Origin of the sequence: Mesorhizobium sp. WSM3859, assembly GCF_002295065.1 — a bacterium.
Classification (GTDB): domain Bacteria; phylum Pseudomonadota; class Alphaproteobacteria; order Rhizobiales; family Rhizobiaceae; genus Mesorhizobium.
This window is the reverse complement of the sequence record NZ_NSGG01000003.1, coordinates 57,672-114,074: the sequence shown is the minus strand read 5'-3', so window position 1 is coordinate 114,074 and position 56,403 is coordinate 57,672. Positions and strand designations below refer to the sequence as shown.

General features: G+C 64.6%; 53 protein-coding genes, 1 tRNA gene and 1 pseudogene (2 of these 55 running past the window's edge). 34 read left to right on the top strand and 21 right to left on the bottom strand.

Annotated features, from left to right (window positions below; all coding sequences use genetic code 11):
- On the bottom strand, positions 1-977 hold the 5' portion of the coding sequence (locus CK230_RS07400; protein WP_095816558.1) for an MFS transporter. Its footprint begins 307 nt before the window's first position; 977 of the gene's 1,284 nt are visible here — the first part of the coding sequence; the start codon lies at positions 975-977; its stop codon lies off the left edge, out of view.
- Positions 978-1,055: 78 nt separating this feature from the next.
- Here CK230_RS07400 and CK230_RS07395 point away from each other — a divergent pair, with 78 nt between their 5' ends.
- From CK230_RS07395 to CK230_RS07360, 7 genes are all read left to right on the top strand, one after another.
- On the top strand, positions 1,056-1,664 hold the full coding sequence (locus CK230_RS07395; RefSeq protein WP_095816557.1) for a TetR/AcrR family transcriptional regulator: 609 nt from the start codon (positions 1,056-1,058) through the stop codon (positions 1,662-1,664).
- Between the two features lie 45 nt (positions 1,665-1,709).
- Positions 1,710-2,300, top strand: a complete 591-nt coding sequence (locus CK230_RS07390) for a hypothetical protein (protein ID WP_095816556.1) — start codon at positions 1,710-1,712, stop codon at positions 2,298-2,300.
- Positions 2,301-2,396: 96 nt separating this feature from the next.
- Positions 2,397-4,460: a 3-hydroxyacyl-CoA dehydrogenase NAD-binding domain-containing protein gene (locus CK230_RS07385; protein ID WP_095816555.1), complete on the top strand. Its 2,064-nt coding sequence runs from the start codon at positions 2,397-2,399 to the stop codon at positions 4,458-4,460.
- 330 nt (positions 4,461-4,790) lie between these two features.
- Entirely contained in the window at positions 4,791-5,816 is a 1,026-nt protein-coding gene (locus tag CK230_RS07380) for a BMP family protein (RefSeq protein WP_095816554.1), read from the top strand.
- Positions 5,817-6,154: 338 nt separating this feature from the next.
- Positions 6,155-7,666: an ABC transporter ATP-binding protein gene (locus tag CK230_RS07375; protein ID WP_095816553.1), complete on the top strand. Its 1,512-nt coding sequence runs from the start codon at positions 6,155-6,157 to the stop codon at positions 7,664-7,666.
- Positions 7,667-7,909: 243 nt separating this feature from the next.
- Positions 7,910-8,965 (top strand): ABC transporter permease, encoded by a 1,056-nt coding sequence (locus tag CK230_RS07365; RefSeq protein WP_095816551.1) that lies wholly within the window; start codon positions 7,910-7,912, stop codon positions 8,963-8,965.
- Entirely contained in the window at positions 8,962-9,906 is a 945-nt protein-coding gene (locus tag CK230_RS07360; protein WP_095816550.1) for an ABC transporter permease, read from the top strand. The genes CK230_RS07365 and CK230_RS07360 overlap by 4 nt, the downstream gene beginning before the upstream one ends.
- 209 nt (positions 9,907-10,115) lie before the next feature.
- On the opposite strand, the gene CK230_RS07355 is transcribed toward CK230_RS07360, so the two are convergent.
- Positions 10,116-10,883, bottom strand: coding sequence for an SDR family oxidoreductase (locus tag CK230_RS07355; RefSeq protein WP_095816549.1), 768 nt, complete (start codon positions 10,881-10,883; stop codon positions 10,116-10,118).
- Positions 10,884-11,163: 280 nt separating this feature from the next.
- On the opposite strand from CK230_RS07355, the gene CK230_RS07350 reads away from it, so the two are divergent.
- Both CK230_RS07350 and CK230_RS07345 read left to right on the top strand, forming a co-directional pair.
- Positions 11,164-11,319 (top strand): hypothetical protein, encoded by a 156-nt coding sequence (locus CK230_RS07350; protein ID WP_095816548.1) that lies wholly within the window; start codon positions 11,164-11,166, stop codon positions 11,317-11,319.
- Positions 11,320-11,476: 157 nt separating this feature from the next.
- Positions 11,477-12,415, top strand: a complete 939-nt coding sequence (locus CK230_RS07345; protein WP_095816957.1) for an LLM class flavin-dependent oxidoreductase — start codon at positions 11,477-11,479, stop codon at positions 12,413-12,415.
- Between the two features lie 2 nt (positions 12,416-12,417).
- Here the strand turns inward: CK230_RS07345 and CK230_RS07340 are convergent, their stop codons facing one another.
- From CK230_RS07340 to CK230_RS07330, 3 genes are all read right to left on the bottom strand, one after another.
- The gene (locus CK230_RS07340; RefSeq protein ID WP_245429850.1) at positions 12,418-13,314 is read right to left on the bottom strand and encodes a sigma-70 family RNA polymerase sigma factor; all 897 of its coding nucleotides are present in this window, start codon (positions 13,312-13,314) and stop codon (positions 12,418-12,420) included.
- Positions 13,315-13,427: 113 nt separating this feature from the next.
- Complete coding sequence (locus CK230_RS07335; RefSeq protein WP_095816547.1) at positions 13,428-13,742, bottom strand: antibiotic biosynthesis monooxygenase; 315 nt, start codon at positions 13,740-13,742, stop codon at positions 13,428-13,430.
- Between the two features lie 130 nt (positions 13,743-13,872).
- Entirely contained in the window at positions 13,873-14,547 is a 675-nt protein-coding gene (locus tag CK230_RS07330) for an isochorismatase family cysteine hydrolase (RefSeq protein WP_095816546.1), read from the bottom strand.
- Positions 14,548-14,805: 258 nt separating this feature from the next.
- On the opposite strand from CK230_RS07330, the gene exbB reads away from it, so the two are divergent.
- The 5 genes from exbB to CK230_RS07305 all read left to right on the top strand — a co-directional run bounded on the left by exbB (position 14,806) and on the right by CK230_RS07305 (position 19,429).
- Positions 14,806-15,759 carry a tonB-system energizer ExbB gene (exbB, locus tag CK230_RS07325; protein WP_095816545.1) on the top strand — a complete coding sequence of 318 codons (954 nt, stop codon included), beginning with the start codon at positions 14,806-14,808 and terminating at the stop codon, positions 15,757-15,759.
- A 5-nt stretch (positions 15,760-15,764) separates the two neighbouring features.
- Positions 15,765-16,268: a TonB system transport protein ExbD gene (gene exbD / locus CK230_RS07320; RefSeq protein WP_095816544.1), complete on the top strand. Its 504-nt coding sequence runs from the start codon at positions 15,765-15,767 to the stop codon at positions 16,266-16,268.
- Positions 16,265-17,251 (top strand): energy transducer TonB, encoded by a 987-nt coding sequence (locus CK230_RS07315; RefSeq protein ID WP_095816543.1) that lies wholly within the window; start codon positions 16,265-16,267, stop codon positions 17,249-17,251. Before exbD ends, CK230_RS07315 begins: the two co-directional genes overlap by 4 nt.
- Before the next feature lie 73 nt (positions 17,252-17,324).
- Complete coding sequence (locus CK230_RS07310) at positions 17,325-18,719, top strand: multicopper oxidase family protein (protein ID WP_095816955.1); 1,395 nt, start codon at positions 17,325-17,327, stop codon at positions 18,717-18,719.
- Between the two features lie 215 nt (positions 18,720-18,934).
- Positions 18,935-19,429: a hypothetical protein gene (locus CK230_RS07305; protein WP_095816542.1), complete on the top strand. Its 495-nt coding sequence runs from the start codon at positions 18,935-18,937 to the stop codon at positions 19,427-19,429.
- Between the two features lie 39 nt (positions 19,430-19,468).
- On the opposite strand, the gene CK230_RS33055 is transcribed toward CK230_RS07305, so the two are convergent.
- Positions 19,469-19,636, bottom strand: a complete 168-nt coding sequence (locus CK230_RS33055) for a hypothetical protein (protein ID WP_176480042.1) — start codon at positions 19,634-19,636, stop codon at positions 19,469-19,471.
- A gap of 297 nt (positions 19,637-19,933) precedes the next feature.
- Between CK230_RS33055 and CK230_RS07300 the strand changes: the two genes are divergently transcribed.
- Together CK230_RS07300 and CK230_RS07295 are read left to right on the top strand one after the other, a co-directional pair.
- On the top strand, positions 19,934-22,972 hold the full coding sequence (locus CK230_RS07300) for an AsmA family protein (protein ID WP_095816541.1): 3,039 nt from the start codon (positions 19,934-19,936) through the stop codon (positions 22,970-22,972).
- Between the two features lie 196 nt (positions 22,973-23,168).
- On the top strand, positions 23,169-23,504 hold the full coding sequence (locus CK230_RS07295; RefSeq protein ID WP_141246003.1) for a hypothetical protein: 336 nt from the start codon (positions 23,169-23,171) through the stop codon (positions 23,502-23,504).
- A 464-nt stretch (positions 23,505-23,968) separates the two neighbouring features.
- On the opposite strand, the gene CK230_RS07290 is transcribed toward CK230_RS07295, so the two are convergent.
- Positions 23,969-24,412 (bottom strand): hypothetical protein, encoded by a 444-nt coding sequence (locus CK230_RS07290; protein WP_095816539.1) that lies wholly within the window; start codon positions 24,410-24,412, stop codon positions 23,969-23,971.
- Positions 24,413-24,586: 174 nt separating this feature from the next.
- Positions 24,587-24,662, bottom strand: a tRNA-Ala gene (locus tag CK230_RS07285).
- Positions 24,663-24,853: 191 nt separating this feature from the next.
- Between CK230_RS07285 and CK230_RS07280 the strand changes: the two genes are divergently transcribed.
- Both CK230_RS07280 and CK230_RS07275 read left to right on the top strand, forming a co-directional pair.
- Positions 24,854-25,153: a YggT family protein gene (locus tag CK230_RS07280; protein WP_095816954.1), complete on the top strand. Its 300-nt coding sequence runs from the start codon at positions 24,854-24,856 to the stop codon at positions 25,151-25,153.
- Positions 25,153-25,464, top strand: a complete 312-nt coding sequence (locus CK230_RS07275) for a DUF167 domain-containing protein (protein WP_095816538.1) — start codon at positions 25,153-25,155, stop codon at positions 25,462-25,464. The genes CK230_RS07280 and CK230_RS07275 overlap by 1 nt, the downstream gene beginning before the upstream one ends.
- A gap of 174 nt (positions 25,465-25,638) precedes the next feature.
- Here CK230_RS07275 and CK230_RS07270 read toward each other — a convergent pair whose 3' ends face one another.
- Genes CK230_RS07270 through CK230_RS07260 form a run of 3 tightly spaced genes read right to left on the bottom strand, consistent with a single transcriptional unit; the run spans position 25,639 to position 28,392 of the window.
- Positions 25,639-26,520 carry a MurR/RpiR family transcriptional regulator gene (locus CK230_RS07270; protein ID WP_095816537.1) on the bottom strand — a complete coding sequence of 294 codons (882 nt, stop codon included), beginning with the start codon at positions 26,518-26,520 and terminating at the stop codon, positions 25,639-25,641.
- Between the two features lie 7 nt (positions 26,521-26,527).
- Positions 26,528-27,595, bottom strand: coding sequence for a sn-glycerol-3-phosphate ABC transporter ATP-binding protein UgpC (ugpC, locus tag CK230_RS07265; protein ID WP_095816536.1), 1,068 nt, complete (start codon positions 27,593-27,595; stop codon positions 26,528-26,530).
- Between the two features lie 2 nt (positions 27,596-27,597).
- Complete coding sequence (locus CK230_RS07260) at positions 27,598-28,392, bottom strand: SDR family oxidoreductase (protein WP_095816535.1); 795 nt, start codon at positions 28,390-28,392, stop codon at positions 27,598-27,600.
- 148 nt (positions 28,393-28,540) lie between these two features.
- Between CK230_RS07260 and CK230_RS07255 the strand changes: the two genes are divergently transcribed.
- The 4 genes from CK230_RS07255 (at position 28,541) to CK230_RS07235 (ending at position 33,437) form a co-directional block, all read left to right on the top strand.
- Positions 28,541-29,767, top strand: a complete 1,227-nt coding sequence (locus CK230_RS07255) for a sugar ABC transporter substrate-binding protein (protein WP_095816534.1) — start codon at positions 28,541-28,543, stop codon at positions 29,765-29,767.
- Positions 29,768-30,194: 427 nt separating this feature from the next.
- Positions 30,195-31,064 (top strand): sugar ABC transporter permease, encoded by an 870-nt coding sequence (locus CK230_RS07245; RefSeq protein ID WP_095816533.1) that lies wholly within the window; start codon positions 30,195-30,197, stop codon positions 31,062-31,064.
- Complete coding sequence (locus tag CK230_RS07240; RefSeq protein ID WP_095816532.1) at positions 31,061-31,885, top strand: carbohydrate ABC transporter permease; 825 nt, start codon at positions 31,061-31,063, stop codon at positions 31,883-31,885. Before CK230_RS07245 ends, CK230_RS07240 begins: the two co-directional genes overlap by 4 nt.
- A gap of 79 nt (positions 31,886-31,964) precedes the next feature.
- A complete protein-coding gene (locus tag CK230_RS07235) occupies positions 31,965-33,437 on the top strand; it encodes a M81 family metallopeptidase (RefSeq protein ID WP_095816531.1) in 1,473 nt (490 codons plus the stop codon).
- Positions 33,438-33,606: 169 nt separating this feature from the next.
- On the opposite strand, the gene CK230_RS07230 is transcribed toward CK230_RS07235, so the two are convergent.
- From CK230_RS07230 to CK230_RS07205, 6 genes and pseudogenes are all read right to left on the bottom strand, one after another.
- Complete coding sequence (locus tag CK230_RS07230) at positions 33,607-35,655, bottom strand: M3 family metallopeptidase (RefSeq protein ID WP_176480041.1); 2,049 nt, start codon at positions 35,653-35,655, stop codon at positions 33,607-33,609.
- Between the two features lie 352 nt (positions 35,656-36,007).
- On the bottom strand, positions 36,008-36,424 hold the full coding sequence (locus CK230_RS07225; RefSeq protein WP_095816529.1) for a hypothetical protein: 417 nt from the start codon (positions 36,422-36,424) through the stop codon (positions 36,008-36,010).
- Between the two features lie 11 nt (positions 36,425-36,435).
- A complete protein-coding gene (locus tag CK230_RS07220) occupies positions 36,436-37,077 on the bottom strand; it encodes a carbonic anhydrase (RefSeq protein WP_095816528.1) in 642 nt (213 codons plus the stop codon).
- A 151-nt stretch (positions 37,078-37,228) separates the two neighbouring features.
- Positions 37,229-37,989 (bottom strand): annotated as a pseudogene (locus tag CK230_RS07215) (DUF429 domain-containing protein).
- Complete coding sequence (gene pdxY, locus CK230_RS07210) at positions 37,986-38,870, bottom strand: pyridoxal kinase PdxY (RefSeq protein WP_095816527.1); 885 nt, start codon at positions 38,868-38,870, stop codon at positions 37,986-37,988. Before pdxY ends, CK230_RS07215 begins: the two are co-directional and overlap by 4 nt.
- 12 nt (positions 38,871-38,882) lie before the next feature.
- On the bottom strand, positions 38,883-39,134 hold the full coding sequence (locus CK230_RS07205) for a hypothetical protein (protein ID WP_095816526.1): 252 nt from the start codon (positions 39,132-39,134) through the stop codon (positions 38,883-38,885).
- A 218-nt stretch (positions 39,135-39,352) separates the two neighbouring features.
- Between CK230_RS07205 and CK230_RS07200 the strand changes: the two genes are divergently transcribed.
- From CK230_RS07200 to ppa, 5 genes are all read left to right on the top strand, one after another.
- The gene (locus CK230_RS07200) at positions 39,353-40,000 is read left to right on the top strand and encodes a LemA family protein (protein ID WP_095816525.1); all 648 of its coding nucleotides are present in this window, start codon (positions 39,353-39,355) and stop codon (positions 39,998-40,000) included.
- A 130-nt stretch (positions 40,001-40,130) separates the two neighbouring features.
- The gene (locus tag CK230_RS07190) at positions 40,131-41,021 is read left to right on the top strand and encodes a YgcG family protein (RefSeq protein ID WP_095816524.1); all 891 of its coding nucleotides are present in this window, start codon (positions 40,131-40,133) and stop codon (positions 41,019-41,021) included.
- A gap of 6 nt (positions 41,022-41,027) precedes the next feature.
- Positions 41,028-41,666, top strand: coding sequence for a TPM domain-containing protein (locus CK230_RS07185; RefSeq protein ID WP_095816523.1), 639 nt, complete (start codon positions 41,028-41,030; stop codon positions 41,664-41,666).
- Positions 41,667-41,847: 181 nt separating this feature from the next.
- On the top strand, positions 41,848-42,357 hold the full coding sequence (locus tag CK230_RS07180) for a GNAT family N-acetyltransferase (RefSeq protein ID WP_095816522.1): 510 nt from the start codon (positions 41,848-41,850) through the stop codon (positions 42,355-42,357).
- A 219-nt stretch (positions 42,358-42,576) separates the two neighbouring features.
- Positions 42,577-43,110, top strand: a complete 534-nt coding sequence (ppa, locus tag CK230_RS07175; RefSeq protein ID WP_095816521.1) for an inorganic diphosphatase — start codon at positions 42,577-42,579, stop codon at positions 43,108-43,110.
- Positions 43,111-43,152: 42 nt separating this feature from the next.
- On the opposite strand, the gene CK230_RS07170 is transcribed toward ppa, so the two are convergent.
- From CK230_RS07170 to CK230_RS07155, 4 genes are read right to left on the bottom strand one after another with little or no spacing between them, the layout of a single operon-like run.
- Entirely contained in the window at positions 43,153-44,100 is a 948-nt protein-coding gene (locus CK230_RS07170) for an ABC transporter permease (protein WP_095816520.1), read from the bottom strand.
- Between the two features lie 3 nt (positions 44,101-44,103).
- Complete coding sequence (locus CK230_RS07165; protein WP_095816519.1) at positions 44,104-45,081, bottom strand: ABC transporter permease; 978 nt, start codon at positions 45,079-45,081, stop codon at positions 44,104-44,106.
- A gap of 1 nt (position 45,082) precedes the next feature.
- Complete coding sequence (locus CK230_RS07160) at positions 45,083-46,546, bottom strand: sugar ABC transporter ATP-binding protein (RefSeq protein ID WP_095816518.1); 1,464 nt, start codon at positions 46,544-46,546, stop codon at positions 45,083-45,085.
- Positions 46,547-46,594: 48 nt separating this feature from the next.
- On the bottom strand, positions 46,595-47,608 hold the full coding sequence (locus CK230_RS07155) for an ABC transporter substrate-binding protein (RefSeq protein WP_095816517.1): 1,014 nt from the start codon (positions 47,606-47,608) through the stop codon (positions 46,595-46,597).
- A gap of 197 nt (positions 47,609-47,805) precedes the next feature.
- On the opposite strand from CK230_RS07155, the gene CK230_RS07150 reads away from it, so the two are divergent.
- The 7 genes from CK230_RS07150 to CK230_RS07120 all read left to right on the top strand — a co-directional run.
- On the top strand, positions 47,806-50,223 hold the full coding sequence (locus CK230_RS07150) for a glucan 1,4-alpha-glucosidase (RefSeq protein WP_095816516.1): 2,418 nt from the start codon (positions 47,806-47,808) through the stop codon (positions 50,221-50,223).
- A 33-nt stretch (positions 50,224-50,256) separates the two neighbouring features.
- A complete protein-coding gene (gene gnd, locus CK230_RS07145) occupies positions 50,257-51,267 on the top strand; it encodes a phosphogluconate dehydrogenase (NAD(+)-dependent, decarboxylating) (protein WP_095816515.1) in 1,011 nt (336 codons plus the stop codon).
- 13 nt (positions 51,268-51,280) lie between these two features.
- A complete protein-coding gene (gene zwf, locus CK230_RS07140) occupies positions 51,281-52,657 on the top strand; it encodes a glucose-6-phosphate dehydrogenase (protein ID WP_095816514.1) in 1,377 nt (458 codons plus the stop codon).
- Positions 52,658-52,675: 18 nt separating this feature from the next.
- Positions 52,676-53,380 (top strand): ROK family protein, encoded by a 705-nt coding sequence (locus CK230_RS07135; protein WP_095816513.1) that lies wholly within the window; start codon positions 52,676-52,678, stop codon positions 53,378-53,380.
- A 207-nt stretch (positions 53,381-53,587) separates the two neighbouring features.
- Positions 53,588-54,049, top strand: coding sequence for a MucR family transcriptional regulator (locus CK230_RS07130; RefSeq protein WP_095816512.1), 462 nt, complete (start codon positions 53,588-53,590; stop codon positions 54,047-54,049).
- 221 nt (positions 54,050-54,270) lie between these two features.
- On the top strand, positions 54,271-55,371 hold the full coding sequence (locus CK230_RS07125; protein ID WP_095816511.1) for an aminotransferase class I/II-fold pyridoxal phosphate-dependent enzyme: 1,101 nt from the start codon (positions 54,271-54,273) through the stop codon (positions 55,369-55,371).
- 149 nt (positions 55,372-55,520) lie between these two features.
- Positions 55,521-56,403, top strand: partial view of an MFS transporter gene (locus CK230_RS07120; RefSeq protein ID WP_095816510.1) — the 5' portion only. Its footprint extends 356 nt past the window's final position; only the first 883 of its 1,239 coding nucleotides appear in the window; it begins with the start codon at positions 55,521-55,523; its stop codon lies beyond the right edge, outside the window.

The following is a 56,403-nucleotide window of genomic DNA, read 5'->3' as shown; positions in this document are numbered from 1 at the left end:
GCCGAGAAGCCGGAGTAAGGCAGGTAGATCAGCGACAGGCCGCGCACGGCGTAATAGACGCCGAGCAGCTTGCGCGGGTCGAAACGGTCGGTGAGCCAGCCGGACAAAGTCGTGCCGATCAGGTCGAAAATGCCCATCATCGACAAGAGCCCGGCGGCCTGCACCTCGCCAATGCCCATATCACCGCAAAAGGCGATGAGATGCGTGCCGACAAGGCCGTTGGTAGTGAAGCCGCAGACGAAGAAGGTGGCGAACAGGTACCAGAACACTCGTGTGCCGGCCGCGCGACGCAGCGTGTTCAGCGTATGCGCCAGGAAATTGCCCTGCGATGCGGGCGACACCGGCGGAACATCGTCGGCATCGGCGCCGTAGCGCACCTGGCCGATGGAGGCGGGACGCTCGGGCACCAGCAGGAAGACCAGCGGCACGAGAGCAGCGGTGGCGATCGCGATGGCTATGGCGACCGGCTTCCAACCTCCCGACTGGGCCAGCGAGGCAAGCAGCGGCAGGAACACCAGCAGGCCGGTCGCGCTGGAGGCGGACATCAACCCCATCACCAGGCCGCGATTGGTTTTAAACCAGCGGTTGACGATTGTTGCGCCGAGCACGGTCGCGACCGCGCCTGAACCGATGCCGGAAAACACACCCCACGTGATCAACAGATGCCACGGCTTGGTCATCAGCAGGCTGAGCGCGGTGGAGCCCGACATGATCACTAGCGCGGCAAGCAGCGTGCGGCGCAGCCCGATCCGCTCCATCAACGCCGCGGCGAACGGTCCGGTCAGACCATAGAGGAAGATGCCGATCGCGGCAGCCAGCGAGACGATGTCGCGCCGCCAGCCGAAGCTCTCTTCCAGCGGCAGCATCATGACCGACGGCGCTGAACGAAGCCCTGCTGCGATCAAAAGACAAAGAAAGATGACGGCGACGACAACGAAAGCGTAGCGCTGGCCAAACGGGCGGGATTGAGCTATCATGTTACTGACCGGTACGTTGCAATGGGATGGCACCATACATACGTACCGGTCAGTAACATTGTCAAGCGAGTCGTCTGCATGCCATCGCACAAAAAAATTGAAACGACGATCAGCGAGGCGCCGGCCCCAAGGGCGGCGGACAAGATCCTGGACGTGGCGCGCGACCTTTTTTATCGCGAAGGCATCAGGGCGATCGGCGTCGACGAGATTGTCAGGCGCGCCGGCGTCACCAAACCGAGCCTCTATCGCAGCTTCCCTTCCAAGGATGAGCTCGCCGCCTCCTATCTGCGCAAATATGACCTGGAGTTCTGGGAACGCTTCGACGAGGCCGTCGACGCGCATCCGGGCAATCCGCGCGCGCAGATCGTCGCCTTCCTGACCCGCGTCGGCAAACGCACGCAGAAGCCCGATTACCGCGGCTGCGGCATGACCAACGCCGCTGTGGAATATCCCGAGCGCGGCCACCCTGCGCGCATCGTCAGCGAGAACAACAAGCAGGAATTGCGCCGACGCCTCCGCGCCATGGCGGCCGCGATGGGCGCCAGCGATCCCGACACGCTGGGCGACGGCCTGCTGCTCCTTATCGAAGGCGCCTATATCAGCGGCCAGCTGTTCGGCCATGGCGGACCGGCGGCGTCGGTGGCCCGCAACGCCGACCTCCTGATCGAAGCCAGCTTGAAGAAATAGCAGACGGCGTTACGCTTCCGGCAACTCGAAACGGAGTTGCCGTTGATGCGTGCCCTTCTGGTCCCGCTTGCCCTCGCCGGTTTCTGCCAGGCGGCCCAGGCCGGCGAAATCTCCAGCGCCTACACCGATCTGGATTCGAAGAAGGACTGCGTGACCTACGCCCAGGCCGCGGAAGGCGACGGCGATTGGGCGAGCCTCGTCTGCGCCGGCTATCGCGGTTACCCGGTGCTTATCGGCTACGATGATGCTCGCGAATCCGTCTATTACGGCTTTCCGTCCGACGACATGACTTCGGTCTGGGAGAGCTTCACCGCCTTCAACGGCTCCGGCCCGAAAGTGGAATGGCGCATCGAGACCAATGGCGACGTCGCCATCCCCTTCGCCGCCATCCATCGCCGCACGGTCAGCAACCCGGAGGACGAAAAGAAATCGACCGATGTGCTAGTCGTCGCCAAGGTCGCGCAACCGGAAGAGCATCAGGGCTGCACCGTCGGCCTAGTTTTGGCCACCGGCAACCCGCAGGCCAACGACCAGGCGCGCAAGCTCGCCGACGAAAAAGCGAAGGCCTTCGTCTGCGGCAAGGACAAGCGCGAAGTGATCGGCGACGTGCCGCCTTTCGGCCGGGTGGATAACTGACCGCCGCCCAACCATTGGGCCAACACCAGATCGGGTTCCCATTGGCCGGCGGGCCTTGTAAACCCTTGCGCGGTCGCAGGTTTCGGGAGGTTCCGCTTGTCCAGTTCTGTCAGCGTCACGAACGACAACGGCGTGGCGGTGGTCACCATCGACAACCCGCCGGTCAATGCGCTGAGCTTTCATGTCCGTAAGCCGCTTTATGAGGCGCTTGCTGCGCTACGCGACGATCCCGCCGCAAGGGCCATCGTCATCGCCTGCGCCGGGCGCACCTTCGTCGCCGGCGCCGACATCACCGAATTCGGCAAGCCGGTCCAGCAGCCGGAACTGCGCACCATCATCGCCTTGCTGGAAACGGTTCCCAAGCCGACCGTGGCCGCCATTCATGGTACGGCGCTGGGCGGCGGGCTGGAATTAGCGCTCGGCTGCCATTTTCGCGTCGCCGACTCCGGCGTCAAGCTCGGCCTGCCCGAAGTAAAACTCGGCCTCTTGCCGGGCGGCGGCGGCACGGTGCGCTTGCCACGCTTGGTTGGCGCCGCGAAGGCGCTCGCCATGATCGTTTCCGGAACCCCGATTTCGGCCGGCGACGCGAAGGCGGCCGGTCTCCTGGACGCCGTTGTCGACAGTGATCTCTTGGCAGAGGCGATTCGTTTCGCTCGCGAAATGGCTGATCGAGGCGGGCCGTTCGTGCCGGTGCGTGAGCGCAATGAACGCCTTGCCGGAACTGATCTCGCCGCCTTCGACGCCCAGGCAACCGATCTGGCCAAAAAAGCCCGCGGGCTGGAAGCGCCCCTTGCTTGCGCCGAAGCCGTGCGCAACGCGATCAACTTGCCCTTCAACGCAGCACTTGCCGCCGAGCGGCAGCTTTTCCAGAAACTCGTTTCCGGCGATCAGTCGCGCGCGCAGCGGCATCTGTTCTTCGCCGAGCGCGAGGCGGCGAAGGTGCCCGGCAAAGATCTACAGAAGCGCCAAATCGCCCGCGTCGGCGTCATCGGCGCCGGCACGATGGGTGGCGGCATCGCCATGGCCTTCGCCAATGGCGGTTTCCCGGTGACTTTGCTCGAGACCAGCGAGGAAGCGCTGCGGCGCGGCCTGGCGATGATCGAGAAGAACTATGCCGTCTCCGTCAGCCGCGGCTCGTTGACGGCGGAGGCCACGCAGAAGCGTCTCGAACTGTTCAAGGGCAGCACCGACTATGCCGATCTTGCCGATTGCGATTTGATCATCGAGGCCGTGTTCGAAGACATGGCGGTCAAGAAGGACGTCTTCGGCAAGCTTGACGCCATCGCCAGGCCTGGCGCGATCCTCGCCACCAACACCTCCTATCTCGACGTGAGCGAAATCGCCGCCTCGACGTCGCGGCCACAGGACGTGCTCGGCATGCATTTCTTTTCGCCGGCTAACGTCATGAAGCTGCTGGAGATCGTGCGCGCCGAAAAGACCGCGCCCGAGGTGCTGGCGACGGTCGCCGATCTCGCCCGGCGCATCGGTAAGGTCGCGGTCGTCGTCGGCGTCTGCCACGGCTTCGTCGGCAACCGGATGCTGTCCGCGCGAGGTTCAGAAAACGAGTTTCTGCTGCTCGAAGGTGCGATCCCGAGCCAGGTCGACAAGGCATTCACCGATTTCGGCTGGCCGATGGGTCCGTTCCAGATGGGCGATCTCGCCGGTCTCGACATCGGCTGGCGCAACCGCAAGGCGCGCGGCCAGACGGCCGTAATCGCCGATACGCTGTGCGAGCAGGGCCATTTCGGCCAGAAGACCGGAAGTGGATGGTATCGCTATGAGAGCGGCGCGCGGGAGCCGATCGCCGACCCGGATGTGGAGGCGCTGATCCGCGCCAAGGCGGCGGAACTCGGGATCGCCCGGCGTAAGATCGGCACCGACGAGATCATCGAGCGCACGCTTTATCCCCTGGTCAACGAAGGCGCGAAGATCCTTGAGGAAGGCATCGCCGCGCGCGCCTCAGACATCGATGTCGTCTGGGTCAACGGCTACGGCTTCCCGACCGGCAAGGGCGGAGCGATGTTCTGGGCCGGGCTTGCGGGTGCGGGGAAGATCGTCGAGCGGCTGGAGCATTGGCATGGGCGAACGGGACGGGCGATTTTTGAACCGGCGCCGGTGTTGAGAAGGTTTGCCGAGACAGGGGCGTGGGAGGCCCTGTAAGGGCTCAACGTCGCGTTCCTTCGCGCCCCCCTCTGGCCTGCCGGCCATCTCCCCCACGAGGGGGGAGATTGGATGTCGCGCCGGCTTTCGCCAATCACCAACGTTGCAGGATGGGCGCCGTCGACCCCGCTGCTGATCTCCCCCCTCGTGGGGGAGATGTCCGGCAGGACAGAGGGGGGCGCTGTCCCGCCAGCGCTTTCAGCTTGCACACGGGAACCACGCACCAAATTTGACCATGTGGACAAAACTCAACCACCGTTCCATAGTCCTGCGTGTCTGACATTTTGGAACGGCCGGCTCGACACGGCTGTCAATCAGAGGGGCACTTCAATGGAAAACGACCGTAGCAAAACGCAACGCGCCGGCCTGTCGCGGCGCAATCTGCTGGAACTTGGCGCGCTCGGCCTCGCGGCCACCGTGCTGCCCGGCGCAGCCTTGGCCAAGGACAAGAAGCTGAAGGTGGCGGCGATCTTCGCCACGCCGATCGAGGAACCGTGGGACAACCAGATCCATGTCGCCCTGCAAAAGGCCGAGAAGGAACTGGGCATCGAATACAAATGGTCGGAAAAGGTGCAGACCGCCGACTTCAGCCGCGTGATGCGCGAATATGCGCAAGGGGGCTACCAGCTGGTGCTGGGCGACGCCTTCGCCGCCGAGCGCGAATCGCGCCGCACGGCCAAGCAGTTCCCGAAGACCGCCTGGCTGTTCGGCTCCGGCGCCGGCCCGGCCGAACCCAATTTCGGCGTCTTCGACAACTGGATCCACGAGCCGGCCTATCTCTCCGGCATGATCGCCGGCAAGATGTCGAAATCGGGCACGGTCGGCGCGGTCGCGGCGATGGGCATCCCGGAAGTGAACCGGCTGGTCAACGCGTTCTTCGCCGGCGCCAAGGAGGTCAATCCGAACGTCAAGAAGAAGGTCGCCTTCATCGGCTCCTTCTTCGATCCGCCCAAGGCCAAGGAAGCGGCCGTGGCGCAGATCGATGCCGGCGTCGACGTCATCTATGCCGAGCGTTTCGGCGTCATCGAGGCGGCGGTGGAGAAGAAGATTCTCGCCATCTCCAACATGTCCGACCAGGCGAGCCTCGGGCCCGACACGGTCATCACCGGCCCGGTCTGGGACATGTACCCCACGGTCGAGCAGGCGATCAAGCTGGTCAAGGCCGGCGTCTTCACCGCGCAGGACTATGGCGACTTCTCGCGCATGGCCAAGGGCGGCTCCTATCTGGCGCCCTACCACAAGTTCGACAAGACGCTGCCCGCAGAGGTGAAGGATCTGGTCGAGAAGAAGAAGGCCGAGATCCTCGAAGGCAATTTCCGCGTCGACGTCGACGAGAACACGCCGGTTTCGGATTGATGCATTTTTGAGGGGCGGCGCGAGGCCCCCCTCTCTGTCCTGCCGGACATCTCCCCCTCAAGGGGGGAGATTGGCAGTTCCGTTGACGGCGCTCGATCTTTTCAACGTTGAAAGTTAGCGAAAGCCGGCGTGACATCTGATCTCCCCTCTTGAGGGGGAGATGGCCGGCAGGCCAGAGAGGGGGGCCTCGCGCTGCCCTAAAGCATGTCTCCCGAAAGTGGGAACCGGTTTCGGGATAAAGACATGCGTAAAATCAAAACCTAAAGCGCATGGAGCGAATCTGAAAGATCGCGACGCGCTTTAGGCGGTTAGCCGGATCGCAAATCCAGGGAGCACCCTTGTCCGCCCCACTCATCGAAATGCGCGGCATCACCAAGATCTTCGGCGCCGTCAAGGCGAACGAGGCCGTCGATCTCAGCGTGGCGCCCGGCGAAATACTCGGCCTGCTGGGCGAGAACGGCGCCGGCAAGACGACGCTGATGAACGTTTTGTTCGGCGCCTATGCGCCGGACGCCGGCGAGATCCTGGTCGAAGGCAGGCCGGTCACCATCCACAATTCGGCGGACGCTTTGGCTGCCGGCATCGGCATGGTGCACCAGCATTTTCACCTCGCGCCGCGCCTCACGGTGCTGGAGAACCTGCTGATCGGCATTCCCGGCAAGTCCGGCCGCATCGACCGCACGCGCGGGCTTGCCCGCCTGGACGAAATCAGCCGGCAGTATGGACTGAGCCTCGATCCGAACCTGCCGGTGTCGGCGCTCTCGGTCGGCGAGCAGCAGCGGCTGGAGATCATCAAGGCGCTATTTCGCGGCGCGAAGCTCTTGATCCTCGACGAGCCGACGGCAGTGCTTGCGCCGAGCGAAGTAGACGGCCTGTTCGCCGCCCTGCGCTCGATGGCGGCGCAAGGGCTCGGCATCATCTTCATCTCGCACAAGCTCAATGAGGTCCGGGCCCTCACCCATCGCTGCGTGGTGCTGCGCCATGGCAAGGTCGCCGGCCGCGTCGACCACCCGGCAAGCACCACATCGGCGGAAATGGCGAAGCTGATGTGCGGCCACGAAATTGTCCCGCCGACCAGGGAGGCTTCGACGCCCGGCGCCGCGGTGCTGACGCTGGATGGTATATCCACTTCCGGTCACGCCGGCATGCCGCTGCGCGACGTCTCGCTTTTCGTCCGGGCGGGCGAGATCCTCGGCATCGCCGGTGTCTCCGGCAACGGCCAGCAGGCGCTCGCCGACGTCATTTCCGGCATGCTGCAACCCAGGGCCGGCACCATGACGATAGCCGGCAAAACAGTTACGCGGTTTTCGCCGCGCGAGCTGCAGGCGTTTGGCCTCGGCCGCATCCCGGAAGACCGCATGACGACCGGCCTGGTCACCAACCTGCCTCTAGCCGATTCAATGGTGCTGCCGCGCATCGGCACCGAGGCCTTCAGCCGCAATGGCCTGCTCAACCCCACGGCGATCCGCGCCTTCGCCGAAGCGCAGATCAAGGCATATGACATACGCTGCCCGGGACCCATGGTGCGCGCCGGCGCGCTCTCCGGCGGCAATCTGCAGAAGGCGCTGCTGGCGCGCGAGCTCGCCTTCGATCCCAAGGTGCTGATCGTCTCGCAGCCGACGCGCGGCCTCGACATCGGCGCCGCCCGCTTCATCCACGAGAAATTCCTGGCGATGCGGGCCAAGGGTTGCGGCATCATCGTCATCGGCGAGGACCTCGAGGAATTGCTGATGCTCTCGGACCGCATCGCGGTGATGTATGAGGGCCGCATCGCCCGCACGCTTCCCAGCGCGGATGCCACCGTCGCCAGGCTCGGCCTGATGATGACCGGCGCAGAGGGAAAGGCGTAGAGCGATGAGGTTGCCTCTGATTGCGAACGTCGGCGCTGCCCCTCACCTGCCTGCCGGCATCCTCTCCCCGTATAGTGACGGGGAGAGGGGCGCCCTCATCGATGACTTCGCCAATCGCCAGCGTTGCAAGAAGGGTGTGATGGCTGCGGCCAGCTTCCTTCTCCCCGTCCCTATACGGGGAGAAGGTGCCGGCAGGCGGATGAGGGGCGGCGCCGACATCCGGCGAGCGGAGGGCCTCGCCTGATGTTTCGCCTCGAAGCCCGCACCTCGACGCCCGCCTGGTTCAATCTGGCCCTCCCGCTCATCGCCATCGCCGTCACGCTGGTGTTGTGCAGCGGCCTCATTGCCGTGGCCGGCGCTGGCGTGATCGAAGCCTATGGCGTGATGCTGTCGGCCTCGCTCGGCGACAGCTACGCCATCACCGAGACGCTGGTGCGCGCCGCGCCGATGATCTTCACCGGCCTCGCCGTGGCGATCGCCTTCCGCGCCAAATTCTGGAACATCGGCGCCGAAGGCCAGTTGCTCGCCGGGGCGGTGGCAAGCTGCTTCGTCGGCGCGATCCCAATGCCGGGCTATCTCGCCATGCTGTTGATGGCGATTGTAGGCGCCGCCGCCGGCGCGCTCGTGGCGCTGGTGCCGGCGACGTTGCGCATCAAATTCAAAGTCGACGACGTGGTGAGCTCGCTGCTGCTCAACTCGGTAATCTATTACGCGCTGATGGCGCTGATCGAAGGGCCGTGGAAGGACACCTTTTCCGGCTACCCGATCTCGCCGCCGATCGAGGATTCCGCCAACTTCCCGGTGCTGATCGAAGGCACGCGGCTGCATCTCGGCGTCATCGTGGCGCTGATCGCAGCACCCCTTTGCTGGTTCCTGATCGCGCGCACCACGCTCGGCTTCCGCATCCGCGTCACCGGCGAAAATCCGGAAGCCGCCCGCTATGGCGGCATCAGCGTGCAGCGCGTGCTGCTCTCCACAGCCCTGCTCTCCGGCGCGCTTGCGGGCTTGGCCGGCGTCGGCGAGGTCGGCGGCGTGCATTTCCAGGTGATGAGCGACATCTCGCCGGGCTATGGCTATTCCGGCATCGTCGTCGCCATGCTCGCCAGGCTCAACCCGCTCGGTGTGGTGCCGGCGGCGATCTTCCTGGCCGCTGTCATGACCGGCGCCGAGGCGATGTCGCGCGCGACCGGCGTGCCGGCTTTCCTCAGCGACGTCATCCAGGGCACGGCGTTGCTTGCCATGCTAGTGGCGCTGCTCTTCACCGCCTACCGCATCCGCCGCGTGGGAGCGCAGACATGAGCGCGGTGCTCGAGCAGATCTTCCAGGTCGGCTTCCTCGCCGCCATCATCCGCATCGCCACGCCGCTCGCTTTCGCCACGCTCGGCGAAATGTTTTCCGAGCGCGCCGGCGTGCTCAATCTCGGCATCGAAGGCATCATGCTGTTGTCGGCCATGGCCGGCTTCACTACCGCGAGCCTCAGCGGCAGCCTGTGGCTGGGCGTGCTGGTGGCCGTGCTTGTCGGTGCGCTGATGGGCGCGCTGCATGCGCTGTTCACCGTGGTGCTGGGGCTGAGCCAGCATGTCTGCGGCATCGGCGTGACCTTGTTCTGCTCGGGCCTCGCCTATTTCCTCTACCGGCTGATCTTCGGCCAGCAATCGGTGCCGCCGAGCATCGACGGCTTCAAGCCGGTGCCGATCCCGGTGCTCGCCGACATTCCAGTGCTCGGCCCGGCCGTGTTCAGCCAGTTCACGCTGGTCTATCTCGCCATCATTGCCGTCCCGCTTGCCGCCTTCGTGCTCTACCGCACGCCATGGGGACTGTCGGTGCGCATGGTCGGCGAAAACCCGCGCGCCGCGGATTCCGCCGGCGTCAGCGTCATCGCCACGCGCTTCCAGGCGGTGATCCTCGGCGGCGCGCTGATGGGGCTTGCCGGTGCTTTCCTCACCATGGCGCAGTTCAACGCCTTCACCTTCGGCGTCGTCTCTGGGCGCGGCTGGGTGGCGATCGCGCTGGTCGTGTTCGGCCGCTGGGATCCGTTGCGCTCGGCCGGGGCGGCGCTGCTCTTTGCCTTCGTCGATGCGCTGCAGCTCCGGATGCAGGCGAGCGGCCTCGGCCACATCCCCTACGAAGCCTTCCTGATGCTGCCCTTCATCTTCACCATCGTCGCCATGGCCTTCATGTCGCGCAACGCGGTCGCGCCCTCGGCGCTGCTGAAGCCGTTCAGGAAGGAGGAGCGGTAGGCGTGGATTTCCTCGCCCCCGCAAAGCGGGGAGAGGTGGCCGCGAAGCGGCCGGGGGAGAGGGGGCTGCGCCGACCGTCGGATGGTTGCTCTTTCGGCGCAGCGTTTGCGCCAAATTCTCAGCCGGTTCCGGCTTCACGCAGGGCGCCCCCTCTCCGTCTCGGCTTCGCCGAGCCACCTCTCCCCACTTTCGTGGGGCGAGGAAAAGCCTCAGATCGCCGTGAACGCGTTGTCGACGAACAAATGCGCGCCGTTGACGAAGCTGGACTCATCGCTGGCCAAAAACAGCGCCGCCTTCGCCACCTCCTCCGGCTCGCCGATGCGGCCCTGCTGCGCGGCCATGGCCGCGTCCGAGACGTCGACGCCGAGCTTGCCGAGATCGGCCACTTCGCGCAGCCCGTGCGGTGTGCGGATAAAGCCGGGGCAGACGGCGTTGCAGCGGATGTTGCGGTCGCGGAACTCGACCGCGATGGCGCGGGCGAACATGTGGCAGGCGCCCTTGGTCGTGTCATAGAGCACCTCGTTCGGCGTCGCCGCCACCGCCGAGATTGACGAGGTGCAGACGATCGAGCCACCGCCCGCGGCGATCATGCTGGGCAGCACCGCGCGGGTCATCAGGAACATCGAGCGGACATTGACGGCATGCAGCCAGTCCCACTCCCGCAGCGTCGTCTCCAGGAACGGCTTTATCACGATGGTGCCCGCATGGTTGAACAGCACCGTGACCGGACCGAGCTTGTCCGTCGCCGCCTTCACCGCGGCCTCGACCTGCGCCTGGTCGGAAACGTCGGCCACGAAATGCTCGGCGACATAGCCGCGTTCGCGGATCGCCGCGGCGGTCTTGCCGGCCGCCTCGCCATTGCGGTCGATGATCGCCACCTTGGCGCCTTCGGCGGCAAACAGCTCCGAAGCCGCCCCCCCCATGCCCGTCGCGCCGCCCGAAACGATGGCGACCTTGCCCGCCAGCCTTCCACCCATTTTCGTCTCCCTGGATTCTGTGAGTGTTTTTTGATGCTATCGCGTCGCGCGGGGAATGGCCAAGCGCTCAAACAAGGCCGTTTCGCCGCTGAAAATCCGTGGTTCCAGGCATTTGTCGGACAGCCCGTGCTCCGCCTGCTCGCTGGATATCCCACTCCGCAGGAGCATGAATTACCTGGATTGCGCCCCTCTCTGAGAACATTCTTCCAAAAATACCTGAAAAATAGCAATCGACAAAGTCTACTAACTTTATAGATTAAGCGGCGAGACGGAGGCCGATATGTCCTATATCCAGAACGCTCAGACCGCCCGCAAGGGCCAAAGGCTGACCGCCGACCAGAGCTGGAGGCCCGCCTATGGCGGCACCTTCGCCTATCTCGTCTTCGCGCTTGCATTCGTGTTCACCGGCGCGGTGGTGCTGGGGTTGATCCCCTGATTTCAAGGCGGGCCGAGACCCGCCGTCAAAACAATCTGAGTTGCGTAACCGGAGTCGAAAGCTGGCCGAGCGCCGGGGCGCTGTCGCGCACCTGCGTCCTCGGATTTGGTTTAAAGGCTTTGGAGCGGGGCAAGCCGACGTCATGGAGGAGATGGCAATGCCGATCGAGTTCACCCATGTTCCCGGTAAGGCTGCCAATGGCAGCTTCTTCTATGATTTCGCCGAGACGGCGACCAAACTGTCGCTGATCGAGGATGCCGGTTTCCGCAGGCTGGTGGTGGACGATCCGGCCGGCCTGCTCACCAATATGGACATCGCCGCGCAGACGCTCGACCGCACCGGTTCGCTGGAGGTGGTGCTGACGCATTGGGCCGGCGTGATCGAGCCGACGGTGGCGGCGAGGCAACTTGCCGCGCTGGACCGCAGCGGCGGCGGCCGCCTGTCGCTTCGCATGCTGAGCGAGCCGCTGGAAGACAGCGATGCCGAGGCGCGGCCGGTCGGCCACAGCGTGGTTTGGCAGCGCATCGACGAATATCTGGTGCTGCTGAAGCGCCTGTGGTCGAACGACAGGCCGTTCGACCATGAAGGTGCCTTCTACAGCGTCCGGGGCGGCTTCGTGCCGCGCAAGGGGCCGCATGGCGCCGATCTCGTCATCCGGCTCGGCGGCCAATCCGGCACCGCGCTGAAGGTCGCCGGCAAGCACGCCGATGTCTTCGAGCTGGCCGCCGGCTCGCCCGACGAGGTGCGGCAATTGATCGAGCGTGCGCGCGGCGCCGCCGCGGAGCACGGCCGCGCCGGCAGGTTGCGCTTCGCGCTGCCGGTGCGCATCCATGCGGATGGCTGGAGCGGAACCCCGGATCATAAGGCGGTCGAGATTGCCGGACCGCCGGCGCGGATTGCCCTGGCGCTTTTGCCCTATGCGGCGCTCGGCATTGAGGAATTCATGATCAGCGGCATCGACCGTCCGGGCGAGATCGCCCGCATTGGGCGCGAAACCATCACGTTGCTCGCGAATTCGCTGGCGCGTCGCGAGGCGGAGGTTCCGCAACCGGGGGCGTTTGCCTCACCGCCCTTTGCGGAACACCGTATAGGCTGAAATCACGGCGTGCCGGAGTACTCCAGGCCGTCCATCACGTAATCCGCGAACAGGAAATCGCGGATGCCGGCGACGCGGCCGTCCTCCCAATCGATGAGGATGAAGTAGCGCGGCGGTCCGTCCGGACGCTCCGGGCTGGTGACCAGGATGGCAGGCCGGCCTTCGACAAGTCCGGTCGCGAAATGCCAATGCGTTTCGTCGGCATAGCGGCCGAAATAATTGCCGACATATTCCTTGCCGTCCGCGCGCAGGCGATTGACCAGCTCCAGCTTGACGTCCTCGGCCAAAAGGCCGCGCAGCGTATCGAAATCCCTGGCGTTGAAGGCAGCCACATAGTCAGCCAAGCGGCGCATGTCCTGCCGGTCGAGCGCCGGACGGTGCGACGCCATGCGCGGCGCGGCCGCCAGCTTGCGCAAGCTTTCGCGCCCGCGCTGCAGCGCGCCCTTGATCGCCATGTCGGATGTTTCGAGGATTTCGCCGATCTCCTCCAGGCTGTGGCCGAGCACGTCCTTCAGCACGACCGCGCATCTTTGCGCCGGCGGCAGTTGCATCAGCTCGGCAAGGCTCGCCTCGGCGGCAATGCGCGCGTCCAGCGCCGAATTCTCGTCGGCGATCGTGTCGAGCTCGACCTCGCTTTCGCGGCCCTGCAAGCGGGCGCGCTTGCGCAGGAAATCGAGCGCTGCATTGTGCGCGATGCGAAACAGCCATGGTTCGGTCCTGTCGGGCATGTCGCCATTCCTGATCGCCACAAAACCCTTGGCCAGGGTCTCCTGGACGATGTCCTCGCCATCGATGACCGATCCGACCATGCGCGACGCGTAGCGGTGCAGCTTGGCTCTCAGCAAAGCGGCTTCGCGCTCGAAGGCGCGAAGCCTGGTTTCGGTCGCCGCAAGGGTCACGCAGCCTCCTTAAAGCGCGTCGCGATCCTTCGGATTCGCTCCATCCGCTTTAGGTCTTTTGTTTTACGCATGTCTTTATCCCGAAACCGGTTCCCACTTTCGGGAGACATGCTTTAGTTCTCCACCCCACCCGTATGGGAATAGGTCGTGTGGCCCATCATGCTCTCGCCGGCGGCCAGTTCGACGATGCTCTTCATGTAATCGGCCAAACGCGGATCGCTGCGAAAGGCCGCGATATCCTCCGCCGAACGCCATTGCGAGATGTTGGCGACCTTGCTGCCGTCGCCGCCGACGACCACGGATGACGACAGCGAGCCCGGCTGCTTGCTGAAGAAGTTTCGCGTACCCTCGGCGAGCGTCCTGGCGAGTTCCTGCTGCTTGCCCGGCTTGGCGGTAAAGACGTTGATCAAGGTCACTGCGGTCGACATGGCTCGGCTCCGTTTGTCCTATGGGCGGAGGCCGTCGCGGCTCTCGCACCTGTTACGACCCTCAAGACGAAGGCGGAACCGGAAACGGAACGGTGGGGCGGAAAAATTTCGATAAGACCCCAGATAACCTTCAACGCACCGCCTCTGCGAACTGCCGCAACGCGGCAATGACGGCCTCAGAGTCCGCCAACGCTCCGAATATCCCGTCCTCGACCGTCACCATGTGCAGCGCCGCTTCATGCGCATACTGGTCGCCGCTGGCGCAGGCGTCCGAGATCGTCAGGCACTGGAAGTTGCGGTCGCAGGCCTCGCGCAACGTGGTGTGCACGCACACATCTGTCGTGCAGCCGGTGAAAAGCAGGTGCGTTATGTCCCGCGCGCGCAGCACCATCTCCAGATCCGTATAGGTGAAGGCGCTGTTGCAGGTCTTGTCGATGATGACGTCCTGCGGCGCCACGTCGACATCGGCGGAGATCTGGAAGCCCGGACCCGAGCGCAGCAGGACATCGGTGCCGTCGAGGCCGGCCCGCTTGCGGCGCCACTTTTCGTAGGGCGTCATGTCCGCCATGTCGGCGCGGTAGCCTTGCCTTGTGTGGATGACGGCGAGGCCTGCGGCGCGCGCCGCAGCAATCAGCCGGTTGACCGCCGGCAGGATGGCTCTCAGCGGCGACGGATCATAACCTTTCCTGGCGAAATAGCCGGTCGGCGATAGGAAATCCTCCTGCAGATCGATGACCAGCAGCGCGGTGTGTTGCGGCACCAGCCTGCCGTCATAGGGAAAGTCGAACGGTATCGCCTTGATCATCCGCGGTCTCCTTCTTCGGTATCGAGCATAGCCTGCCGCGCATGCGGCGGAAGCCCCTGTGGTGACGGCCGGCGCGCACGCCGAGGCGATTGAACAGTGGGCTTCGCCGATTTGTTGGCCTGATTGCGATCTTAATCTTGACTATCAGAGTCATGTTTCATACTCAGTCGGCAGCGCATGGCTGAATGCCGTGACCGAAGTTCGCACCAGCCAGCAGACAACCTGCCGGTTCGTGCCATGACAAAGCGAGGGCGAGACTTGTCCCGGAGCGTTCTGTTCGCGGCGCTGGCCGCATCCGTGATCTTTTCGGCTGAGATAGCCGTGGCGCAGCAGCAGCCCGCAACACCCCCGGCGACCGGTCCGGCAGCGGCCGCCCCCGCGCCTGCCGCATCCGCCGCCAATCCACCGCCCCCAGCGCAAACGCCGGTTGAAGCCGTGCCGGCGGAGCCAGGCATCCAGCCGGCTCCGAGCGCCGCCGTCGGTAAAGAGCCCTCCGTCTCGCTGACACTGCCGCATGACCTCTCGCCCTGGGGCATGTTCATGAATGCCGACATCGTCGTGAAGGCAGTCATTATCGGGCTGGCCTTCGCGTCTCTCGTCACCTGGACGATCTGGCTTGCCAAGTCGCTGGAGGTCTTGGGCGGCAAGCTGAGGGCCCGTCGCGCCGCCGCTGCGATCGGCAACGCCGCGACACTGATGCAGGCCCGTCGTGAACTCGGCCATAGCGGCGGTCCGGGCGCGCTTCTGGTGCGGGCGGCGGAAGAAGAACGGGCGCTGTCGGCCGGTGCGCTCGATCATGTTTCCGGCGACGGCCTGAAGGAACGTGTCGCCTCCAGGCTTTGGCGCATCGAGGCAGCGGCGGCGCGGCGCATGTCGCGCGGCACCGGCCTGCTCGCCACGATCGGCTCGACGGCGCCCTTTGTCGGCCTGTTCGGCACCGTCTGGGGCATCATGAACGCCTTCATCGGCATCTCGCAGGCGCAGACCACCAACCTCGCCGTCGTCGCGCCCGGCATCGCCGAGGCGCTGCTTGCGACCGCCATGGGCCTGGTGGCGGCCATTCCGGCAGTGGTCATCTACAACGTCTTCGCGCGCTCGATAGCCGGCTACAGGCAGATCCTCGCCGATGCTTCCACCGGCGTCGAACGGCTGGTCAGCCGCGACCTGGACTTCCGCACGCTGCCGCCGGCGACGGCCATTGCGGCGGAGTGACGGGGATGGCGGCGCGGATTCGCGAGACTTTCGGCGACGATCTCGAGGAAAACCACGACATCAACGTCACGCCGTTCATCGATGTCATCCTGGTGCTCCTGATCATCTTCATGGTCGCAGCACCGCTCGCCACCGTGGACGTCAATGTCGACTTGCCCGGTTCGACGGCAACGCCCGCGCCGCGCCCCGAAACGCCGCTCTTCCTCACGCTGAAAAGCGATCTCACGCTGGCAATCGGCAATGACAGCGTACCGCGTTCGGCTTTTGCTGCCGTGCTCGACAGCCGCGCCAAGGGCGACAGGCAGACGCGCATCTTCCTCCGCGCCGACAAGACGGTCGGCTATGGCGACCTGATGGAGGTGATGAACCTCTTGCGCGCCGCCGGCTATCTCAAGGTCGCGCTGGTCGGGCTGGAGACGGCGGGCGATACAGGTGGGCGGGCCACGCCCGGAATCCCTGCGACCGGCGCGAACACTTCCTCGACACCGGGCGGAAGCGCGGCGCGATGACGGCCGCCACCCTTTCCCGGATGTCCCAGCCGCGCTTCGGCGCGCGCGATGCCGGCCTGTGGACGAGCGCCGCCGCGATCATTCTGGCCGCGCATGTGGCGGTCGCCTACGCGGTGCAGAATTTGAGTTTCGCCGACACGCAGGATGGCGGTCCGCCGCCGGCGCTGGCGCTCGAGATGGCGCCGCTGGTCGTCGCGCCCACCGTGCCCGAAGAGGCTGCAATGCTGGACACGGTGACACCGGAGCCGCCCGACGCGGCGGAGGAGACGGAAAAGCCTGCCGACGTGAAACCACTGACTGAGCCGGCGCCGGTGGTGGAGCAGGCAGAGCCGGTCACCGAACAGCCACTCGACGATACGCAGGAGGCTGAACAGGCCGCGCCGGCGGAACAGACCGTCGCGGCGCTGAGCGAGCAGCAGCCGCTGAACGAGGTCGTGCCGGACCCTGTCGAGGCGATTGCGCCCGATGTCGTCATTCCGCTGCCGAAGCCCAAGCCGGTGGACGGGGAGGTGAAGGCGCGGAAGCCGGTCGAGGGGAAAAGGAAGCCCGAGAAGAAACCGGTCGAAAAGCCGAAAGAACGGATCAAGAAGGAAAAGGCCCCACCTCCCGGGATGACAACCCCCGCCAGCATCGATGCCAAGGCAGCGGCAAAGGCGGTAGCGCCGCAATACTCCGATGCGGCGCCACGATCGAGCGTCAGCCCGTCGCGCTGGAATTCCAGTCTGCAGGCGTGGATCAGGCGGCACACGCGCTACCCGAGCGCGGCAAGATCCAGACGGGCCGAAGGCACGCCCAACGTGACCTTCACCGTGGATGCCTCCGGCCGGGTGATTTCCGCCAGGCTGGCGCGATCATCCGGCGACTCGGACCTTGATCGCGCCGCGCTCGGCGCGTTGCAGGGCGCCTCGGTGCCAGCGCCGCCGGTGGAACTCGGCGCCCGCGTCACCCGCACGGCACCATTTGTGTTCAGCCTGCGGGACTAGGCCGGCGCGACGGATGGTGGTACGCGCCTGAACTGTTCAACTTTGCCGCGGCATGCTCCCCGCCGAGATCAAGATGACGATGCTAACACGCCGCAACCTTCTCAAAACCGCCGTGGCCGCCGGCGCGGCCGGTGTGGGCCTCTCGGCCGCCGGCAAGTTTGCCGGCTGGGCAGCGGCGAAGCCCGAGCCGCTGATCCTGAAGACCGCCAGCACCGAGGCGCGGCTGATGGACGGAGCGCCGACGAAGAATGTTCTGACCTATGGCGAGGCGGGCCTGCCGCCGGTTGTCAGGATGCGGAAAGGCGAGGCGTTTGCCGCGCGCTTGATCAACGGCATCGACGATCCGACGACCATCCACTGGCACGGCATCCGCGTTCCCAACAAGATGGACGGCGTGCCGTTCCTAGTGCAGCCCTATGTCTATCAGGGCGACCATTTCGACTACACCTTCACCCCGCCCGATGCCGGCACCTTCTGGTATCACCCGCATTGCAACACGCTGATCCAGATGGGTCACGGCCTGACCGGCGTGATCGTGGTCGAGAACCCGAAGGACCCCGCCTTCGACGCCGAGATGGTGATCAACCTGCGCGACTGGCGACTCGGCGACGACGGCCAGTTCATCGAGCAGTTCAGGCCGCGCGATGCCGCCAAGGCGGGCACTTTCGGCACGGTGCGCACCGCCAATTGGCTCGAACAGCCGCAATTCGACGCGCCGGCCGGCGGGCTGGTGCGGCTGCGCGCCGCCCTCACCGACGTCACCCGCATCTACGCCTTCCGCGTCGACGGCGCCGAGGCGACGGTGATCGCGCTCGACGGCAATCCGGTACCGCAACGCTTCACGCCGGATGCCTTGCAGCTGGGACCCGGCCAGCGGCTGGAGCTGGCCGTCCGCATGCCGGACGACGAAGGCGCGATCGTCAGCCTGCGCGACGTCCGGGGCACCAAGCAGAAGATCCTGGCGACGCTGCGTTCGGTCGGCACATCGCTGAAGCATGATCTGCGCGATCTCGGCCCGCTGGAAGTCAATCCGGTGGCGGAAGTGGACCTTTCCAACGCCGGGCGCATTCCGCTGGCGCTGAGCGCCACGGCGGAAAATGTTTCGGCCAACAGCATCTGCGGTTCGCTCGGCTACAGCTTCTGGGCGATCAACAAGGTGCCGTGGCCGGGCGACACGCCCGACCCGGCCGCGCCGCTCGCCGAGCTGAAGCTCGGCCAGAGCTACATCATCGACATGGAGAACCTCACCCCGCACGCGCACCCGATCCATTTGCACGGCATGAGCTTCAAGGTGCTGTCGTCCTCCGCCAGGGCAGTGCAGCCGCTCGTCTCCGACACCTACCTCATCTTGCCCGACGAGAAGGTGCAGCTCGCCTTCGTCGCCGACAATCCCGGCGACTGGCTGCTGCATTGCCACATCATCGAGCACCAGAAGACGGGCATGACGAGTTATTTTCGGGTGGCGTGAGCGCATTGGCGCGCTAGAGCAATTCCAGGAAAAGTGCGAGCGGTTTCCGTCCGGAATTGGGTAAAAACAAAGAGATAGAGCGGTTCGCCGTTTCCGTGAACCGGTGAAACGCTCTAACGCGCGGCATTTCCGCCTCTGTCTCGGGTTGACGCGTTTGGCCGATTGCCTAGGTAGGCAGGAGGGCGCTGGGGCGGCACGCAACTCCGACCGACGGCATGACATTCTTGCGTATTCGAAAACTTGCCTTTGTCGCGGCAGGCATCTCCATCCTGTCGTCCTGTGTCATCCCCGACGATACGTCGAGCATCGCCAAGGTCGATCCCACCACGGCCGCCGCCCGCAAGGAGATGGTCGGTCTCAGCGAGGCCGACGTCCGCATGTGCGCCGGCTTTCCGACCGCGACGGCCGATGCGGGTGCGTCCGGCCAGATCTGGACCTATCAGCGCACCGTACAGCGCGGCAATCTCAGCATCGCGGTCCCAACCATGGCCGTGGGCGCGATCCCCGCTGTCGGCGGCTCCGTCAATGTCGCCCCCGGCGGTTACTGCAACACGCAGATCCGCATGGTCGGCGGTCATGTCGCCGAGGTGGCCTACGCCGGCGACAACAATCTGCCGAACAGCGTCGATGCGCTCTGTGTCAGCACGGTCGACGCCTGCGTGGCCTATGCGCGCCAACGCAATCACAAAGCGACGGCGGTCTCCAGGTGAGTGGACTAAACGTGGTGGCGGTCCGAGACTCCGCTTGTGTCAGCGTCCTCCGCGGTGAATGGCGCCGGACTCCTTTTCAGAAACCTGCCGGCCCCGGTCTCTGCGGGCTTCGGGCGGCGGCACATCCATCAGGTTTCTCACCTTGGCATTGTTGTGAGCCTGGATCACCGCACGACCGAGATGAAGTAAAATCCCGAGCACTGACATTGGCACGTCCTCCATTGGATTGCTGATATGTCGGTGGCGGGCGCCGGACAGTGCCCCTGGTCTGTTTCACGAGAATGGCTCGGAAAGCGGCTAATCGTTTCCAAATCTGTTGACCTGGAAACACTTGCGTACAAGTGGCTTCGATCGCGATGGCCATCCGCGAAGGAGCCGATTGGCTCCGGGGCGCGGTCCGAAATTCGTCCGATACGAAGCCCGTAGTTGGGCAGGATTCAGTCGGGCGCAAGAAGCATGTATGCTCGACGATACTGATTCTTCCGATCATTTTGGCTGGTCGATGTGAGAAAAATCGTCGCTTCACTCACCGTAGCCGTCGTCCTTGTCGTCGGGCTGCTCTTGCTTTTGCCCGCACTTGTTTCGACCGACTGGGTTCGTGGCGAATTGAGCCGGCAACTGTCATCCGCAACCGGAATGACCATTCGGCTGGACGGACCTGTCAGACTGTCGCTGCTGCCCAGGCTGGCAGTGGTCGCGGATGAAATCTCGCTCTCGACCGACACGGGCGACATCGCGATATCCGCTCCGCGCTTCTCGACGTCTATAACGCTGTCGTCGCTATGGTCGAAAAAGCTTGAGATTCAGTCGGTCGCGCTGGCGGATCCGACAATCGCGCTCAAAGCCTCGGCGAGCGCGGAGCCAGCTCCGGAACAGAAGGATGTTCAGGCCGATCCGTTCGCGGCGGTCGTCGATACGCTCGAGCGGCTGGCGATCAACCAGCTGACCATAACGAACGGCACCCTCTCCTCAGGCGCGTCGACCGGCAAGGCCGCCACGGTGACGGCAATCGACGCCGATCTGAGGGTTCCGGACCTCGACGGGGAGGTCTCGTTTTCATTGGCCGGCACCAGCGGCGGCCGTCGCGTCGACATGAGCGGGAGCCTTTCCGCGTTGCGGCCCATCCTGAAACGGCTGCCGGCCCAAATCGCCATCGAGGCGCGGCTCGACCCGGCGCCCGTTGCCAAATTCTCTTCCTTGCAGGCGAGCGGCGAGATCCAGCTCAACGGCAATGGCAGCTATCAGATCAAGAGCGGAAAGTTCGAGGTCGGCGACCAGAGCTTCCAGATGGACGCGCTCTTTCAACCTGGGGCGCGGCATCGCTTCTTCGCCGACCTGGCGGCAAAGCGCGTCGATATCGACGCCTTGAGCGATATAGGAAAAGGCGGTTCGAGCGGGGGCAAGCCTCCGGCCGGCTCCGGAGGGCCCGACCTTGCCATGCTGGCCGCTTTCGACGCCGACATCAGCGTGACAATCGATGAACTGGTCGGCGGCAGGATACGGGCTTCCGATGTCCAGCTCGCCGCAGCATTGCGTGATGGACATCTCGAGGCAAAGCTGGAGCATTTCGGCCTCGATGCGGGAAGCCTCACCGCGAATGCCTCGACGAATGTCGCTGAAACACCTCCCACCATACGGGGTAATATTGCGAGTTCAGGGCTGGACATCGGCTCGATAGCGAAGCTGGCCGGGCAATCCGTGCCGCTGTCCGGCAAGCTCACGGCCGATATGGGGTTCGCTTTTCGCGGGCTCACCGCGCAACGCATCCGCGGCAGCGCAAATCTACAGGGAACGGTCGGGATTCGAGGGGGCAAGCTTGCGCTTGCGGCACTTGGCGATGCCCAGGACCGCACGGCCAACGACATTACCGGGCTCAATCTTGATGCGAAGGTTCGCGACATCGGCAAGCCGGTTGATGTGACAGGCAAGCTTGCCTGGCGGGGGCAAGCCGTGACGTTCAAGTCCCAGGTCGCGCCCGCATCCTTTCTGGCCGGCGGCTCCGTTGCCGACGCGTCCGGGCCGATCAGCCTTTCGGTCTCCGCCAAATACCTCGAAGCCAGCATAAGCGGTACCGTCGGGGGTGGCGGCACGTTCAAGGGCCAGGTCTCGGCCACATCGCCCTCGATCGACAGACTGATGCAATGGCTGGGACAAGGCGCTTCCCGCACCCTGCAGGACTTTGCCTTCAAGGGCGATGTCGATGCCGGCCCGAAGCAATTCTCCTTCCAGAAAGCCGCCATCGCTTTGAACGGCGTCAAGGCGTCGGGACAAGGCTCTGTGAAACTGGGGGGGCCTCTCACTGTCCGGATGTCGCTAAATTTCGCGAAACTCGACCTTGCAGCGCTCGCCGGCGGCGGCGGGGCCGTGGCCGGCGGCAAACAGAAACCGGGCGCGGCAACCGACGCGCCGATCGATCTCTCCCTCCTCAAGGGACTTGATGCCAAGGTGGATATCCAGGCCGACAAGCTCGGCTATGGAAAGGTCTTTGCAGGGCCGGTGGCGACCAGCCTGACGGTGACCGACGGCAAGGCTCACCTGAATGTGCCGCAAAGCTCCTTCTACGGCGGCACGATTGCCGCGGACATGACCGCCGACGGTTCCGGCGACGCCGCTTCCCTGGACCTCAACACCGCAATCGCCGGCGCGGCCGCGGCGCCCTTGCTTCATGACGCGGCGGATTTTGACCGTATCGAAGGAACGCTCGATGCGACGGTCGCCGTCTCAGGCTCGGGAAAGACCACGAAATCGCTTGCCCGCTCCCTCGGCGGCAAGGCAGCGACAAAATTCAGCGACGGCGCCTTCCGCGGCATCGACATAGCGGAGGTCTACAACAACCTGGTCGGACTGCTCGCCGGCGGCTTCAAGCAGGATCAGGCCAAGAAGACGACGTTCACCGCGCTCGGCGCCTCATTCGCGATCGAGAACGGCGTCGCGCAGACGGCGGACATCAGCCTGCTAGGCCCACTGGTGCGAATGGATGGCTCGGGCAGGATCGACCTCGCCGACCAGACGCTCGACATGCGTCTCAATCCACGCGTCGTCGCTTCGCTTGCCGGGCAGGGAGGCGACGTTGCCGTGAAGGGCATCGGGGTGCCGGTCGTGGTCCAGGGCCCGCTCTCCGCGCCCCGTGCCTATCCGGATGTGAGCGCCTTGGCCAAGGACCCGAAGGGTGCGCTGGATATGTTGAGCCGCCTCGGCCTGCCAACCGGAAAACTCAATCTCGACAAGCTGATCCCGGGCCAGACAGGCTCGAACGGCGAGGGCAAGGGAGCGGCGGACCTGATCGGCGATCTTCTGGGCAACGCCGCGCCCCGACCCAAAGTCCCACCGCCCGCTCCGGAACCCGCCGTAGCGCCGGACAACGGCAATACGGAAAACGCGACACCGACGAGTTCGGACACCAGCAGCGAGACCGAGGCCGCCGCGCCGGCGGCGGAATCCGCCCCCGTCGATCCGCAAGCCGACCTCCAACCCGCCCCTGCTTCGCCCGAAGCCCCAAAGAAAGGCGAAATAGACACGCTTCTCGATCAGCTGGCGAACTAGCGTTAGGGTGCGCCGGGATCGCCACGGATTTCGGCTGTTGTGGAATTCAAGCCTGACGGCAGGCTCCGGCCATGCCGGCGCGTACATGATCTAACGCTCATATGTGCGGCCGAAAATCAAAGTGATCTCGGCCGCCGCAAATCGCCCCCAATCGGGACGTTCTTCCGGGCCTATTCTGGAGACGTTGGAGAGGCCGATGAAACTATCTGTTCTTGCCCTTGCCGGGACCATGCTGGCGGTGATGCCGGCGGTCGAGGCGGCGCCGATGATTGGCGTGCCGGTTCGAAACAACCTGGTACAGGAGGCGCGTGTCACATGCGCTTATCTGACCGAGGACGGCTATTGCGTGCGGCCGTACAAGAAGCACAAATACTGGAAGCCGAAGCATTACTATCAGCCCGCCTACCGCACCTATGAGCGACAGCCGCCGGACGAGTATTATTGGCGCTATCAGCGTCCACGGCCGATTATCCGGGTCGTTCCCAATTACCCGCCGCGGGACGAAGACAATTGGGATGATTGGGACGATTGAGCCCGCCTGAAGCAATTCCAGGAAAAGTGTGAAGCGGTTAAAGCATGTCTCCCGAAAGTGGGAACCGGTTTCGGGATAAAGACATGCGTAAAATCAGAACCCTAAAGCGCATGGAGCGAATCTGAAAGATCGCGACGCGCTTTAGGCTCGGCGACTTCGCCGTAGCCTTCCGCCTGGAAATTGCGACAAAACAAAGAGATAGGGGGGTTCGCCGTGCCGTGGAACTGCGAAACGCTCTAATGCATGTCGCCCAGAAGTGTGCAGCGGTTCTGGGACAACGACATGCATCAAAACAAAGACTTAAAGCGCATCGCCTGAATCCGGTTCAGCGCGACGCGCTTTAGGCCCGGATCCGCGCCTGGTGCCAGGCGGCCTATCTGCGTGTCTTTGCCTCCAGCGGCCGGCATTCGGCGCTAAGCAGCGCCTTTGCCGGCCCATCCATGAAGAGCGGGGAGCTGCGTCTTCTACCGCTTCAGCGCGATGCTGATCCCGCTGAGATCGGCGTTGACCTGCAGGCCGACCTGCCTGCCGGTGAGCTCGAGCTGGGCACCCTTGTCATTGGTCATGACGATCACCTGGGCGCCTTTGCCGACCGCGCCGCCGCCGCCGGCAGCGCCATAAACTCCCGTCACGTCGCTGGCGCGCCGAATGCGGCGCACCGTGCCCTGGAAATAGGTCTTGGAAGCGCCGAAGGCGAGGCCGCCCGAGACGCCGCCGACGGAGATCGGATAGCGTTTGCCATGGAAGGTCAGCGTGCCTTCGCCGCCGGAACCGCCGATGAAGAAGGCCGCCTTGTAGACGGAAAAGCGGATCGTGCCGGTGTCGGCATGCGCCGCGCTGGCAATGCTCACGCCCGCGGCGGCGATTGCCGCGACCGCGACGGAACGGAACCTGGATGAAATCTGCATGATGGAACTCCTCAAGGATCGCCGCTTGCCCAACCGGCCGCGCACGTCGGCTTCAAATGTATAGCTGAACCGAATTGCCCCGCCATTGGTTCCCGGCACGCGGCCCGAAATCCGGCGGTCACGAAATGGCGAGCAAGGAAGGCGGAAGCGAAGAGAGCACATGCTTGTGCTGGCTGGTGGAGCTGAGGGGGATCGAACCCCTGACCTCATCATTGCGAACGATGCGCTCTCCCAGCTGAGCTACAGCCCCGTTCCAGCGGATCGGCTTGTATCGGTCGCGGCCGTTTGATGTCAAGGCGAAAGACCGGGCCGGGCACAAGCGCCGTGACCGGCAGCCTTGCGGTTCGCCAAACCCGCAGCCTTGCCGGGCAGGCCATGCCCGCGGGCCTTGCCCGCAAGCCAAGCAATGGCTACATGTCGGCGACAATTTCGGAGACCGGCATGATCGCCCTTATTCAGACCATCGTCATGGCGCTTGATATCTACTGGTGGATCATCATCGCTTCGGCGATCTTTTCCTGGCTCTACGCCTTCAATGTCGTCAACTCGCGCAACCAGTTCGTCGGCAGCGTCGGCAACATGCTCTATCGGCTGACCGATCCGGCCTTACGCCCGATCCGCCGCTTCATGCCAGATCTCGGCGGCATCGACATTTCGCCGATCATTCTTCTGCTGATCATTTTCTTCATCCGACAGTTCCTGGTCACCACCGTCTGGTCCTGGGTCGTGACCGGCGCCTGATGAACTCGCCGTTTCGGCTGCGCGAGAACGGCGTCGACCTCTTCGTGCGGCTGACGCCGAAAGCGGCGCTCGATCGGATCGACGGTGTCGAGACCACCGCCGACGGGCGCAGCCATCTCAAGGCGCGCGTGCGCGCCGTGCCGGAGAACGGCGCCGCCAATCAAGCGCTGGAACGAATGCTGGCCAAGGCGCTTGGTGTGCCGGCATCGTCCGTTTCGGTGGTCGCCGGCGGGACCTCGCGGCTGAAGACGCTGCGGGTGGTGGGGGACATGGTTGAACTGGTGGAGCGGCTTCAGACGCTCAGCAAATAACGCTGGCGACGCCCCCTCATCCGGCCGCTACGCGGCCACCTTCTCCCCGACGGGGAGAAGAGGTTGGCGCCGGCGCCGACCTGCTCCTCTCCCCTTGGGGAGAGGTCGGATTGACCCGAATTGCTCTTCGCAATTCGGTAGGCAATCCGGGTGAGGGTGAATCTTCAGAAGCACTCAATCCCCCAGCGGCAGCTTCGGATCATCCACCTTCAGCGTGTTCACGCTCTGCTTGATGCGGCGCAAATTCTCCAGCACTTTCGGGCCGCGCGATTCCGCCACTGTGGTGGCGATCATGTCGACAATGGCCAGAAGCGCGTAGCGCGAGGATGTCGGCTTGTAGATGTTGCCGTCCTCGACGGACTGCAGAAGGATGACCGTGTCGGCGGCCTTGGCGAGCGCCGAGTCCGGCGCGGTGATGGCGACGGTGGCGGCGCCATATTGCTGCGCGACCTCGACGGCATCGATCACCGAGCGCGCATAGCCCGAGACCGAGAAGGCAAGCAGCGTCGTCTCGGGCGTGGCGACGGCGGCATACATGCGCTGCAGCTGGCCGTCGGTCTGGGCGAGCGCCGAGAGACCCAGCCGGAACAGCCGGTTCTGCATCTCCGTCGCCATCATCGAGGAGATGCCGCCAGAGCCGATGCAGAGCACATTGCCGGAGCTTGCAATCCGGGCGGCGACATCCATCAGCGTCGTCATGTCGAGATTCTCGCTGGCGCGCTGGATGGCGGCGATCGCCGCTTCGGTGATGGCGGACGCTATGCGCTGCTCGCGCGCATCGCGGCTGAGCGGTTCCGGCGACAGATACTGGCCGCCGATGGCGATCGCCTGGGCGAGATAAAATTTGAAATCGCGCAGGCCCTCGCAGCCGAGATTGCGGCAGAAGCGGGTGACCGTCGGCTCGCTGACGCCGACGCGCGCGGCGATTTCGGAGATCGCCGCCTTAGAGGCGAAATCGAGGTCGGAAAGCACCAGTCCGGCCAGGCGGCGGTCCGATTTGGTGCCGTCCTGCGACATCAGTTGCAGGCGGGTGATGATGTCGGCCGGGCTCTTCATCGTCTTCTCACAGCGGCAGGCCCGTCGCCTTGTCGAACAGGTGGATGTTGCGCGGATCGACGCTCACCGGCAGCCGGTCCCCGGGCTTGACCTGCAGCCGGTCGCGGAACACCGCGCGCACCGTGTCGTCACCGACTGAACCGTAGACATGTGTTTCCGAGCCGGTCGGCTCGACGACATCGACTTTGATTGCGATCGCATCGTCTGCGGCCCCGACGACGAAGTGCTCGGGCCGGATGCCGGCTTCGACCGTGTCGCTGCCGGAAGCCGCGCTGCCCGAGAGCGGCAAGCGGCCGCCGCCCTTTGTCTCGAACCAGGAGTGGGCTCCCGTCGTCTTCAGCGCGCCCGAGACAAAGCTCATCGAGGGCGAGCCGATGAAGCCGGCGACGAATTTGTTGGCCGGCCGATCGTAGAGTTCCAGCGGCTGGCCGACCTGCTGGATGCGGCCGCGGTCCATCACCACGATGCGGTCGGCCATGGTCATCGCCTCGATCTGGTCGTGGGTGACATAGACGATGGTCGATTTCAGCCGCTGGTGCAGCGCCTTGATCTCGGTGCGCATCTGCACGCGCAACTGCGCATCGAGATTGGAGAGCGGCTCGTCGAACAGGAACACCGAGGGCTCGCGCACGATGGCGCGGCCCATGGCGACACGCTGACGCTGGCCGCCCGACAATTGCCGCGGATAGCGGTCGAGATAGGAGAAGAGGTTGAGCACGCCGGACGCCTTCTTCACCTTGTCGTCGATCGCGGCGCGATTCTCGCCGCGGATCTTCGGGCCGAAGCCGATATTTTCCGACGCCTTCAGATGCGGGAACAGCGCATAGGACTGGAATACCATGGCGATGTTGCGCTTCTGCGGCGGCAGGTCGTTGGCGCGGGTGCTGCCGATAACGAGATCGCCGGAGGTGATTGTCTCCAGCCCGGCCAGCATGCGCAGCAGCGTGGACTTGCCGCAGCCGGACGGCCCGACCAGCACGACGAACTCGCCGGTCCGGATGTCAAGGTTGATGTCCTCGAGGATTTTATGCTGGCCGAAGGATTTCGACAGGTTGCGGAACTGGACGTCGGTCATGCTCACGCTCCCAGTATGTCGTCGATGAAAGGCAGGTAGCCGGCTGTCAGGCCGGCGTCCACCGGCACCACGGCGCCAGTTATGCCGGAAGCGCGATCCGAAGCAAGGAAAGCCACGGCTTCCGCTACCTCCGAAGCATTGACAATGCGGCCGAGCGGATAGAGCCGCTTGAGCCGGCCGATGATCTCGGGGTCCTTGGCCAGGCGATGGTCCCAGGCGGCGGTGCGGATCGAGCCTGGGCAGACGACATTGGCGCGCAGCCCGCTGCGGCCGAGCTCGACGGCGACCGATTTGGCGTAAGCGTTGATGCCGGCCTTGGCCGCCGCATAGGCCGGATTGCCGAAATGCGAAATCGCATTGACCGAGGAGATGAAGACGACACTGCCCGAACCACGGGCCGCCATCGCCTTGATCAGCGGATCGGCGAAAGTCATCACGCCGGTCAGGTTGAGGTCGAGCTCCTGCTCGATCTTCTCCGCCGTCAGCGCCTTCAACGTTTCCGCGCGCGTCCAGCCGGCATTGTTGATCAGGACGTCGGGAACGCCGTCCTTATCGAGCAGCACAGGGATCGCCGCTTCGATCGACGCCCGGTCGAGCAGATCGAAGACATGGCGCGAGGCGATGTGCGGGCTGGCCAGCGCCTCCGTCGACTGGTCGCAGCCGACGATGCGCGCGCCGCGCCCGGCCATGAGCTCGACGATCGCCGAGCCGAGGCCGCCGCCGGCGCCCGTGACGACAATCGTCTTGCCTTCGAACTCGGCTTTCGAACCCACCTTGCCCGCTCCTCCGTCCCACATTTTAAGTCGGCAGGCTAGCCAAGCAAATGTAATTAAGCAACACGATAATCCGCTTGCGCGGCGTGAAATCATGGATAATGTAGGAAAGTAACATAAATCCTGTGCCCACAAGGGCCGGGCGCCAACGTGCATCAATGGGAGAAATCGAATGAGCCTTGCGAAATGGACTGTCGGCCTGTTGGCCGGGATGAGCATGCTGGCGCTGGCAGCACCAGCCGATGCGGGCGAGGTGCGCGTCACCGTCGCCGAATACAGCGCCAAGACCGGCCCCTATTTCGAAGCGGTGAAGAAGGAATTCGAGGCGGCCAATCCCGGCATCACCATCAAATATGAAGTGGTGCCGTGGGATGTGCTGTTGCAGAAGCTCACCACCGACATCACCGCCGGCACCAATGCCGACCTCTCGATCATCGGCACGCGCTGGCTGATCGATTTCGTGCAGCAGGATGTCGCCGAGCCGCTCGACAGCTACATCAAGCCCGAATTCAAGGACCGCTTCATCGACACATTCCTGCAGCCCTCGATCATGGACGGCCACACTTACGGCCTGCCGATCGCGGCTTCGGCGCGCGCCATGTATTACAACAAGGAGCTGTTCGAGAAGGCCGGCATCGCCAAGCCGCCGGCCACCTGGACCGAGCTGCAGGAAGACGCGCGCAAGATCAAGGCGGTCGGGGCCTTCGGCTTCGGCTTGCAGGGCAAGGAGATCGAGACCGACGTCTATTACTACTATGCGATGTGGTCGCAGGGCACTGAGATCCTCAACAAGGACGGCACCTCCGGTCTCGGCACGCCAGGCGCGTTGGAAGCCGCCAAGCTCTACAAGTCGATGATCGACGAGGGCCTGACGGAACCGGGCGTCACCTCGAACAACCGCGAGGACGTGCAGAACCTGTTCAAGCAGGGCAAGGTCGGCATGATGATCACCGCGCCCTTCCTGTCCAACCAGATCAAGGAAGAAGCGCCGAACCTGAAATACGGCGTCGCCGCCATCCCCGCCGGCCCGACCGGCGCGCGCGGCACCTATGGCGTCACCGATTCGATCATCATGTTCAAGAATTCCAAGAACAAGGACGAGGCCTGGAAGCTGCTCGACTTCCTTTTCACCAAGGAGCAGCGCGCCAAGTTTACTCAAGGCGAAGGCTTCCTGCCGGTGAACAAGGAAGAGGCGAAGATGGACTATTACGTCAACAACGCCGACCTCGCCGCCTTCACCGCTCTGCTGCCCGACGCCCGCTTCGCGCCGGTCATCCCGGGCTGGGAAGAGATCGCCCAGATCACGTCCGACGCCATGCAGAAGATCTATCTCGGCGGCGATCCCGAAGCCGGCCTGAAGGATGCGGCGGCAAAGGCCAACGCGGTGCTCAAGAAATAAGGGCGTATCTCCCTGCGCCCGTGGCGCGCCCTACCCCCGCGGGGCGCGCCACACCTCTTAGAAGAGGCTGCAACGGCCGCGAAAATAGCTGAGCCGATAGGGCGTTCACCTCGGACCAGAGGATAGAATGCCAAAGTCTGCGCTCCCCCTCATTGCCCTGCCGGGCATTTCTCCCCGTATAGTGACGGGGAGAAAGGGCAGATCGGAACCTCGGCGCTTTTCCTGCCACGTTGGTGATTGGCGAAATCGCCGGCGACAGCGTCCCTCTCCCCGTCACTATACGGGGAGAGGATGCCGGCAGGCAGGTGAGGGGCAGCGCAGACGCTGGGAAAGAATTTGAACTGAGCCCTCAGAACGAACAGGTCGAGATTAGGCTAGCTGGCAATCCAGCGCCGCCGATGCCTCGCAACGCAGTACAAACCAGCCGATGCAAAATCGTTTCCTGCCCTATCTGCTGACACTCCCCAGCTTGCTGCTCGCGGCGGTGGTGATCTTCTGGCCGGTCTGGGACCTGATCCAGATATCGACGCATGATGTGAATCGCTTTGGCCAGCTTCGCGAATTCAGCGGCCTGGCCAATTTCTCGGCGCTTGCCGCTGACCCCGATTTCGTCGCAGCACTTTGGCGCACAGGGCTGTGGACCGTGCTGGTGGTCGGCGGCGCGCTGCTCTTGTCGATCCCGGTGGCGATGATCCTCAACACGGATTTCTATGGCCGCGGCCTCGCCCGCGTCATCATCATGCTGCCCTGGGCAGTGTCGCTGACCATGACCGCGGTCGTCTGGCGCTGGGCGCTCAGTGGCGAGAGCGGCATGCTGAACTCGGCCCTGATGAAGCTTGGCCTGATCAGCCAGAACATCCAGTGGCTGGCGAGCGCCGAGACCGCTTTCCCGATGCAGGTTCTGATCGGCATATTGGTGACGGTGCCGTTCACTACCACCATCTTCCTCGGTGGCCTCTCCTCGATTCCGGACGATCTCTACGAGGCGGCCGCGCTTGAGGGCGCGACGCATTTCCAGCAGTTCCGCGAGATCACCTTTCCGTTGCTGAAGCCCTTCATCAACATCGCCATCGTGCTCAACACTATCTATGTCTTCAATTCTTTCCCGATCATCTGGGTGATGACGCAAGGGGGACCGGCGAACTCGACCGACATACTGGTGACGCATCTCTATAAGCTCGCCTTCCGCATTGGCAAATTGGGCGAGGCCTCCGCCGTGTCGCTGGTGATGTTCGCGATCCTGCTCGTCTTCACCATGATCTATGTGCGGCTCGCCATGCGGGAGCAGCGCGCATGACGCCGAAGCTGAAACGCACCATCATCGCCTGGCTGCTGCTGGCCCCGCTGATCGTCGTGACGATCTTCCCCTTCGCCGTGATGTTCCTCACCGCCGTCAAGCCGCGCACCGAGGTGCTGACGCCGACCTGGTGGCCGAGCGAATTCCACTGGTCGAATTTCGCCGACATGTGGGTGGCGACCGGTTTCGGCCAGGCGCTCATCAACTCGCTCTATGTCTCGGCGCTGGCGACGATCGGCGCGATCCTGATCTCGGTGCCGGCGGCCTATGCCATGTCGCGGTTTCGTTTTGCCGGCTATGGCGCCTTCCGGCAGTTTCTGCTGATCTCGCAGATGATCTCGCCGATCGTGCTGGTGCTCGGCCTGTTCCGACTGATGGCTGCCTGGGGGCTGGTCGAGTCCACGACCGCGCTCGGCTTCATCTATATGGCCTTCAACGTCGCCTTCACGGTGTGGATGCTGCAGAGCTATTTCGACACCATTCCGCGCGACCTCGAGGAGGCGGCCTGGATGGAAGGCGCCGGCCGCTGGCTGACCTTGCGCAAAGTGTTCCTGCCGCTCTGTCTGCCGGCGATCGCGGTGACGGCGATCTTCACCTTCATCAACGCCTGGAACGAGTTTGTGGTGGCGCTCACCATGTTGCGCAGCCAGGAAAGCTACACGCTGCCGATCCAGGTTTTTTCCCTCGTCGCCGGCCGCTACACGATCGAATGGCACCATGTCATGGCCGCCACGCTCTTGGCGACGCTGCCGGTAGCGATCCTCTTCATCTGGCTGCAGCGCTACCTCGTCCGGGGCCTCGCGCTCGGGGCCGTCAAATAGCAATCCCGTCAATTCCAGGAAAAACACGCAGCGGTTTTCGCCCGGAATTGCGAAAAAACAAGAAGTCTAGGGAGCGTTCATGCGCATCTTCACCGCCTCGCTGGCGACGGAAACCAACACCTTCTCGCCGGTGCCGACCGGCCGGGCGTCCTTCGAGATGGCCTTCTATGCCGGCCCGGGCAACCACCCGGAGACGCCGACGCTCTGCTCCTCGCCGATCGTGGCGCTACGCAAGCGCGCCGCGAAGGAAGGGCTGACCGTCATCGAAGGCACAGCGACCTGGGCGGAGCCCGGCGGATTGGTGCAGCGGCAGACCTATGAGGCGCTGCGTGACGAGATTCTTGGCCAGCTCAAGGCCGCGCTGCCGGTCGATGCCGTGATCCTCGGCCTGCATGGCGCCATGGTGGCGCAAGGCTATGACGATTGCGAAGGCGACCTGCTGGAACGGGTGCGCGCCATCGTCGGGCCCAAAGTGGTGATCGCCTCGGAATTCGATCCGCACAGCCACCTGACGCCGAAGCGCGTGGCGGCCTGCGATATCATGGCCTATTTCCTCGAATTCCCGCACACCGATTTTTACGAACGCGGCGAGCATGTCGTCGAGCTCGGTCTTGCCGCGGCGCGCGGCGAGATCAGGCCGGTGATCTCGACCTTCGACTGCCGCATGATCCAGGTGCTGCCGACCAGCCGCGAGCCGATGCGCTCCTTCGTCGACAGGATCAAGGCGCTGCACGGCAAGGACGGCGTGCTGTCGGTCTCGGTCATCCACGGCTTCATGGCCGCCGACGTGCCGGAGATGGGCACGCGCATCCTGGTCGTCACCGACAACGACAAGGAAAAGGGCGACAAGCTCGCCGAAACGCTGGGCCGCGAGCTATATGCGCTGCGCGAACAGACAGCGATGACGATGCTGTCCGCCGCGGCGGGCATCGAGCGAGCGCTTGCGGTGCGCGCGGAGCGCCAGGACAAGCCGGCGGTGATCGCCGACATCTGGGACAATCCGGGCGGCGGCGTGCCGGGCGACGGCACCATCGTGCTGCGCGAACTGATGGCGCGCGGCGTGAACAAGGTCGGCGTCGCGACGATCTGGGATCCGATCGCGGTGACTTTCTGCCATGCCGCGGGCGAGGGCGCGGTCATCGACCTGCGCTTCGGCGGCAAGGCTGGCCCTCAGGCCGGCGAACCGATCGATGCGCGTGTCACGGTGTTGAAGGCCGTCAGCGAAGGCTGGCAAAGCTTCGGGCCAAGCCGCGTGACATTGGGGCCGTCAGCGGTGGTACGCATCGAAGGCACCGAGGTCGACGTCATCCTGAACACCAACCGCACCCAGACCTTCGAGCCGGATGTCTTCTCCAACATCGGCATCGATCCGATGGGCAAAGACGTCCTCTTGATCAAGTCGACAAACCATTTCTACGCCGGCTTCGCGCCGATCGCCGCCGAGATCATCTATGTCGCGGCGCCGAGCTCCTATCCGAGCAACCCGGCGGTGACGGATTACAGGAAGCTGACGAGGCCGATCTGGCCGCGGGTGGCGGATCCGTGGCGCTAGTAATCTCCCCCCTCGAGGGGGAGATGTCGCCGAAGGCGACAGAGGGGGTCGCCTCAACTGCCGCGACGCCCCGCGGTGGGGAGGAAGGAGGCCGGCGCTCCACGCGCGAGGACCCCCTCTGGCCGCTTCGCGGCCATCTCCCCCTCAAAAGGGGGGAGATTTGCCGGCGCTACACCAGCCCTCTTTTCACCATCATCGCCTCGGGCGACGGCATCTTGCCGCGAAACGCCGTGTAGAGCTCCTCAGGGTCCTTCGACCCACCCGCGGCATAGATGTTCTTGCGCAGCCGCTCGGCCAGTTCCGGATTGAAGGCATCGCCCGTCTCCTCGAAGGCCGAGAAGGCATCGGCGTCGAGCACTTCCGACCACATGTAGGAATAATAGCCGGCTGAATATCCGTCGCCGGCGAAGACATGGCCGAAATGCGGGGTGCGATGGCGCATCGCGATCGTGTCGGGCATATGCAGTTTTTCCAGCGTCTCGGCCTCGAAACGAAGCGGTTCGGCTGGCGCATCCGCCCTTGCGTGATAGGCCATGTCGATCAGCGCCGAAGCGGTGAACTCGACCGTGGCGAAGCCGGCGCCGAAGGTGCGGGCGGCGAGCATCTTGTCGAGCAGCGCCTTCGGCATCGGTTTGCCGGTCTTCACATGCAGCGCATGCTTTTCCAGCACCGCCGGCACCGTCAGCCAATGCTCGTAAAGCTGCGAGGGCAGTTCGACGAAATCGCGGCTGACCGAGGTTCCGGAAACCGACGGCCAGGTGACGTCGGTCAGCATGCCATGCAGCGCGTGGCCGAACTCGTGGAATAGCGTCTTGGCCTCGTCGACCGACAGAAGCGCTGCCTCGCCGGCCGGCGGCTTGGCGAAATTCATGATGTTGTAGATGAGCGGCTTCGCGCCGTCGCCCAGCTTGTATCCGGACCGCAGCGCGCTCATCCAGGCGCCGGAGCGTTTTGACGGCCGCGCGAAATAGTCGGCCAGAAACAGGCCGCGCTCGCTGCCGTCGGCATTTTTGACCACGAAGACGCGCGCATCCGGATGCCAGGCGGCGATGCCCTTCTTCTCCTCGAAGGTGATGCCGAACAGGCGTGTCGCCACATCGAAGCAGGCCTCGATGACGCGTTCGAGCTGCAGGTAAGGCTTCAGCTCCGCCTCATCGAAAGCGAATTTCTCGGCGCGCAGCTTCTCCTGGTAGAAGCGCCAGTCCCAGGCCGCGAACTTCTCGTTGCTGCCGGCTTCCGCCGCCAGTCGCTCCAGCTCCTTCTGGTCGGCGGCGGCCTTTTCCAGCGCTTTCTCCCACACCGGATCGAGCAGCTCGTGCACCGCCTTCGGGGTCTTGGCCATCGTGTCGTCGAGCTTCAGCGCCGCGAAGGAACCGTAGCCCAGAAGCTTCGCCTTCTCGGCGCGCAGCTTCAGCATGTCGCGCACGACATCGGTGTTGTCGGAGGCGCCGCCATTCTGCCCGCGCATGGTGAAGGCCTTGAACGCGATCTCGCGCAGGTCGCGGCGCTCGGAGAAGGTCGAGAACGGCTCGTAGATCGAGCGCGACAACGTCACCGCATAACGGCCCTTCTGGCCGCGCATCTCGGCCGCTTCGGCCATGGCGCTCTTGAGGAAGTCCGGCAGGCCCGCAAGATCGGCCTCGTCGAGGAACAGCGCCCAGTCGCGCTCGTCGGCAAGCACGTTCTGGCCGAAATTGGTGCCGAGCGAGGAAAGTTCCTCATTGATGGCGGCAAGCCGCTTCTTGCCCTCGGCGTCGAGCTTGGCGCCCGACCGGACAAAGCCCTTCCAGGTCTTCTCCAGCACGCGCAGCGTCTCGGCATCGAGCTTCAGGCTGTCGCGGCGCTGATAGAGATCGTCGATGCGAGCAAACAGCTTCTCGTTCATCGAGATCGCCGAGAAATGCCGCGACATCTTTGGCGAAACCTCGCGTTCCATCGCCTGGATCGTGTCGTTGGTGTGGGCACCGGCGCGGCACCAGAAGATCGACGAGACATGGTCGAGCGGCTCGCCGGCAAGCTCGAGCGCGGCAAGCGTGTTGTCGACGGTCGGCGCCGCGCTGTTGCCGGCGATCGCGTCGATCTCGGCCTGATGCGCCACGAGTGCCGCGTCGAAGACCGGACCGAAATCATTGTCGCCGATGCGCGAGAAATCCGGCAGACCGAGCGGCCCTTGCCAAAGGGTCAGCGGATGGGCGGCGAGGTCGACGGCTTTTGACATGGGTAAATCCGATTGGGAGTTTCGATAGGCGGCGGGCAGTCCCGGATGTAGGGCGATGCCGCGCATCGCGCAACTCGGGTAGCCCCCGGATTTCAACTTAGAACGTTCAGGGCGTAGGGCGATTCAGCTTTTTTGTGAAACGGGTGAAACGCGCTGGTTCATCGTAAACGCTGGAGATTGGCTGAAGCCTTCCGAAGCGGAGCAGAATTCTGCACCGTTGCGACGCTCGTATGTCACGGAATGGATCCTCGGGTCTGCGCCGCGTCGCTTCGCTCCTTGCTTCGCGCGTGGATGACGATCGCGATGGGCGTTTCGGCCAATCGCCAAAGCATGCGAGCCACCAACGCAAACACTAGTAGCCGCTGCAGTTCTGCGCCACCGCTGTCTGCGTGCTGGCGACGATGTGCCCGCCGGCGACGGTGAAGGTCTCGCGCATCAGCGTATCGTTGCTGGGAAAATCGTAGCAAGCAAGCACGGTGGTCTCGCCGTTCTCGCTCTTCTCGATGCGATGGCGGATCGTCGCGCCCGCGACCGCGCCCTGCCATTCGTCGATCGAGGCGATGAAATCTTCTTTGGTCTGGACGACGCCGATGTCGTCGAGCTTCATGCGAACATCGTCGGAAAGCAGGTCGGACAATTCGGTGCGGTCGGCGACCAGCAGCGCCGAATACCAGCGATCGATGATGGCGCCGTCATCGGCGCTGGCGCGGACGATCGAGGTCACCAGCAGCGCCGCCGCGACAAAGATCCTCCACCAGCTGCGCTGCATCACGCCTCCGTTTAAATCTCCGGCCGCTCGAAATCGCCGGTTTCCTTGTTCATCACCCACAGCTCCCCGGCCGAGATGTCGAACCATGCGCCGTAGAGCGAGAGCCTGCCCTTGCCTTCGAGGATGGAGACGCAGGGAAAGGTTCTGAGATTGGCAATGGAATAGCGGATGGAAATACGCTCCAGCGCCGTCTGGCGCTCTGTCGCCGTCATCATCGTGCTGGAGGCCACGGTCTCGGCGGCCGGCGCGATCAGGCTCATCCATTTGCCGATGAAATCGCCGGGCGACAGCGGCGCCGAGTTGGTGTCGAGCGCGGCGCGGATGCCGCCGCAGCGGCCGTGGCCCATCACCACGATGTTCTTCACCTTCAGGCTCTGCACGGCGAATTCGAGCGCTGCCGAGGTCGAGTGGTACTCGCCGTCCGGCTCGTAGGGCGGCACCAGATTGGCGACATTGCGCAGCACGAAAAGCTCGCCGGGACCGGCATCGAAGATCGCTTCCGGCGCCGAGCGCGAATCGCAGCAGGCGACGATCATCGTCTCGGGCGCCTGGCCGTCGCGCGCCAGCGAGCGATAGCGGTCGCTTTCGGTAGGGTAGCGGCCGCTCATGAAGTTGCGATAGCCGGCGAGGAGGTGTTCGGGAAGGTGAGGCATGGGCGGCTAGAGCCTTTCCGGGGGTTGGAGGCGGCAGCTCGTTGCGATCGAAAAAGCCTCTAGCGGCAAATGCAGGTCGCGGGCAATGCCGAATTGCGGATGGCGGCGTCGCAATCGCATGCCGCCAAAAGCTGCACAGGCCGATTTTGCCTCAAGCCCAGATAGCGACCGGGATGCCGAAACGGTCCAGCAGCGGCGGATTGGGCGAAGGCCGCGCCTCGCCGCTGCTGATACGCCCGGCAATCAGCATCATCGCCGCCGCGTCGAGGAAGTCGTCGCTCGCAGCACCCGCGGCGGCGCCTGATCGAGGAAGGCTTTTTCATAGCCATGCCTGCAAAGCAGCGCCTTGCGCTCCTCCATGCCGGCCGGGTTGACCGCGCCCTTGATCTTCTTCGGCAGCGCCATCGCCGCGCCGCCATTCAGCCGGCAGAAGGCCACTTCCGGGTGCGATTCGAAGACACGGCCGCGCAAATCCGGCTTTGCGATCAGCAAAGCGTCGATCTCGCGGATCTTCGAAAAGATGCCGAAGGCCTGGATGGAAACGCCGCGCGGCGGGTCGGAGGTCCCCATTGCAACCGCGCTTGCCCGCCGGTGCGCTTCATACCAGCCCTCTACGGTGGTGAAATCGCTGGTGTCGGCATAGAGCGCGGCGCGCGAGGGGATGGCGAACACGCTCGACTGCCGCGCGCCGAGCAGCGGCCGCACCAGCGCCTCCGGCCCGCGGCCGCCCCTGCGCGAAAAATCCGGCAGGCCGATCGGCATGTCGACGGCGATCGTGGCCTCCGGCAGCGCGTCGAGCAACGCGTGAAAACTCGGGAAGACGGAGACGGACGGCGCGGCGGCCGCTTCGCGATGGACGGCGATCCAGCCGGCCTTGCAGCCGTCGACGCCGGCCAGCGCACCTGGCGTCACGCCCGCTTGTCCCGCCCGGGATGGAGCAGATGGCGCAACTGCACCATCGCCATCGGATGCGACAGGCTCTGCGCGTCGGTTTCGAGCTGCAGCTCATCGCCGCCGCGCTTGGCGGTGCGGGCGAGGATCTCGTAGACGGCCGCCGTGGTCGATTGCAGCGCCTTGACCGGCGCCTGGCCGGAGAGAATCCGCGCCAGGTAGACCGCGGCCGTCAGGTCGCCCAGCCCGTTAGGCGGCCTCTCGATCACGCGGTGCTCGGCAAGCAGCGCCTGGCTGCCGTCGAGCAGGAAATTGCCGATGCCGCCCGCCATCATCGCCGGCGCCGAGGTCACCAGCATGGTCGACGGCCCGGCATGAAGCGCCGCCGCCGTCACCGCCTTGATGTCGGGCAGCGGCGCGCCCGCCATCCATTCCAGCTCATAGCGGTTCGGCGTCGCGATGTCCGCGATCGGCATCAACTTGTCGCGCATGGCGGCGGCCGTCGATTCCGGCACGTAGAGCCCGCCGGAATCGCCCATCACCGGATCGCAGACGTAAAGCGCGTTCGGCGTCTTTTCCTTGACGGCGGCGACCAGCGAGGCGACGGCTTCCGCCTGGCCCGCCTCGCCGAGATAGCCCGACAGCACGGCCCGCACCTCGCCCAGCCAGGGCGCCCGCTCCAGGTCGGCCATCAGCGCCTTGAACTGGTCGAGCGGCGGCACGATGCGGGTTGCCCGGCTGTGCCCCGGATGCCAGGGCAGGATGACGGTCGGCACCGCCCAGACCGGGAAACCCAGCGTCTCCAGCGCGAACACCGCGGCGCGGTTGCCGACCGAGCCGCGGGCGACATGGCTGGAGATGACGATGACCGCGCGCGGCGCGTCGTTTTTTTCTGCATTCATGGAATCTGAATCCTAGCCGCCACGTGTGGCGGCATACACCAGCCAGGCCAATAGCCCAATGGCAATGACGAAGCCGAGCGTTCGGCCAATGCGGGTTCCCCAATATTCGATGGGATCGGAGCGATCGGTGTCGGCGGCGGTTACGCGGTCGCGCGCGTCCTTCGCCGCGCGGGCGATGAACGACGCGCCGCCTGGGGACGTCTCCTGTTGCACGCGTTCGAGGATGCGGCGCGATTCGGCCTCGTCGTCCCGGCGCTCTGCCATGGCATTTGCCCTTTCCGGCCCGCAACTTAGAGCAATTCCAGGAAAAGTGCGAAGCGGTTTTCCGCCCGGAATTGCGTCGGCAAAAAAGATGAAATTCTGTTCGATCGACTATTCACGGTGGCACGCGCCCGAACCGCGGCAGGCGCCATCAGCCGGACATTTTCTTGCGCGTGGATTGTGGTAATGCTTCGCATGCAACTTCTGTCGAGGGACCATTCATGATTACCGAGCGCCTCTCACCACCCTCCGCCTTCCGCAGCCTGCCCGCCTTTCTGATGGTGGCTTTCGTGCTGCCGCTGCTCGCCGGCTGCGGCTACAACACCATTCCGACCGCGGAAGAGAACGCAAGGGCGGCCTGGAGCGAGGTGCTCAACCAGTATCAGCGCCGTTCCGATCTGATCCCGAACCTGGTCGAGACGGTGAAGGGCTATGCCTCGCATGAAAAGGACACGCTCGACGCGGTCGTTCAGGCGCGCGCCAAGGCAACGCAGATCACGGTGACGCCGGAGACGCTGAAGGACCCGGACGCGCTGAAGAAGTTCCAGGATGCCCAGGCCGGGCTGACCAGCGCGCTGTCGCGGCTGATCGCGGTGTCGGAAGCCTATCCCGACCTTAAGGCCAACCAGAATTTTCTCGCGCTGCAGGCGCAGCTCGAAGGCACCGAGAACCGCATCGCGGTGGCGCGGCGCGACTACATCCAGGCGGTCAGGGACTACAATCTGACGCTGAAGACCTTCCCGTCCGTGCTGTGGGCGACCTTCTGGTTCCGCGGCAATGAGCCCTTCGCCAACTTCACCGTCGACGAGGACAAGATGCAGGTGCCGAAGGTCGATTTCGGCACGAGCACCACCAAGCAGGGCGGGTGAACGGCGAAACAGTTTACCGAGCTTGCCAGCCTTGCGTTCCTTCGCGCCCCCCTCTGGCCTGCCGGCCATCTCCCCCACAAGGGGGGAGATTGGATGTCACGTTGGCTTTCGCCAATCTCCAACGTCTGAAATGGAGAGCCGGCGGCCGAACCGCCAATCTCCCCCCTCGTGGGGGAGATGGCCGGCAGGCCAGAGGGGGGCGCGACAGAATGCCTTCATTGGCGTTTTGCTGAGCTTCTGCCTCTTCCTCCTCCCCCTCGCCGCCTTCGCCGCGGACCTTCCCGCGCTGACCGGCCGCGTCGTGGACAATGCCGGCATCATCGATGCCGGCACGCGCGCGGCGCTGACGCAAAAGCTCGCCGACTTCGAAACCAAGGGCTCCGACCAGATCGTCGTCGCCACTATCCCCAGCCTCGGCGGCGAGGAGATAGAACCTTACGCCAACCGGCTGTTCCGCTTCTGGAAGCTCGGCCAGGCCAAGGAAAACAACGGCGTGCTGCTCTTGGTGGCGCCCAACGACCACAGGATGCGCATCGAGGTCGGCTATGGACTCGAAGGCACGCTGACAGACCTGCACACCAAGCTGATCATCGAGAACGACATGGTGCCGGCCTTCCGCGCCGGCGATTTCTCCGGCGGCATCACCAAGGCCGTCGACGACATGATCATGGTGCTGGAGGGCAATCCTGAGGAGCTGGAGGCGCGCGGCAAGCGCAACGAGCAGGCGCCGTTCAATTCCGACGACCTGTTCTTCGCCATCTTCATCACCATCTGGGCGCTGATCTTCTTCGGCGGCATCGCGATGACGGTGCTGCCGCCGATCTTCGGCCAGAAGATCGGACCCGGCCGCTACCGCTGGCTCGGCATGACCTTCGATCAGAACCGGCGCTCCTCTTCGGGCGGCTGGTCGTCGGGTGGCGGCGGCTGGTCCTCAGGCGGCGGAGGCTGGTCCTCGGGAGGCGGCGGATTTTCCGGCGGCGGCGGCTCGTCGGGCGGCGGCGGCTCCTCGGGAAGCTGGTGAGGCACCATGGCAACGCGACCGATCAGCGCCGAGGATCATGACCGCATCGCCCAAGCGATCCGGGCGGCCGAATTGAAAACCGACGGCGAGATCTATTGCGTCGTCGCTCGCGCCAGCGACGGCTACTTCTTTCCGGCCGCTTTCACCACGACGATCGGCCTGTTCATCGCCAGCCTCGCGGTTGCCTACGGGCTGGAGGGCTTGTGGCTGACCATCCGGCTGCCACATTTCGTGCTGGCGCAGATGTTGGCGCTGGCTTCCGCGTTCGCCCTGCTCTGGTTCCTGCCCGCCTTGCGCATCCATTTCGTGCCGCGAAGGCTGCGTTATCAGGCCGCGCATGCCAATGCGATGAAGCAATTCCTTGCCCGCAACGTCCATCGTACGAGCGCGCGCACCGGCGTGCTCGTCTTTGTCTCCATCGCCGAGCGCTATGCCGAGGTCGTCGCCGACTCCGGCATCGATGCCAAGGTCGGACAGCAAGTCTGGGACGGCGTGGTGCGCGAGCTGACAAAACATGCCCGCGACAACCGCCTGGCCGAGGGCTTCGTGAAAGCCATCGAATCGGTCGGCGCGGTGCTTGCCGAGCATTTCCCGGTCACCGAAGGCGACATCAACGAACTCGACGACCATCTCGTCGAGATCTGAACGCTGTTTTGAGATTCAGGCCAGGCCGTACGTGAGCACCGGAAGCGCAGGAAGTTGCCGTTCGCAGACCGGCATCACCTGAATATCAACACGGCGTACGGCTTTCGTCTGTGCGAAAGCCGTCGAAGGGCCGTGGCGGACTCTTTGCAATCGCCCGATGCGGGTCTATGGTTAACCAATCATGAACACGCTGACCATCGACATCCGGAAGGCAGAGCCGCGCGACGCCAGCGCCATCGCCGAGGTGCACCAGCAGGCCTGGCGCGGCGCTTATTCCGGCATCATTCCGCACCGCACGCTGACCTCGATGATCAATCGTCGCGGCGTCGACTGGTGGGCCAACGCGATTCGCCGCGCCGCCACCGTGCTGGTCGTCGAGATCGGCGGAACCGTCGCCGGCTACGCCACGATCGGCAAGAACCGCGCCCGAGAGCTCCGCCAGCAGGGCGAGATCTACGAGCTCTATCTGCGGCCCGAATATCAGGGCATCGGGCTCGGCAGCCGCCTGTTCAAGGCGGCCAAGGCCCGGCTCGCCGACCACGGCCTGCGCGGCCTTGTGGTGTGGGCGCTGGAGGACAATCACAACGCCTTGGCCTTCTATGCCGGCAATGGCGGCCGCGACATAGCCGAAGGCGTCGAGGTCTTCGAGCAGAGGGCGCTGAAGAAGGTCGCCTTCGTCTGGAACGACTAGAGCAATTCCAGGAAAAGTGTGGCCGGTTTTCCGCCCGGAATTGCGTGAAAACGACGAGAGCGGTTCGCCGTTCCATGGAATCGGTGAACCGCTCTAGCATCGCGTAAGTTACAAGCGATCACAAACTGTGCGCCTTCATTGGCGCTGTGCACTATTCGACGCATTGCACCATGACGTTTCGCCCGCTATCGGTCTTGCAATCGAGAGAGGGATTTAGCCATGCGTATCGAAGCCGTGCCAATCGGGAAGAACCCGCCTGACGACATCAACGTCATCATCGAGGTGCCGATCGGCGGCGAGCCGATCAAATACGAGATGGACAAGGAGGCCGGCACGTTGTTCGTCGACCGCTTCCTGCACACCTCCATGCGCTATCCCGGCAATTACGGCTTCGTCCCGCACACGCTGTCGGGCGACGGCGACCCGATCGACGTGCTGGTCTGCAACACCCGCGCGCTGGTGCCGGGCTGCGTCATCAATGTGCGGCCGATCGGCGTCCTGATCATGGAAGACAATGCCGGCCAGGACGAGAAGGTGATCGCCGTCCCCTCGCCCAAGCTGACGCTGCGCTACGAGAACGTCACTGAATACACCCACCTGCCGGAAATCACGCGCCAGCAGGTGCAGCACTTCTTCGAGCACTACAAGGATCTCGAGCCCGGAAAATGGGTCAAGATCGAGGGCTGGCACGATTCCAAATATGCCAAGAAGATGATCGTCGACGCGATCGAGCGGGCCAAGGCCGCGAAATAGCGCGAACCTCCTGCCTCATCGGGAGATGGTCGGCGGAAGCTGTTACCGCGCGGCCTTCTCGCCGCCGGCCGCGGTGATTACGCCCACGATGATCAGTCCCGTCAGCACCAGCCGCACGCCGGCGCTGACGCCGAATGTGTTGAGCATGGTGAGCAAAAGCACCAGGAACAGGCCGGCGCCCCAGACGCCGGGCACATTGGCCTTGCCGCCGGCGACCGAGGTGCCGCCGATGACCACGACCGCGATCGAGGCGAGCAAATATTCGTTGCCGATATCGACATTGGCGCCGCGGAAATAGCCGGCAAGCAGCGCCCCGTCGATGCCGCCCAGCGCGCCGCACAGCGTATAGGTCAGGAAGCGGATGCGGCCGACATGGACGCCGGCCAGCCAGGCGGCGCGGATGTTCTGGCCGATGGCCAGCACCGAGCGGCCGTAGATCATGCGCTGCAGCGCCAAGGCCGCGCCGATGGTGAAGATCACCGTCAGCATCGCCAGCACCGGAATGCCCAGCACCTGCCAGTTGGTGAAGTCGGCAAAGCCAGGCGGCGGCTTGATCTGCAGGCCGCGGCCATAGCTGATGTCGACCGACTGGATGATGAAGCTTGCCGACAGCGTGGCGATGATCGGCGGAATGCGCAGCGCCCAGATCAGCAGGTAGTTGATGGCGCCGATCGCCGCCCCGCAGGCAAGTGCGGCGAGCAGCCCGACGACGATCATGGAATCGCTGCCGCCCATCACCTTCATGGCGACGGCGCTCGCCAGGCCGATATTGGCCGGCAACGACAGGTCGACATTGCCTGGCCCGAGCGTGATGACGAACATCTGGCCGACACCGACGATGACGGTGAACACAGCGAGAGAGAGCGCCGCCGTGACCATGCCGCCGGCGCCGTAGCCGCCAGTGAAGGCGACGGTTGCCAGCCAGACGACGAGGGCGCCGACAAAGGACCAGAGCCAGGGTTTTTCAAGCAGCGTCCGCACCGAGGTCATCGCCTACCGCTCCCTGCGGCTGATCAGCACGCGCGCCGCCAGCACGATGATCAGGATCGCGCCGTTGGCGGCGACCTGCCAGTCGGGCGGGATGTGCATGAAGGTCAAGAGCGGTGAGGCCGCGAGCGCCAGCGTCAAAGCGCCGAGCACCGCGCCGACCGGCGACACGCGGCCGCCGACGAACTCGCCGCCGCCAAGAATGACCCCGGCGATCGAAAGCAGCGTGTAGCCATTGCCGATATTGGCGTCGGCCGACGTGGTGATGCCGATCAGCGCCATGCCCGAAAGCACGCCGAACAGGCCGGTCAGCGCAAAGAGCACGATTTTGGTCTTGAGCAGCGACCAGCCGGCGCGCCTGAGCGCCGCGGCGTTGCCGCCGGAGCCGCGCAGGATGACGCCGTAGGACGTGCGCATCAGGCCGAAATGCACGACCGCCGCGATGATCAGCGCGGCAAGGATCGGAAAGGGGATGTAGGGCGGCTTGAAGGACATGATCGAAAGCAGCCAATCCGGCGCCTTGCCGCCGGGCTTGGGCAGGACGAGGATCGCAAGCCCCTGCCAGACGAAGCTCATGCCGAGCGTCACCACGATGGAGGGCAGGTTGCGCAGATGGATCAGCGCGCCGAGCAAGGCATAGACTCCGATCGAGCCCAGCAGCACGAGAATGCCCAGCAGCGGCGCGTCACGGAGCCAGGTGGCGGTGACGCAGCCGACGAAGCCGACGAAGGTGCCGATCGAAAGGTCGAGCTCATTACCGGCGATGACGAACATCTGCGCGATCGTCGCCAGCGCGATCGGGATCGCCAGGTTGAGCATCAGGTTGAAGCCGAAATAGCTGATGGCGCGCGGATTGAGCCAGGCAATCGCGATCAGCACCAGCGCCAATGACAAAGCCGGCAAAAGCCCGCGCAACAGGCGCGCCCGGGCGGCGCTGCCGCGTGGCGAGGATTTCGGGAGCGTGCCGGGAGCGATCGCGGTCATCTCAGGCCGCGTCGCCGAACGAGGACTGGATGATCTTTTCCTCCGTCAGCTCGTCGCGGCCAAGATTGGCGACGATGCGGCCGTTCTTGAAGACATAGACGTGATCGCAATTGTCGAGCTCTTCTGTCTCGGTCGTATACCAGAGGAAGGTGCGGCCCTTGCCGGCCTCCTCGCGCACGAGGTGATAGACTTCGAGCTTGGTGCCGATGTCTACGCCGCGCATTGGGTCGTCCATCAGCACGATCTCGGCGTCGGAGCCGAGCGCGCGGGCGAACAGCGCCTTCTGCTGGTTGCCGCCCGACAGCGAATAGATGTTGTTGTTCATGTCCGGCGTGCGGATGCCGATCTTCTGCTTCCAGAATTCGGCCAGCTCAGCCTCGCGCTGTGGCGAGATCAAAAGGCCGTTGCGCAGCCGCGCCAGCGAGCGGATGCCGATATTCTGCGCGATCGACCATTGCGAAAAGATGCCGTCCGACTGGCGGTCGCCCGCCACCAGCGCCACGGGCGCGGTCACCTCGATGCCGGCCTTGGCGCGGGCGGCGGCCGAGAAGATCGCCAGCAAAAGGTCGGTCTGGCCGTGGCCGGCAAGCCCGGCGAGGCCAATGATCTCGCCGGCGCGGGCGACGAGCTCCTTGCCGTCCTGCTGCCTGGCCGGGCGCGCGCGAACCCTGAGCGCGCCGGCCTCGGTTCTCCGGGTTTCCGCAGCGGCCTTCTGATGGCCCTCGGCGCCGCCCATGGCGGCGACGAGCTTGTCGCGGTCGAAAGCGTGGGCGACATCGGCCGCGACCACCTTGCCGTCGCGCATCACCACGATGCGGTCGGCATTTTGCAGCACCTCGCCCAGCACATGCGAGATCAGGATGCAGCTGCCGCCCTGCTCGACGAAACGACGCACGAAGGAGAGCAGCTGCCCCGCCGTATGCGCGTCGAGCGACGAGGTCGGTTCGTCGAGGATGACCAGATGCAGCGGCTCCCGCGTCAGCGTGAAGGCGCGCGCCACCTCGACCATCTGCCGCCTTCCGATCGAAAGGTCGCCGGCGATGTCGTCCGCCGAAATGCCGTGGTCAGGAAAGATCTCGTCGAGCTTGGCGCGGATGAGATCAGCCGCCCTGCGCCGCCAGCCGAAACCGGCGAGCGAGGGATGATTGATGCGGGTGTTTTCGGCGATGCTGAGATTGGGACAGAGCGACAGTTCCTGGAACACGCAGCGTATGCCGAGTTCCAGCGCGCGCGCCACGGTATAGCTCGCCTCTTCGTTGCCGCGCACCGCGATCTGCCCGCCATCCGGCCGCAGCGTGCCGGCCACCATATGCATGAGCGTCGACTTGCCGGCGCCGTTATGCCCGACCAGCCCGACGCATTCGCCGGCCCCGACATGGAAGTCGACGCCGTTAAGCGCCCGAACGGCGCCGAAATGCTTTTCGGCGCCGTTCAGCCTGACGATGTCGGTGTTTGCCTTGAGCATGCTCAACGATACCCGGCTGGCGATGCGGCTGGCAAATTCACGCCGCCATTACTTGATGTTGGCCTTGATCGCCGCGACAGCCTCTTCCTGCGTGTATTCGTGCGTGGCGACGCCGCCCTCCTTGATCTTCGGCAGCGCGGCCTCGAAATCGTCCTGGGTGAAGGCGAGATAGGGCACCAGGAGATCGTGCGGAATGTCCTTGTGGCCGTCGAGCACCTGCTGCGCCACCCAGAAGGCAAGCGTCGACACGCCGGGCGCGATAGAGGCCGACCAGGTCTTGTAGCCGTCCTTCTCCTTCTGCTCCTTCCACCACTTCAGCTCGTCCTGCCGGTTGCCCATGATGATGGTCGGGCGCGGCTTGCCGGCGGCGGCGAAGGCTTGCGCCGCGCCATAACCGTCGCCACCCTGGTCGACGATGCCGACGACATCGGGGAGCGAAGGCAGGATGGTCGCCACCGCTTTTTGCGCCGTCGTCTGGTCCCAATCGCCGGTCACCGAGCCGACGATCTTGAACTCCGGATGGGCGGCGACGCCTTCGAGGATGCCGGCATGGATGGCATCGTCGATCGAGGTGCCGGCGAGGCCGCGGATTTCAAGCAGATTGCCGCCCTTGGGCTGGAACTTGGCCATCTGCTCGACTTCCTGCTTGCCCATGTCCTTGAAGTCGACGACGACCCGATAGGCGCAAGGCTCGGTCACGATGCCGTCGAAGGAGACGACGACGATACCGGCATCGCAGGCCTGCTTGATGGCGCCGTTCAGCGCATCGGGCGAGGCGGCGTTGATAACGATGGCGTCATAGCCCTGCAGGATGAGATTTTGCACCTGCGCGGCCTGGGTCGGCACCTCCTTGTCGGCGGTGGTGAAGACATCCGCCGCGGCGACGACCTTGTCTTCGACCGCCTTCTTGGTGACGATGCCGTAGCTGTCGAGCATCGCCTGACGCCACGAATTGCCGGCATAATTGTTGGAAAAGGCGATCTTCTTGCCGCTGGTGTCGGCAAGCGCGGTGCCCGAGGCGAGCATCGCCGCGAATGCACTCAATACGAGCAGTTTCTTCATGTCGGTTCCTCCCGAGGTTGCTGATCTTGAAGAATGGTCGTGACGGGTAGCGTCTGTTTTTTATCTATTGTCAGACAAATTTAGAGGAACTGCAAGCTTTCAACCGCAAAGCCTGATGGGCCAGCAATCAACTTGCGGTGCGATGATTGAAAACCCTCCTGTTGATGGTCTAGGAACGCGGCAGAAGAGAGGTTTGGATGGCAGTGACGCCGATCGTTGCTAAAGGCGCGCCCGGAATTCCCGCGCGCTGGACGTCAAGCGCCAAGAGCGGCGTCGGAACCGCCCTTTCGGCAAGAAGCCCACTCTGGTTCACCACCAGCCACGGCATCTTGAACGAGATTTATTATCCTCGGCTCGACAGCGCCTGCACGCGCGACCTGGGGCTGATCGTCACCGGTCCGGGCGGTTATTTTTCCGAGGAAAAGCGCGGTGCGGCGCATACCGTCGAACATTTCGAGGACGGAGTACCTGGCTACAGGCTGACCAACATCGCTTCGGACGGCGCTTACCGGATTGAAAAACGTATCGTTACGGATCCGAAACACCCTGTCCTGCTTCAGGAAACAAGTTTCACCGCGCTCAAAGGAGCGGCGGCCGACTATCGCGTTTACGCGCTGCTGGCGCCGCACCTCGTCAATGCCGGCATGGGCAACACGGCCTGGATCGGCGAGCATAAGGGACAGCGCCTTCTCTTTGCCACCGGCCGCGGCGTTTCGCTGGCGCTCGCTTCGTCCTTGCCCTGGGGCGCCTGCTCGGCCGGCTATGTCGGCTTCTCCGACGGCTGGCGGCAGTTGCGCGACAACGGCGTGCTCGACCCTTCCGGCCAGGCGGCGGAAAACGGCAATGTCTCGCTGACCGGCGAGATCGGCTTTTCCGCCGGCAAGACGGTGGCCTTGCTGGCGCTCGGCTTCGGCGCTTCGCCGCAAGAAGCCGCCGACCTCGCGCTTGCAAGCCTGAAAGAGGGTTTCGAGCCGGCAGCGAAAACCTATGTCGAGAACTGGCGGACTTTCCAGGCAAGGTTGGAAAAGCTCGACCGTCGCGGCGCTTCCGGTCTGAACACCTACCGCGCCAGCACGGCGGTGCTCGCGACGCATCTGTCGGTCGCCCGGCCCGGCGCCGCCGTCGCCAGCCTGTCGATCCCGTGGGGCTTCAACAGGGGCGACGACGACCTCGGCGGCTATCACCTCGTCTGGCCGCGCGACCTGGTCGAGACGGCGGGCGGCTTCCTTGCCGCCGGCGACGGCAGGCAGGCGCTGCAGATCCTCACCTATCTGCGTTCGATCCAGCAGCCGGATGGCCACTGGCCGCAGAATGTCTGGTCCGACGGTACCGCCTATTGGCCCGGCATCCAGATGGACGAATGCGCCTTTCCGCTGCTGCTGGCCGACGCCTTGCGCCGCGCCGGCCATCTGCCGAAGTCGAAACTCGCCGACTTCCTGGCCATGATCGAGAACGCGGCCGCCTATGTCGTGCGCAACGGTCCGGTCACCGGCGAGGACCGCTGGGAAGAGGACGCCGGCTACAGCCCGTTCACCCTGGCCGTGGAGATAGCGGGGCTGCTCGCAGCTGCCGACATGCTCGAAGCCTGCGGTAAAAGTGAGCCGGCGAACTATCTGCGCGAAACCGCTGATTGCTGGAACGACCAGATCGAGCGCTGGACCTACGTCACGGGTACGGAGGCAAGCACCAGGACGGGCGTCGAAGGCTACTATGTGCGCATCGCTCCGCCCGACGATGGCGGCTCCGCCTCGCCGAAGGACGGCTTCGTGCCGATCAAGAACCGGCCGCCGGCCGATACGGACATACCGGCCGAAGCGATCATCAGCCCGGACGCGCTGGCGCTGGTGCGTTTCGGGCTCAGAGCCGCGGATGACCCGCGCATCCTGAACACCGTCAAGGCCATCGACGCCGAGCTGCGCTGCGACCTGCCGCAAGGGCCGCTCTGGTACCGCTACAGTGACGACGGCTATGGCGAACACGAGGACGGCTCGCCCTTCGACGGCACCGGCCAGGGACGGCCGTGGCCGCTGCTTGCCGGCGAGCGCGCCCATTACGAGCTGGCCGCAGGCCGCAAGGACAAGGCGGCGCAGCTGCTCGAAACCTTCGAGCGCTCGGCCGGCGTGGGCGGCCTCCTGCCGGAGCAGGTTTGGGATCGCCTCGACATTCCACAGCGCGAACTTTGGCTTGGCAAGCCGTCGGGCAGCGCCATGCCGCTGGTCTGGGCGCATGCCGAGCACATCAAGCTGCTGCGATCGCTGCGCGACGGCGCCGTCTTCGACCTGCCGCCGCAGGGCGTCGAGCGTTACATCAAGCAAAAGACCGTTGCGCCATTCAGGACGTGGCGCTTCAACAACAAGATCCGCTCCATTCCCGCCGGCAAGGCGCTGCGTGTCGAATTGTCGGCGCCCGGCGTCGTCCATTGGAGCAGCGACAAATGGCTGACGGTGCAGGACAGCAGGACGGTCGAAAATGCGTTCGGCATCCATCTAGTGGATTTGCCGGTGGCCGGCCTGAAGCCTGGAACCACCATCGTCTTCACTTTTTTCTGGCCGGAAGCGATGCATTGGGAGAATGTCGACTTCACCGTCGCGATCGACCAGCCAAACGGCCAGTGAATTCTTCTTTCCTCAAGCAATCGGGATGAAACCATGCAGATCGGAATGATGGGACTGGGCAGGATGGGCGCCAACATGGTGCGGCGCCTGATGCGCGACGGCCATGAATGTGTCGTCTACGACATCAATTCGGCAAGCGTCGCCGGCATGGTCAAGGACGGCGCCGTGGGCGCCGCCTCGCTGGAGGAGTTCGTCGGCAAGCTCGCCAAGCCGCGCTGCGCGTGGCTCATGCTGCCGGCCGCGATCACCGGCAGGATCGTCGACCAGGTGGCGGCGCTGATGGAGCCGGGCGACATCATCATCGACGGCGGCAATTCCTACTATCACGATGCCGTCGACCAGGCGGCCGAGCTGGCGGTGAAGGGCATCAACTTCGTCGATGTCGGCACCAGCGGCGGCGTCTGGGGTCTCGAGCGCGGCTACTGCCTGATGATCGGCGGCCCGGACGAGGCGGTGAAGCATCTCGATTCGGTCTTCGCCACGCTGGCGCCGGGTCCGGACGCCGGCGCCAACCCGTCGAAGGACGACGGGACGGCGGCTTTCGGCTATCTGCATTGCGGCCCGAGCGGCGCCGGCCATTTCGTCAAGATGGTGCACAACGGCATCGAATACGGCGTCATGGCCGCCTATGCCGAGGGCATGAACATCCTGAAGTCGGCCAATGCCGGCAAAAGGCAGCGCACCGCCGACGCCGAGACGAGCCCGCTCGAAAGCCCGCAATATTACCAGTTCGATGTCGACCTGCCCGCGGTCGCCGAGGTCTGGCGGCACGGCAGCGTCATCGGTTCCTGGCTGCTCGATCTCACCGCCGGCGCGCTGAAGAGCGATCCGTCGCTCGCCCAGTTCGGCGGCCGCGTCTCCGATTCCGGCGAAGGACGCTGGACGCTGAAGGCGGCGATCGACACCGGCGTGCCTGCGCCGGTGCTGTCGTCGGCGCTGTTCGACCGCTTCTCCTCGCAGGGCGAATCGCAATTCGCCGACAAGCTCCTGTCCGCCATGCGCTATGCCTTCGGCGGCCATGTCGAAAAGAAGACCGGCGCGTGAAGGGAGAGACGGCATGAGCCAGGAGAGGTCCGACACGCTGGTGCTTTTCGGAGCAACCGGCGACCTTGCGCACAAGAAGATATTCCCGGCGCTCTACCAGATGGTCGCCAAGGGAACATTGGCCGAGCCGATCATCGGCGTCGCCTTCGACCCGTGGGACCTGCCCAAACTGGTGGACCGCGCCCGCGACGGCATAGTCACCGCGCTGGGTTCGATCGACGACATGGTCTTTGCCAAGCTCGCCTCGCTGCTGCGCTATGTCAGCGGCGACTACCGCGACAGCGCCACCTTCGAGAAGCTGAGGACGGCGCTGGGCCCGGCGCAACACCCGCTGCATTACATGGCCGTGCCGCCAACGATGTTCGAGACAGTCGTGCAGGGGTTGGAGCAGTCCGGCACCGCGCGCGGCGCGCGGCTGATGATCGAAAAACCCTTCGGCCACGACCTCCAGTCGGCGCGCTGGCTGAACCGCGTGCTGCATCTGGTGTTCGACGAGCAGTCGATCTTCCGCATCGACCATTATCTCGGCAAGGAAGCGATCCAGAACCTGCTCTATTTCCGCTTCGCCAACTCTTTCCTCGAGCCGATCTGGAACCGCAACTTCGTCGAGAGCGTGCAGATCACCATGGCCGAGGATTTCGGCATCGAGGGCCGCGGCAAATTCTATGACGATGTCGGCTGCATCCGCGACGTCATCGAGAACCACCTGCTCAACATCCTTCTTCTGCTCGCAATGGAGCCGCCTGTCGGCCGCTCGGCCGACGACCTGATCGACGAGAAGGTGCAGGTGCTGCGCGCGATCCGCACGCTGACCAGGGACGATGTCGTGCGCGGCCAGTTCGACGGCTATCTGGCCGAGCCGGGCGTCAGGCCCAACTCGCCGGTAGAGACCTTCGCCGCGGTGCGCTTCTTCGTCGACACCTGGCGCTGGCGCGACGTGCCCTTCTTCATCCGCGCCGGCAAGAACATGCCGGTACACGCAACCGAGGTGATCGTGAGGCTGAAGCGGCCGCCGCTCGACGTCTTCGATCCGATCAAGGCGGACGACGCCAATTATGTGCGCTTCCGCATCGACCCGCAGGTGGCGATCTCGATCGGCGCCCAGCGCAAGAGGCCCGGCGACGACATGATCGGTGAACAGGTGGAGCTCACCGCGCTCGACGACACCAAGGGCGACATGCCGCCTTACGAAAGGCTGATCGGCGACGCCATGAACGGCAATGGCCAGCTGTTCACGCGCCAGGATGCCGCCGAGCTTGCCTGGCGCATCGTCGGTCCGGTGCTCGGGGACACCACGCCGCCGGCAATCTACGCGCCCAAGACCTGGGGACCGGCCGACGCAATGAAAGGTTTCGGCCCGCCCGATGGCTGGATCAATCCGACCAGATAATTTCCGGGGAGGAGGGAAATGGCGAAGGCAGCAAAGACCGCCGCGACGGGCAGCGATCCGATCGTGCTCAGCATCGATGTCGGCGGCTCGCATGTGAAGATCCTCACCAGCGCCGGCGGCGAGATGCGCCGCGTCGCGTCCGGCCCGAGCCTGACGCCCGACAAGGTTGTCGCTTCGGTCAGGAATCTCGCTGAGGGGCTGAACTACGACGTGATCTCGATGGGTTATCCCGGCCCCGTGTCGGACAACAAGCCCTCGCTCGATCCCTTCAATCTCGGCAAGGGCTGGAACGGCTATGATTTCACCGCCGCCTTCGGCAAGCCGGTGAAACTCGTCAACGACGCGCTGATGCAGGCGATCGGCAGCTATGACGGGGGCCGCATGCTGTTCCTCGGCCTCGGCACCGGCCTGGGCGCCGCCATGATCATCAGGAATGTCGGCCAGCCGATGGAGCTTGCCCATCTGCCTTACAAAAAGGGGGCGACTTTCGAGGATTATGTCGGCGAGCGCGGCCTGGTGAAGCACGGGAAGAAGAAGTGGCGCAAATACGTTTTCGACGTGGTCGGCAGGCTTCGCGCCGCCTTGCAGCCGGACTATGTCGTGATCGGCGGCGGCAATGTCGACAAGCTCGATGAATTGCCTGAAAAATCCCGGCGCGGCGACAACACTCGCGCTTTCGAGGGTGGTTTTCGTCTATGGCGCGACAAGGCGCTGATCGTCTGATATTGTTACATTTCAGTATAATTGTTCAAAACAGCGTGTATTGACGCTACAAAACGTTGCGCTGCGCAGATTTGCCGACTAGGAATTCACCAGCCTGCGGCCCCTGCGGCTTTCGAATTCGCCAACAACGCTCGCAGCGCTTTGATATTACACACCGCGAAAGCCGGATCGGTTTCGCGGCATTGCGGCACAAAATGGAGGAACTACGTGGACGAGGACACCAGCACAACCAAGGAAGTCGACCTGCTCGAGCTCACGGCTCACATCGTATCGGCCTATGTCGCGAAAAACCGCCTGCCCGCTTCGGACCTGGGCGGGCTGATCGCCAGCGTCGCCTCGTCGATCGGCGGGATCAGCCAGCCGACGGAGCCCGCCGCGCCCCCGCCGGTTCCCGCCGTCAACCCCAGGCGCTCGGTGACGCCCGACTACATCATCTGCCTCGAGGACGGGAAGAAGTTCAAATCGCTGAAGCGCCATATCGGTGTGCATTTCGGCCTGACGCCGGAAGCTTACCGGACCAAATGGGGCTTGCCGGTCGACTATCCGATGGTCGCTCCCAACTATGCGGCCTCGCGTTCGCAACTGGCAAAATCGATCGGCCTCGGCCGCAAGGCGGAGCCGGAACCGGTAAAGCCAGCCAAGGGCAGGAAGGCCAAGGCGACCGCCTGAATCGCTCGCCTGAAATAACGCGCCTGCACCAACGATTTGAGGAAGCCTGCCGAGGAAACCGCCTTGGCAGGCTTCCTGCTTTTGTGGCTTGGTTGCTACCGCCAGAGCAATTCCAGGAAAAGTGTGACGCGGTTTTCCGTCCGGAATTGCGCAAGAACAAAAAGGGGGAGCGGTTCACCGTTTCGTGGAAACGGTAAACCGCTCCATTGGGGGGACAGGCCATGAACTACGCCAGGATGCTGATCGAGAAGGAAGCGCCGGAGGAATACGGCTACGACCGCATCCGCTACAACCTTTCCGAAAGCTCCATCGCCGACCAGAAACTCTCCGACATCGGTCTGACGTTGCCGGACCTCACCTTGTTCTATGGCGAGCATCGCGGCAACAAGGAGTTGCGGGCGCTGATCGCCGGACAGGACAAGGGCATTTCTCCCGACGATGTGCTGGTGACGGCGGGCGCGGCCGGCGCGCTGTTCATCATTGCGACTTCCCTGCTGTCGGCCAGCGACCATCTCGTGGTCGTGCGGCCGAACTACGCCACCAACATCGAGACGCCGAAGGCGATCGGCTGCGCCATCTCCTATGTCGACCTCGATTTCGACCAGGGCTTTGCCGTCGATATCGGGCGCGTCAAGGCCGAGATCCGCCCGAACACCAAACTGATCAGCTTCACCTGCCCGCACAATCCGACCGGCACGATGATGACCCGCGCCGATCTCGACGCGCTGATCGCGCTTGCCGAACATCACAAATGCCGGCTGCTGGTCGACGAGACCTATCGCGACCTCTCCTATGGCGGGCGCCTGCCGGCGGCGGCCTCGCTCAGTCCAAGCGCGATCAGCGTCTGCTCGCTGTCCAAGGCCTTCGGCACTCCGGGCATCCGCATCGGCTGGCTGATAACCAGAGATCCGCAACTGCAGGAAACCTTCCTCGCCGCCAAGGAGCAGATCGGCATCTGCGGCAGCGTCATCGACGAAGCGATCGCCCGAACCATGTTAGAGCGCCGTGACGCCTTCCTGACGTCGCTGCTGCCGGACATGGCCAGGCGCCGCGACATCGTGCAGGCCTGGATCGACGGCGAGCCGCTGGTCGACTGGGTGCGCCCGCAAGGCGGCGTCGTCGGCTTCCCGCGGCTCAACGTCGATGCCGGCTTCGACCTCGACCGCTTCTACACCAGGCTGCTGGAGGAGCACGGCGCCTATGTCGGCCCAGGTCACTGGTTCGAGATGCCGAAGCGCTTCTTCCGCCTCGGCTTTGGCTGGCCGACGGAAGCGGAGCTGCGTGGCGGCCTCGACGCAATCTCCGCCGCGTTGCGGGACTGAGCCGCCGCGCAAAAGATTCGATTTTCTTTTGATCCAGCGCGGATTTTTTGCGCGCGCGACAGGACGAACTGGGCTAAAGCGTTCTGGCCGGACCAGCGCCCACCGTGGAAGTGCCCCGCCGGCCATCGTCGCAACGGGGCCCTCGAATCATGACAGCCGAAGCAACGTCACCAGACCAGCGCTACGCCGCGTTCCGGCACCGCCCGTTCCTCAGCTACTGGACGGCGCGCTTCCTCACGACTTTCGCCACCATGATCGTCTCGGTCGCCGTCGGCTGGCAGGTCTATGACCTGACCCGCGACCCGTTCGACCTCGGCATTGTCGGCATCGTCCAGTTCCTGCCTTCGCTGCTCTTGGTCCTGGTCACCGGCGTCGTCGCCGACCGCTTCGGCCGCCGGCTAATCATGACGCTGGCGACGCTGATCGAGGCCGGCTGCCCGCTGGCCCTGCTGCTTCTGACGCTGCGCGGGCTGACCAGCCCGCTACCGATCTTCATCGTGCTGGTGATGTTCGGCATTGCGCGGGCCTTCTACGGCCCGGCCTCGTCCTCGCTGTTCGCCAATCTAGTGCCGCAGGAGGATTTCGCCAACGCGATCGCCTGGAACTCCTCGGCCTGGCAGACAGCGACCATCGTCGGCCCGGTCGCCGGCGGCCTGCTCTATGGCGTTTCGGCCGAAGCGGCCTACGCCACCGCCGCCATATTGATGCTCGCCGCGGCGGTGCTGATCTTCACCATCCCGAAGCCGGCGCAGCAGACGGCCACCGACAAGCCGACGATGCAGACGCTGTTTGCTGGCTTCCGCTATATCTGGGGCGAGAAGATCGTGCTCGGCGCGATCTCGCTCGACCTCTTCGCCGTGCTTCTGTCCGGCGCCTCGGCGCTGCTGCCGGTCTACGCGCGCGACATCCTGCAGCTTGGTCCCTGGGGTCTCGGCCTGCTGCGCTCAGCGCCCGGCATCGGCGCCATCTGCGTCGCCGTCTGGCTTGCCGGTCACCCGATCCGCGACCATGCCGGCCAGATCATGCTGGGCT

What these genes read in the sequence shown, in the direction of transcription:
- ppa (WP_095816521.1), top strand. Translation starts at nt 42,577, where the DNA reads ATGCGTATCGAAGCCGTGCCAATCGGGAAGAACCCGCCTGACGACATC.
- CK230_RS07235 (WP_095816531.1), top strand. Translation starts at nt 31,965, where the DNA reads ATGCGCATCTTCACCGCCTCGCTGGCGACGGAAACCAACACCTTCTCG.
- CK230_RS07200 (WP_095816525.1), top strand. Translation starts at nt 39,353, where the DNA reads ATGATTACCGAGCGCCTCTCACCACCCTCCGCCTTCCGCAGCCTGCCC.
- CK230_RS07310 (WP_095816955.1), top strand. Translation starts at nt 17,325, where the DNA reads ATGACGATGCTAACACGCCGCAACCTTCTCAAAACCGCCGTGGCCGCC.
- CK230_RS07190 (WP_095816524.1), top strand. Translation starts at nt 40,131, where the DNA reads ATGGAGAGCCGGCGGCCGAACCGCCAATCTCCCCCCTCGTGGGGGAGA.
- zwf (WP_095816514.1), top strand. Translation starts at nt 51,281, where the DNA reads ATGAGCCAGGAGAGGTCCGACACGCTGGTGCTTTTCGGAGCAACCGGC.
- CK230_RS07205 (WP_095816526.1), bottom strand. Translation starts at nt 39,134, where the DNA reads ATGGCAGAGCGCCGGGACGACGAGGCCGAATCGCGCCGCATCCTCGAA.
- CK230_RS07185 (WP_095816523.1), top strand. Translation starts at nt 41,028, where the DNA reads ATGGCAACGCGACCGATCAGCGCCGAGGATCATGACCGCATCGCCCAA.
- CK230_RS07365 (WP_095816551.1), top strand. Translation starts at nt 7,910, where the DNA reads ATGTTTCGCCTCGAAGCCCGCACCTCGACGCCCGCCTGGTTCAATCTG.
- CK230_RS07275 (WP_095816538.1), top strand. Translation starts at nt 25,153, where the DNA reads ATGAACTCGCCGTTTCGGCTGCGCGAGAACGGCGTCGACCTCTTCGTG.
- CK230_RS07225 (WP_095816529.1), bottom strand. Translation starts at nt 36,424, where the DNA reads ATGCAGCGCAGCTGGTGGAGGATCTTTGTCGCGGCGGCGCTGCTGGTG.
- CK230_RS07335 (WP_095816547.1), bottom strand. Translation starts at nt 13,742, where the DNA reads ATGTCGACCGCAGTGACCTTGATCAACGTCTTTACCGCCAAGCCGGGC.
- CK230_RS07355 (WP_095816549.1), bottom strand. Translation starts at nt 10,883, where the DNA reads ATGGGTGGAAGGCTGGCGGGCAAGGTCGCCATCGTTTCGGGCGGCGCG.
- CK230_RS07245 (WP_095816533.1), top strand. Translation starts at nt 30,195, where the DNA reads ATGCAAAATCGTTTCCTGCCCTATCTGCTGACACTCCCCAGCTTGCTG.
- CK230_RS07150 (WP_095816516.1), top strand. Translation starts at nt 47,806, where the DNA reads ATGGCAGTGACGCCGATCGTTGCTAAAGGCGCGCCCGGAATTCCCGCG.
- CK230_RS07180 (WP_095816522.1), top strand. Translation starts at nt 41,848, where the DNA reads ATGAACACGCTGACCATCGACATCCGGAAGGCAGAGCCGCGCGACGCC.
- CK230_RS07350 (WP_095816548.1), top strand. Translation starts at nt 11,164, where the DNA reads ATGTCCTATATCCAGAACGCTCAGACCGCCCGCAAGGGCCAAAGGCTG.
- CK230_RS07395 (WP_095816557.1), top strand. Translation starts at nt 1,056, where the DNA reads ATGCCATCGCACAAAAAAATTGAAACGACGATCAGCGAGGCGCCGGCC.
- CK230_RS33055 (WP_176480042.1), bottom strand. Translation starts at nt 19,636, where the DNA reads ATGTCAGTGCTCGGGATTTTACTTCATCTCGGTCGTGCGGTGATCCAG.
- CK230_RS07135 (WP_095816513.1), top strand. Translation starts at nt 52,676, where the DNA reads ATGGCGAAGGCAGCAAAGACCGCCGCGACGGGCAGCGATCCGATCGTG.
- CK230_RS07255 (WP_095816534.1), top strand. Translation starts at nt 28,541, where the DNA reads ATGAGCCTTGCGAAATGGACTGTCGGCCTGTTGGCCGGGATGAGCATG.
- CK230_RS07270 (WP_095816537.1), bottom strand. Translation starts at nt 26,520, where the DNA reads ATGAAGAGCCCGGCCGACATCATCACCCGCCTGCAACTGATGTCGCAG.
- CK230_RS07280 (WP_095816954.1), top strand. Translation starts at nt 24,854, where the DNA reads ATGATCGCCCTTATTCAGACCATCGTCATGGCGCTTGATATCTACTGG.
- CK230_RS07240 (WP_095816532.1), top strand. Translation starts at nt 31,061, where the DNA reads ATGACGCCGAAGCTGAAACGCACCATCATCGCCTGGCTGCTGCTGGCC.
- pdxY (WP_095816527.1), bottom strand. Translation starts at nt 38,870, where the DNA reads ATGAATGCAGAAAAAAACGACGCGCCGCGCGCGGTCATCGTCATCTCC.
- gnd (WP_095816515.1), top strand. Translation starts at nt 50,257, where the DNA reads ATGCAGATCGGAATGATGGGACTGGGCAGGATGGGCGCCAACATGGTG.
- CK230_RS07380 (WP_095816554.1), top strand. Translation starts at nt 4,791, where the DNA reads ATGGAAAACGACCGTAGCAAAACGCAACGCGCCGGCCTGTCGCGGCGC.
- CK230_RS07220 (WP_095816528.1), bottom strand. Translation starts at nt 37,077, where the DNA reads ATGCCTCACCTTCCCGAACACCTCCTCGCCGGCTATCGCAACTTCATG.
- CK230_RS07125 (WP_095816511.1), top strand. Translation starts at nt 54,271, where the DNA reads ATGAACTACGCCAGGATGCTGATCGAGAAGGAAGCGCCGGAGGAATAC.
- CK230_RS07260 (WP_095816535.1), bottom strand. Translation starts at nt 28,392, where the DNA reads ATGTGGGACGGAGGAGCGGGCAAGGTGGGTTCGAAAGCCGAGTTCGAA.
- CK230_RS07165 (WP_095816519.1), bottom strand. Translation starts at nt 45,081, where the DNA reads ATGACCGCGATCGCTCCCGGCACGCTCCCGAAATCCTCGCCACGCGGC.
- CK230_RS07315 (WP_095816543.1), top strand. Translation starts at nt 16,265, where the DNA reads ATGACGGCCGCCACCCTTTCCCGGATGTCCCAGCCGCGCTTCGGCGCG.
- CK230_RS07360 (WP_095816550.1), top strand. Translation starts at nt 8,962, where the DNA reads ATGAGCGCGGTGCTCGAGCAGATCTTCCAGGTCGGCTTCCTCGCCGCC.
- ugpC (WP_095816536.1), bottom strand. Translation starts at nt 27,595, where the DNA reads ATGACCGACGTCCAGTTCCGCAACCTGTCGAAATCCTTCGGCCAGCAT.
- CK230_RS07330 (WP_095816546.1), bottom strand. Translation starts at nt 14,547, where the DNA reads ATGATCAAGGCGATACCGTTCGACTTTCCCTATGACGGCAGGCTGGTG.
- CK230_RS07295 (WP_141246003.1), top strand. Translation starts at nt 23,169, where the DNA reads ATGAAACTATCTGTTCTTGCCCTTGCCGGGACCATGCTGGCGGTGATG.
- CK230_RS07155 (WP_095816517.1), bottom strand. Translation starts at nt 47,608, where the DNA reads ATGAAGAAACTGCTCGTATTGAGTGCATTCGCGGCGATGCTCGCCTCG.
- CK230_RS07345 (WP_095816957.1), top strand. Translation starts at nt 11,477, where the DNA reads ATGCCGATCGAGTTCACCCATGTTCCCGGTAAGGCTGCCAATGGCAGC.
- CK230_RS07305 (WP_095816542.1), top strand. Translation starts at nt 18,935, where the DNA reads ATGACATTCTTGCGTATTCGAAAACTTGCCTTTGTCGCGGCAGGCATC.
- CK230_RS07290 (WP_095816539.1), bottom strand. Translation starts at nt 24,412, where the DNA reads ATGCAGATTTCATCCAGGTTCCGTTCCGTCGCGGTCGCGGCAATCGCC.
- CK230_RS07390 (WP_095816556.1), top strand. Translation starts at nt 1,710, where the DNA reads ATGCGTGCCCTTCTGGTCCCGCTTGCCCTCGCCGGTTTCTGCCAGGCG.
- CK230_RS07170 (WP_095816520.1), bottom strand. Translation starts at nt 44,100, where the DNA reads ATGACCTCGGTGCGGACGCTGCTTGAAAAACCCTGGCTCTGGTCCTTT.
- exbD (WP_095816544.1), top strand. Translation starts at nt 15,765, where the DNA reads ATGGCGGCGCGGATTCGCGAGACTTTCGGCGACGATCTCGAGGAAAAC.
- CK230_RS07230 (WP_176480041.1), bottom strand. Translation starts at nt 35,655, where the DNA reads ATGTCAAAAGCCGTCGACCTCGCCGCCCATCCGCTGACCCTTTGGCAA.
- CK230_RS07160 (WP_095816518.1), bottom strand. Translation starts at nt 46,546, where the DNA reads ATGCTCAAGGCAAACACCGACATCGTCAGGCTGAACGGCGCCGAAAAG.